Source organism: Janthinobacterium sp. GW456P (genome assembly GCF_002127655.1).
In the GTDB taxonomy this organism is placed as follows: Bacteria; Pseudomonadota; Gammaproteobacteria; order Burkholderiales; family Burkholderiaceae_D; genus Janthinobacterium.
In genome coordinates this window covers 56,475-112,271 of the sequence record NZ_NEHB01000012.1, presented here as the reverse complement: position 1 = coordinate 112,271, position 55,797 = coordinate 56,475, and the positions used below count along the sequence as shown (strand labels likewise).

The following is a 55,797-nucleotide window of genomic DNA, read 5'->3' as shown; positions in this document are numbered from 1 at the left end:
CTTTCAGGAGACGCGCCTGGCGCCGCTCGAGCCAGAAGGCGGCGCGCGACAGGCTGAAACACAAGACAAAATACGTCATGCCCAGCAGGAAATACACTTGCACGGGTTTGGTCAGCACGAGGCCGTTCACTTGCGAAGCGATGAACGACACTTCGGCCAGGCCGATGATGGTGCCGAGCGAGGTTTCCTTGATGGTCGAGACGAACTGGTTGACCAGCGAGGGCAGCATGTGGCGCAGCGCCTGCGGCAGCACCACCGAGCGCATGCTGTCCAGATAATTCAGGCCCAGCGAACGGGCCGCTTCCACCTGCCCGCGCGGCACGGCGTGCACGCCGGCGCGCACGATCTCGGCCAGGTAGATGCCGTCGAAGAGGACGAGGGCGGCCAGCATGGTGCCGAACTGCCCGCTTTCATGTCCCGTGATGCTGGGCAGGAAGAAATACGCCCAGAAGATGACTAGCAGCAAAGGGATGCCGCGCACCACGTGGATCAGTACGGCGACGGGCCAGCGCAACAGCGGCCAGGGACTCAGGCGCGCCAGGCCCAGCAGCAAGCCGAACGGCAGGCTCAGCACCAGCGCCAGGCTGGCCAGCACGACCGTCAGCGCCAGCCCGCCCAACGGCCCCTCGGGATAGCGTCCCACGAGAAAATACAGCCAATAATCGTGGATCAGTTCCAGCATCAGGCCACCTTCCTTTGCAGCCAGGCCGCCAGGCCGGCGATCAGCAGCGAGACGGCCAGGTAGGCCGCGCTGGCGAAGACAAACGCCTCGACGCTGCGAAACGACGCCGCTTCCACGCGCTGCGTCTGGTACATCAGCTCGGCCACGCCGATGACGGTGGCGATGCTGGTGTTTTGCCACAGGGTCAGGGTTTGCGACAGCAGCGGCGGGGCGGCCAGGCGCAGCGCCTGCGGCACGATGCACAGGCGCATGGTGGCAAGAAAACTCAAGCCCAGCGCCCTGCCCGCCTCGAATTGCTGGGCGGGGATGGCGCGGATGCCGCTGCGGATGTCTTCCGCCATGTAGGCGGCCGTGTACAGGGTCAGGGCCGTGACGGCGCTGACGGCTTCGATATTGCCGGCATACAAGCGCTCCTTCCACGCATCGGCCAGCAATTCGGGCGCGCCAAAATACCAGAACAGGAAGTGGGCCAGCAAGGGAATGTTGCGGATCAGCTCGACGTACAGGGCGCCCAGGGCATTGAGCAGGCGCGACGGCGCCAGCCGCAGCATGGCCACGCCGCAGGCCAGCGGCAGGCCCAGGAGCAAGGTGATGCCCATCAGTTGCAGGGACAGCAGCAAGCCGGACAGCAGCCAGCCGCGGTAGTCGCCGGCCAGCAACAAGGTCAGATCAAACATGCGGAAGCGTCAACCGAGGTTCAGGCGTCGATCTTGTCCGATTCAATTTTAAATGTGCGTTTTTGAAATTTCACATTGCTCGTGGGGCCATACCATTTGAAGAACAGTTTTTCCGCCTCGCCCGACTTTTCCAGCCCGCGCAGCACCTGGTCGACGGCTGTTTTCACGCCCGTCTCGCCCTTGCGGATGCCGAAGGCAAACACTTCCTGGCTGATGTTTTGCGGCAGTACAAGGTAATCGTTCTGCGCGGCGCCCAGCTTGGCGTAATTGTTCAGCAAGGACACTTCATCGTCGACATAGCCAACGCCTTTGCCTTGCTGCAAGCCCAGATAAGCCTGGCCCGCCGTCTCGAACGTCACCACCTCTACGCCGGGCACGGCCTTGCGGATATTCGGTTCCTGCGTGCCGCCCTTGACGGTCAGCACTTTCTTGCCGGCCAAGCCAGCGACCGACGTGATATGGCTGCTTTTTTTCACCAGCACGCGCTGGCCCGTGTAAAACGTGGACAGCGAGAAGTCGACGAGCGCCTCGCGCTCCTTGTTGTGCGTCAGGGACGCCGTCAGAATATCGATGCGGCCCTGCTGCAGTTCGGGAATGCGGGCGGCCACGGCCAGCTGCTTGATCACGGGCTTGACGCCCAGGCCCTGGGCGATGGCGCGGCACAGGTCCACTTCATAGCCGACCAGCTGGCGCGACTTGGCGTCGATGAAACTGTTCGGTTCGTCCGTGCCCAGGGTGCCGCAGACCAGTTCGCCCTTCGCCTTGATGGCGGCCAGCTGGTCCGCTTGCGCCACCTGCGTGAAGGAAATGCTGGTGAGTAACAGGGCGGCGAAATGAAGGCGGGTCTGCATGGGATTCCTCTGGTGGATAACGAATGCCGCCATTAGACCGCAGCGCCCTTATTTCCAAAAAGGAATCTTTTCACCCTTGCTTATGAGTAAATCATGTAAGGCGCCGCCGCCTACCAGTGGGGCGCGTAATTGGGAAACGGCGAGGCCATGTGTTCGGCTTCCACAGGCGGCGCCATCCAGTCGCGCGGATCGACCTTGTAATACTGCAAGAATTGCGCGTACAGCTCTTCGTGGTGCTCAGCCATCTGGTATGGCTTTTCAAAGAAGGTTTCCGTGGCCACGGCAAAGAATTCGGCGGGATTCGTGGCGCCGTAATGGTCCATCACGCTGTGCTGCTGATAGATGGCGTCGTGGCGCAGGTTGTCGAAGTCGCGCGACAGCACGGTGGCCCAGCTGCGGTAGCTCGACACGCTGGGCAGGTAGGGCGCGCCATTCGCGGCGCCCGATTCGCTGTCGAGCTGGTGGGCGAATTCATGCAGCACGACGTTGTGGCCATCGGTCCAGTCGGCCGCGCCGCGCTGCACATGGTCCCAGGCCAGCACCACGCGGCCATCGCCCCAGGATTCGCCCAGCAAGCCGTTGGACGAGGGAGTCACCACGCCGCCCGGCCCCACTTCATTGCGCGTGACGATAAATTCCGTGGGATACACGAGGATGGTGTCGAGCTCCGGATACACCTGGGTCTGGCGGTTGAGCAGCAACAAGCACGCCTGGCCGGCGATGGTATAGCGCATCTCTTCCGTGATTTCCAGGCCGCCGCAGCCGACGAATTTCTTCTGATACAGAAATTGCACGACAAGACGGCGCAATTGCTGCTGCAGCGGTGCCGGCATGCGCGGATACACGGGGATATTCTTTTCCAGCACTGCCAGGCCTTCCGGCGGCAAGGGCCTGGACAGGGCACGCTGCAAACGCCAGCGGGGAAACCACAGTGACAAGACGATGGCGGCCGTGACGAGGGCGATCCACAACAGCGGATTCATGCGGCAGCCCGCTTCAGGACAGCGAGGGCAATAAGGCCAAGGGAGACGGTGTAGGCAGACAAGGACAAGCTCCTTCGAATGAACCCGCAGCGGGACGGGCGGGCAGTCCAGCCCACATGGGGTTGATTAATATCTTTTCAATCCGCCAAGCTCAAAGGGCGTGCCCCAACGCCAAAAGCCGGGCTGTTACCCGGCTTTCATTGCAACATAACAACACCTGCCAAAACCGTAGCGAGCGGCGATGATTTGTGGCTAAGAAGCGCAACCGTACTTTAGTACGGGGACGCCGAGCCGGTGAGCATCGCAGGCCGCACGCCGCGCGAGGTTTGGTCAGGTGTTACTCAGCCGATTTTTGCTGCGGCGCGCCAAACAGGGCGGCGACCAGCGGGTCGCGCGTCACGGGACCGCGATTGACGCGGATGGCGTAATGCGTGTCATCGGCCAGGATGTGGAAGTGGCGGCCGCTGCCTGCCATGCTTTGCTCGCGCAGGCCGGGACGGTCCTTGCGCGGCGGCGCGCCTTCGCGTTTCGGCTGGACGATGGCGGCCAAAAAGGCGCGCACGCGCTCAGGATCCGGCGTCAACTGGTACACTGCCTTGCCCAGGTAGGTGGCGGTGCCTTCGATGTAGCGGGCCAGCTCGATCACGCCCGCTTCGCGCAAGTCGCGGATGTATTTGCGGGCGCCCGATGGCGAAAACTTGAGAAACCAGGCGATTTCATCGGCCAGCATCTCGTGCAGCGACAATTCGCCGATCAGCTTTTGCATATTTTCGATGCGGCGCAGGGTGGCCGAGGTCGAACGCACGCGCTCGATCGGTGCCATGGAAATGGGATTCATGCGTTCCGGGGGAATGGGTGCTGCACGTTCGACCATTTGCGAGCCTTTTTCGGGGCTACGAAGTTCCTGGTGCGCTGCCTTTAATTCGCTCTTCACGTGAGACTGAGTCATTGCATGCATTTGAATACTCCTTTTAAACGATTGCCGGTAGCCCGGATTGTTAAGTTCTTGGCAATTTTTATACCAGAACACCACGAATCCTGAGCGTCTGGGCACAGAATGCCATCCTGCTCCGCCCTGGTCTGTGCGTTAACGAACATTAGAAGCAAGAAAGTGAAAAATATTGCCTTGCTGAATTATTTCTCTCACGACATCCATAAAAGACATCTGGAAAACGCCGTATCCCATTCGCGCACAAAGTGAAATAGCGAACAGAAGCGTCGGCATTCTTGCAATAAATTCAAGCTTCGCGCGCGGCACCCGCCGCCCGCATCGCGCCAAAATCTTGATACTTTGCAAAGGAACCATCATGAACATGCCCAGTCTGCTGGCTGCCGCCGCCCTGATTACCTTGTCCGCCTGCAAAAAACCGGCCGAACCGCCGCTGCCCGAAACGGCGCCCAACCCCGCTTCCACGCCACAGGTCATGCCGGCTCCCGTCACGCCAGCCACGCCGGAAGCGGGTCCGGGCAACACGACGCCGCCCGCGCCGCTGACCGATCCGGCCACCGCCCCCGCCCTGCCCCCCGCCACGACGCCGAAATAACCCGCCAAAGCCAAGCAATCAGGCGCCCGCGCGGCGCCACCCCTACTCCACGGGGGAGTTACGCGTTGCCAGCCTGTTTGCAACGCGTTTTTTTACGATTGGAGTCGGCCACGCCATTTAGGTTCACCCGCATGCGCGGCGCCAGCCAGCATCGAATCGCGCTTCCCAAAATGCGGTAATCCGCACAGTCTTTCCCCTCGCCGTGCGGAAAGGCGGAATCTCGCCATTTCCTACTTTCAATAGATTCAAATTAGACCTTTATAAACAATCACTTGCAATAAGTGCCCAAATGCGCTCCACTGGCACGGAAGATGCTTTTATATTTTCATACCCGCCAGCAGAGCGGCGGCCTACCCAATATAAAAACCATCTACCTTTTTTGGAGACAACAGCATGGCAAGCACCTTCCGCATCTCATCCTTCCTGAACACCAAGGCACTGGCCGTGGCCGTCGCACTGGCCGCGCAATTCCCGCTAGCAGCCCATGCGGCCGACCTGGTCCGCCTGGGCAACCTGAAATTCGCCCATTACGGCGCCGTCGCCTACATGAAGGAAATCGCACCGAAATACGACTTGAAGATCGAGGAACGCATCTTCGCCAAGGGCCTCGACATCGTGCCGGCCATGATTGCCGGTGAAATCGACGTCTCCGCCAGCGCGCTGGAAGCGGCCATCACGGGCCGTGCCACGGGCTTGCCCGTGTATCTGGTGGGCGGCTTCGCCAAGGGCGGCGTGCAGATCGTCGGGCGTCCCGACCTGAACATCAAGGATATTGCTGGCCTGAAAGGCAAGAAAGTCGGCGTCACGCGCGGCGGCCCGCAGGAAATCCTGCTGTTTGCCGAATTGACCAAGGCCAAGCTGACCTGGTCCGACAAGCCGGGCAAGGACGTGCAGATCCTGTACATGGGCTACCCTGACCTGAACCAGGCGCTCTTGACCCGCGATATCGACGTCATGAGCCAGTCCGAGCCGTACTCGACCCAGGCCATCCACAAAAAATACGGCGCGGCCATCATCAAGCCCTACGACACGCCGCTGGGCGAGCCCGTGCGCGCCCTCGTGATGACGGAAAAGATGTACAAGGAAAAGCCCGCCGTGGCCCAGCGCTTCATGGATTGCTTCGTTGCCGCCACGCGGGCGTTTTTGGCCGACCCGAAACTGGCGGAAAAATACGTGCGCGAATCGATGTTCAAGAACCAGATCACGACCGAGGATTACCGCGACGCCATCGACAACGCCATCTTCACGGAAGACATTACGCAAAGCCACGTACAGCTGACCACCGACTACATGATGAAATTCGGCGTGGGCCGCATGGCCAAGGCGCCTGCGGCACAGGACTGGGTCAAGCTGGACCTGCTGGAAAAAGCCAAGAAGTCCTACGCACCTCGCTAATCTGAAAGTATCACGATGAATATGCAAATGATGAAACGCTTCGCGCACGGCGCCGCCGTGCCCGTCGCCGTGCTGCTGTTGTGGCAAGCCATGTCGACCTTCGGCTGGATCAACCCGCAAATCCTGCCCTCGCCCGTGGCCGTGCTGGTGAAGTGGTATGAATACCTGATGCCGATGCAAGCCTACACGCCCGAGACGGGCAACTACCTGGTGTGGATGTTCTCCGGCGAATTGCCGCATGACGCCTGGGCCAGCCTGTCGCGCGTGCTGGGCGGCTTCGCCATCGGCGCCGGCCTGGCCCTGCCTCTGGGTCTGCTGATGGGCACCAACAAGACCATCTATAAACTGTTCGACCCGCTGGTGCAGGTGCTGCGCCCGATTCCGCCGATCGCCTACATTCCGCTGGCGATCCTGTGGTTCGGCCTGGGCAACCCGCCCGCCTTCTTCCTGATCAGCATCGGTTCCTTCTTCCCCGTGCTGATGAATACCATCGCCGGCGTGCGCCAGGTCGACGGCATCTATATCCGCGCCGCGCGCAACCTGGGCGCCAGCCAGATGACCATGTTCCGCCGCGTCATCCTGCCGGCCGCCACGCCGTATATTCTGGCCGGCGCGCGCATCGGCATGGGCACGGCCTTTATCGTCGTGATCGTGGCGGAAATGATCGCCGTGAATAGCGGCCTCGGTTTCCGCATCCTGGAAGCGCGCGAGTACTTCTGGTCCGACAAGATTATCGCCGGCATGTTTACCATCGGCCTGTTCGGCCTGGCCATCGACATGGCCATGAATGCCCTGAATAATCACTTGCTGCAGTGGCACCGCGGCCTGGAACACTGAGAGGAACGGCCATGACCACGATCAATATCAATGCAGTCAATAAAATCTTCACCACGGGCGGCGCGGACGTCATCGCCCTGAAGGATATCAACCTGGAAATCGCCAGCGGCGAGTTCATCTGCCTGCTGGGGCCGTCCGGCTGCGGCAAGTCGACGCTGTTGAACGCCATCGCCGGCTTTTCGCAGCCGACGTCGGGCCAGATCCTGGCCGGCGGCAAGCTGATCACCGAGCCCGGTCCCGACCGCGGCATGGTGTTCCAGGAATATGCGCTGTTCCCCTGGATGACGATTGAAAGCAATATCGCCTTCGGCCTGGAAATCGCCGGCAAGACGCCAGCCGAGATCAAGGAACGGGTCGACATGCTGCTGAGCATGCTGGGCTTGACGGAATTCCGTGCCCGCTACCCGAAAGACTTGTCCGGCGGCATGCGCCAGCGCGTGGCGATTGCCCGCGTGCTGGCCCTCGATTCGCCGATCATGCTGATGGACGAGCCGTTCGGCGCGCTGGACGCCTTGACACGGCGCAACCTGCAGGATGAACTGCTGAAAATCTGGAAAGTCTTCGGCACCACCATCGTGTTTGTGACGCACTCGATCGAGGAATCGATCTACCTGGCCGACCGCACCATCGTCATGACCTACCGTCCCGGCACCATCAAGCGCGACGTGGCCATCGAGCTGCCCCGCCCGCGCGACCCGAGCGACCCCGAGTTCAACCGCCTGAAACGCATGCTGGGCGAGATGGTGATGGAGGAGCAGCAAAGGCATCATAATGCCGAGACCATGGCCAGCACCGCAGACTAGTAGTGTCTGACCAAACCTGCTGCGCGTCGGTTTAGGCGGCCTGCGATGCTCACCGTACTAGAAGTACGGTTGCGCTTCTCGGCCACCTCTCCCTTCCGCTCGCTACGGTTTTGTCAGGCACCGCAAGTTTGCATGTCAATGCAAACTCAGGATTCGCCCGTTCGGGTGAATCCCACCATACACTACAATTCCTTCTTTGCGGCACACGCAAGCTTAACCAAATAGACGGAGCACCATGGCATCCGGCAAATGGCCCCTGAGACAGCTGCTCGCCCCCCTGCTGGCCGCGGGTTCGCTGGCCGTGCTGACGTGGGCCTCGTATGCCTGGGTCAAGCAGCGCCAGCTCGACGAATTGCACCGTACCCTCGATTCGCGCGCGGAACTGTATGCGGCGTCCATCGGCGGCGCACTCAACAAATACGAATTCCTGCCCCTGGCCGTGGCCCAGAGCGATGCGGTGGCGCAATTACTGGAACAGCCCAGCGCCGACAAGGTCACGCAGATCAATGCCTACCTGGTCGACATGAACCGCCGCGCGGGGGCCTTTGCCGTCTACGTGCTCGACGACAAGGGCACGACCCTGGCATCGAGCAACTGGCAAGACCGCAGCTCGTATGTGGGCGTCAACTACGGCTTCCGTCCGTATTTCAAGAACGCCATCGCGGGCGGCATCGGCCGCTTCTACGGCATCGGTTTTTCCACCTTCGAGGCCGGCTATTTCATATCGCAGCCCGTGCAGCGCGACGGACGCATCCTCGGCATCGTCGCCGCCAAGGTCAACCTGGACTGGATCGAGCAATCGTGGCGCACGCCGGGCGCGGGCGAGCAGATCTGGGTCAAGGATGCGAATGGCGTGATCATCCTGGCCACCACGCCCGCCTTCAAGTTCAAGACCCTGGCCCCGCTGTCGGCGGACGCCAAGAAAGGCATCAGCGAACAGCGCCAGTTCCTGCAAGAAAATCTGCCCATCCTGCCGCACAAGGTGCGGCGCCAGTTCGCCGATGGCGCCAGCGTGATGACCCTGGAACGTCCGCAGACGGGCGACACCCCCGCCCTGTCCGGCAGCGCCGACAAGGTGGACTATCTGGCCGTGAACCGCGCGCTGGGCCCGCTGCAATGGCAGATCACGGTGCTGGCCGAGCTCGACCAGGTCGATGAGGCGGCGCGCAACGCGGCCATCGCCGCCGCGCTGGGATGGGCCCTGCTGCTGCTGGCCCTGATGTATGCGCGCCAGCGCCGGCGCCGCATCGCCGACAAGCTCAACGCCCAGAAAACGCTGGCGCGCGCCTATGAACAGCTGGAAATCAAGGTCGAGCAGCGCACGGCCGACCTCGTCCACGCCAATGGCCGCCTGCAGGCGGAAGTGGCCGAGCGCGAGCGGGCCGAGCAAACCTTGCGCTACGCCCAGGCGGAACTGGTGCAAAGCGGCAAGCTGGCGGCCATCGGCCAGATGGCGGCCGGCGTCACGCACGAGCTGAACCAGCCGCTAGCCGCCCTGCAAACCTTTTCCGACAATGCCAAGGTCTTTTTGGCGCGCGGCCGGATAGACGATGCGCTCGATAACCTGTCGACCATTTCCGACCTCGTCAAGCGTCTCGGCTATGTGACGTCGCAGCTGAAAGGCTTTGCGCGGCGCAGCGACGACGCGCGCAAGCCCGTCAGCGTGCGCCAGGCGTTTGCGCAAACCATGCTGCAAATCCGCACGCGCAAGAACTCGCAGCGTTTGACCCTGCATGAAAGCTGGCAGGAGGACGACCTCATCGTGCTGTGCAACGCCATCGGCCTGGAACAAGTGTTTACCAACCTGATCACCAACGCCATGGATGCCGTACCCGAAGGCGAGCCCGTGCAGATCTGGCTGCAAGTGCGTCGCGAAGGCACGCTGGCCGTCATCCATATCACCGATAATGGCCCCGGCATCCCGCTGGCCTCGCTCGACAAGATCTTCGACCCCTTCTATACCACCAAGGAACACGGGCTGGGCTTGGGATTGTCGATTAGCGCTGGCATACTGCGGGCGGCCGGCAGCGCATTGGCCGTGCGCAACCGCAGCGCGCAGGAAGGGGGCGGCGCGCAATTTACCATCACCCTGAGCTGCGACCCGGGGCTGAGAGACAAGGAAACATCTGATGCACGAGAATAATTTTGAAGGCATGCAAGTGCTGCTGGTGGAAGACGACGCCGTCGTGCGCAAGGGCGCGCGGCAATCGCTGGAACTGGCGGGCCTGCAAGTGACGGCCGTGGCCACGGCCGAGGAAGCGCTGCCCTACCTGGTACCCGAATTTGCCGGCATTTTATTAAGCGATATCAAGCTGCCCGGCATGGATGGCTTGAAACTGCTCGATATCGCCGTGGCGCAGGATGCCAGCCTGCCCGTCATCCTCGTCACGGGCCACGGCGACGTGTCGATGGCCGTGGGCGCCATGCGCCGCGGCGCCTACGATTTCATCGAAAAACCGTTTTCCGCCGATCTGCTGGTGGAAGTGTGCCGCCGCGCCCTGGATAAACGCCACCTGGTGCTGGAAAACATGAACTTGCGCCGCCAGCTCGAGCAGCGCGTCGGCATCGAGGCGCGCATCGTGGGCCGCAGCGCGGCCATGGCCAAGGTGCGCCAGCTGGTGCTGAACCTGGCGCCGAAATCGGCCGACATCATCATCCTCGGCGAAACGGGCACGGGCAAGGAACTGATCGCCCGCTGCCTGCACGACTTCAGCGAGCGGCGCGACCACCCGTTCGTGGCGATCAACTGCGGCGCCCTGCCCGAGTCGATTTTCGAGTCGGAACTGTTCGGCCACGAGGAAGGCGCGTTCACGGGCGCGCAGCGCCAGCGCATCGGCAAGATCGAGTACGCGAACGGCGGCACCCTGTTCCTAGACGAAATCGAAAGCATGCCGCTGGCCCTGCAGGTGAAACTGCTGCGCGTGCTGCAGGAGCGGCAGGTCGAGCGGCTCGGTTCAAACAAACTCATTTCCGTCAATTTCCGCGTGATCGCCGCCGCCAAGGAAGACCTGAACGTGCTGGCGGAACAGGGGAAATTCCGGCCCGACCTGTATTACCGCCTGAACGTGGCCAGTCTCACTCTCCCCGCCCTGCGCAACCGGCGCGAGGATATCCCGCTGCTGTTCGAATTCTTCGTGCTGCAGGCCGCGCTGCGCTACGGCCAGCCGGCCGCCCTCGTCAGCGGCGAACTGATCGCGTCCCTGATGGCGCAGCGCTGGGCCGGCAATGTGCGCGAACTGCACAATGTGGCCGACCGCTTCGTGCTGGGTCTGCTGGACGACAGTCTGAGCCCCGCCGGCTGCCGCGAAGCATCCTTGGCCGAACAAGTCGACACCTTCGAGATTTCCATCATCGAGGAAGCCTTGCGCCGCCACAATGGCAACGTCATCGATGCGGCCGCCAGCCTGAATATCCCGAAGAAAACCCTGTACGACAAGCTCAAGCGTTTCGATATCTCGACGGAGCAGTTCCGCTAACCGGCTCCGTTAAATATTGGCAAATAGCCGACACAAGCATGAGGCGGCGTCCTACCCGCGCGGTCAGGCGCCTGTGCAACAATGCAGACTCAACTCAACACCTGCACAGGACAACGCCATGAAAACCGCCGCTCTCTTGCTGGCCGCCACCTTGATGACCGTCGGCGGCGCCTGGGTACAAGCCCAGTCGACGACGAATGTGAACCAGACGGGCAACCACACCAACAATGCCAACGATCCGGGCCAACAATCGGACCAGTCCGACAAGCTCGACAACAAGGGCAAGCTGATCCACGACGGCAAGCCCGCCAAAACGCGCACGGACAAGCGCACGCGGCGAGGCAAGCCGACAGCGCCGCCAGCGTCCACGCCCGCTGAGCCCAGCATCCCCATCGCTCCCGTGAAATAAATCCCCCGCCAGCGCTGCGCCACATTACTCTGCGGCAAGCTATCATCACCTCCTTGAAAAATAGCGAGGACAGCAATGAAAGCAGCATGGCAAGCGATGGTGGCGGCAGGCGTACTGACCGCCGCCGGTGTACAGGCGGCGCCCACGGTGGGCGAGTGCATGGAACTGACGACGGGCGTCAAGTTCAGCAAGAACAATGGCGACGCGCAAGTCAATGTCGAGGAGGTCTTCGAAGGCAGGAAACTCAAGGGTATCCAGCTGATCCTCGACGGCGGCGTGCTGCTGGCCACGTCCTACCAGGACATCCGCGACGGCCAGGTCTTCCTGACGGGCACCGTCCATTACAACGAAGACGGCACGGTGCGCAGCAAGAACGTCTACACGCCGCAGTCGGCCATCCCCGCCAAGATGCGCCCCGGCCAGGAAGTGCGCGTGCAGTTCACGGATACGCGCACGGACACCCACTACCCAATGGCGGGCCTGTCCGACAAGATCACCACCTCCACGCGCACGGATCAGCGCGATTTCTCGATCACTTTCCTGGGCTGGGAACGCCTGGAACTGGGCGGGCGCCGCTTCCCCGACGCCTGCAAGTTCGAACTGCATGACGTGGGCGGCAAGAGCAAGGGAAAAAGCGGCGAATACGTGTGGTACGCGCAAGGTTTCGGCGTGATCATGACGGACAAGCTGGACAAGAATGGCGAGGTGCAGCCCGCGTACCGCATCGCGCTGACGAACATCCTCAGTGCACCGTAATTTTTGGCAATTTTGCGCTAGAATCGCTGACACACACTTTCTTAGGAAGCCATGTCGCCCATCGAACGAAAATGGTGGTTCATGCTGCCCGTCATGACGGTTGCCGCCGTCGCCACGATGTTCCTGCTCGATAGTGCCCACGTGCCACACACGAACCCGTTCGCGCGCGGCTTGATTTTCGGCCTATGCTTTGTGGCGCTGCACCGAGGCCTGTCGTTCTGTGTCTGGCTCGGTTTGCTGTGGGGCGCGCCGGGGTTGGCCGACAAGACGCTGGCCAAGCGGTAGCGCCATCGTTCCCGGCATCACTGCCATCTTTCCGCAAAGTTTGCGTCTGCGCAATTAATTAGCCGTTTCGCCCCTCTACACTGTCCTGTCTGGTCAGCATGGAGCGGCGATGGCGTATCCCAAACTTCCGTATGTCAGCGGCAAGAGCACCGCCCTGCTCCATTGCGGCCGCCTCAACGACGCCATCGTGCGCATCCGCCCCGAACTGCCGGGCAACCTCATCGTCATCCATGGCGTCAATGACGTGGGCACCAGTTTCAGTGCCGTGGAAAAGGGACTCTGCCAGGGACTCGATGCGCGCATGTATGGCGGCGGCCACGTGTTCACACCCGCCACCTACCGCTTGCCGCAAGCGTCCGACAAGGCTGAAACGCTCGATGACCCGGATGCCATCTACTTCAAGCGCCAGCCTGAAGACACGACGTACAGCCCCGTGATCCCGTTTTACTGGGGCTTTCGCGAACAAGGCAACGCCAGCAAAGTGGTGAACGGCCAGAACACGGACCGCTACGGCAACCGCCTCGACAAGGACATGTCGAAGAACGGCGGCCCGTTCGGCAACGCCACCAATACCCTGCCCGACATGTGGAACAAGGGGCTGTTTTCGCCGTGGGACGTGGGCGGCGATCCCGTGCGGCCCCTGATGACGGCGCCGGGCCGCATGTACATGGTGCTGGCCGCCAAGCGCCTGGCCACCCTCATCGCCATGATCCGCGATTACGATAGCGATGACGTGGTGTCCATCGTCGCGCACAGCCAGGGCTGTCTGATCTCGCTGCTGGCGCAAGCCTTTTTGCTCGACGAAGGCAAGCGCCCCGCCGACACCTTGATCCTCATGCATCCGCCCTACAGCCTGGTGGAGGAGACGACCATGTTTTTCGGCGCGGCGGAAGCGAGCCGCATCTTTGGCGGCGGCCGAGATGCCGCGATGGAAGACCAGTACGACGCCATCGACAACCGCCAGACCCTGCATGCACGCCTGCAAACCCTGGTGCAGATCGTGCAAGGCGTGGTGGCAAAAAAGCACGCCACGCCCGCCTTTGCGCAAATCAAGGACCACGCCATCTGCCATGGCATGGCGGGCGCGGCATGGCGCGCGGAAGCGGACCGCGACAACCGGGGCAAGGTCTACCTGTACTTTTGCCCCGAAGACATGACGGTAGCGCTGGACAATATGCAAGGCATCGGCTGGCAAGGCATACCCGACCACATCGACGGCCATGGCCTGTCCAGAACCAAGGGCAAGACGGACAAAAGCATCTGGGGTGACGGCCCCACCTGCTGGGAAAAAGAATTCCAGCGCCGCCAGCCGCTGGTGGAACTGGGCAAGGGATTTTATCAGCGCGTCTTTACCAGCAAACAGCGCCTTGACGCGGCTGACAAGAACAGCGGCCCGGTGCTGGTCGGCCAGCCGCCGCACGACTTCGCCCTGCGCCTGGAAGGCGAGGACGACCATGCCCACGTGGCCGGCGCCAACCGTGGCCATCGCGGCAATCATGACGAGGCACAATGGCCACCCGTCAAGGCGAGCAAATGGAATATCTTTTCCACGGAAGCGGGTCGGCGCGAAGGCTTGCGCACGATCAATGGCGAAGCGCTGCGTGCGCCCAGGGCGGCCGTGCTGAACGGCGGCGAAATCCGCCCTGGGCAATTCCCCAAGGATTCCGACCAGGCCAAACTGCCGCGCGACCAGCAAGGGCCGTGCGAAGAAGTCGATCCGATCGATGCAGCCATCGCAGTGACCAGTCCGCAGGGTTTGCGCATGCGCAAGCAGGAAATCATTGCCGATCCGCGGCCACTCAAGCATCGCATTCCCGAGTACGGCGTCGGCATGTTCGGCTCGGGCCAGCGCGATCAGGTGGAAAAAGCCCTGAACCTGGGCAAGGAAGCGGGCGACCAATGCAAGATCGACCGCGTCTCGCGCCATCCGGGCGGCGGCGACAATCTGCTTGTAAATCGCGAAGAAACCCCGAACGAGGCACGCAAGCGCTGGCAGCACGAGGTCAGCCCCAAATCCTTCCACGGCGCCATCATCGGCAACACGGACAACCACCGCAACGTGACGGCGTATGACGTGGCCATCGGCAGCGGCAAGGCGAGCAGCGATCCAAGGTTTTATGAATATTTGTGCGCCGTTGCCGACTGGCGATTACAAGGCGATATCCGTAATCCCGTGCGACCATCCATCCCTCGATGGAATGACTTTAAGAAAAAATTTGCAATCTACCTGGCGGCAGAACCGACGCAGCGCCAGCTCATTATCAAAGGCAATGCCGACTACTACAGCTCGGGAGTGTTGCCAGCCTTCGTGCCTGCCTTGCAGGCGGGTCTACCATCCACTGTTGTGTGTGAAACAATCAACGGCAGGCGTACCGAATCGGTCGTCACGCCAGCCGTCCACAAGCCAAGCGACGATATCCCAAAATGACAAGTGCATTTCCACGCTTACGATATCCACTCGGTGCCGCCCTCATTGTGTTGGCTTTATTTGGGTATTTGCTGATCGGTCCGTCACCTTTCTTATTGGAGTCCACGATGCGCAGTAAATTATGGCACCACCTGCAATGGCTGTTGCTGATTCCGCCCATCGTCGCGGCCACATTGCTCGGCTCTCGCTGGCTGCATGCGTCCAAGCCTGTGGCCGTCGCACAGCCGCAAGTGCAACAAGCGGCGCCCAGCGAACAGGACAAGCGGGAATATGTGCTGGAAGTCATCGGTCTCGGCGTCACCCTGGACAAATACCGGCAAGGCAAGCTGTGGGAAGCGCTGCAGCAGGGAAATGCCTATGCCAGCATCCGTGAACAGGACGAGGAAAAATACACTTGGGACGCCATGCAAAGAGCTGGGATAGCAGGTGGACGCGGCGGCGACACACTGGAGAATGGGGCGAGGGATACTCCCATGTATTTCGGCGTCCCCGTTTTCAATGCTGAGCCACCGATCTTCAATTCGCGCATGCTGGACAGCCCCGACTCACCAGCCATAGGCCTGGCCGCTGGCGCCGCCCCCTCCGGTCTGCACTGGCATCTGTTCGCCAGTGGTCCACGCCGCCTGAGCGAACATCCGGACCGTATTTTGGAAGATGTATTTGCCTTTTTCGATGCCCATCCCGACGTGCCTTACATCGTGCTCAATTCCGAAGACAGCATGCCCACGCGCGACCTGTACAGTCCTGACAACTCTCCGCCGCTCACAAGAGATGGCCGCTACATCCCCGAAATGCCCGACGCCTCCGCCCTGTTCGTGCTGGCACGGCGCGAGCGCATCGACGCCGTGCGGAAGTTTGCCTATGACGATGCGCCACCCGAGGACAGCGTCGACGATTTGAATACCTACGGCGTGGCGCGGCGCCTGTATCTGGTATATGACAAATTGATGCGGGCAGTGCCCCACCCAGACAAAAAAGAAGACCCGAGTGCATTCACCCAGCGCCAGCCCACCATCGCCGAATGGCTGCCCGTCGCCGCGCAATTCGCGCAGCGCTCCGACATCCGTGGCACGGGCAGCTTCAGCATGCTCGACAAGCTCCAGCACAAGACTTATCAGCCACCGAAAGACTGGCAACCCACGCCCTGGTTTCCCCTGCCCTTCAACAAGGAGCAGCTGGCGCAACTGGACCGCCTGCCCACCTTCGGCTTCATCCACCGGCCCACGTTCGTCAAAATGACGGATGAACACGGCAAGCCGCTCACGCGGCGCGACCAGCGCGAACAAGCCTTGCAGGCGGGCTGGCAGGAGGTCTTACGCAGCTTGCCGGAAGCCGAGCGGCCCGCCGCGCCGGCGCGCCTGGTCGCGGCGACGGGCGGCAAGCAGGCGCAGCTGGTGGCACTGCACAAGACTCTTTTGAAACATGCGGAAGATGGCGGCACGGAGCTCGACAGCGGCAACACGGCGCAATGGATCGATACGGACCGGCGCCTGGGCAACACGGGCGCGGCCACCCTGTTCGTGCAGATGGCCATCGGCGTGATGGGCAGCTACCGCGAAGGCGGCGTCAGCGCCGTGGTGAACTGGCGCAACCCGGACGAGGCGACCATCGTGCTACTCAGTCCGCCATCGGACGAAAAACGCCGCACGCAAAAACATCCGCACGGCGGCGACGTATTGCGGCATTACGTCACGCCAGCCATCGACCCGGCGAATTATCCATCGAACTGATTATTTTCCCTGTGTTGCAAGCTGCGCCAGCGCATTACCCCGCACCTGGAACGCCACCTTGGCCACCGCCTTGCCGGCGTCATCGGCCAGCGCCAGCACATGCTTGCCCGGCACGGGGCGCCAGCTGACACTCTCCACCGCGGCGCCCATGTCCTTGCCGTCGAGCACCCAGCGCAAGCCGTGGCTGCCTTGCGCCTGGAAGAAGACGCGCTGCAGGGCGGGCGGGATGTCGGGATCGATGGCGAGGATGCTGTCCTCGGCCGGATACACGATGGCCGGTGGCTTCACGGTGTCGCCCACGACGGCGATGACGGGGCTTTCCGTACCGGTAATAAACCATTCGCGGCGCGGCGCTTCCAGCGCGGGCTGGTACGTGACCATTTGCTGCAGCACGCCTGGCGGCGCTTTCGGGGCATGGCTGGGCACGTTCTTGTGCAGATAATCCATGACGTCGCGCCAGACGGGCGCGGCGCCCGTCACGCCCGACACATCCCACATGGGCTTGCCATCGAAATTGCCCACCCACACGCCCACCGTGTAGCGTGCCGAATAACCCATGCACCAGTTGTCGCGCATGTCCTTGCTGGTGCCCGTCTTGACGGCGCTCCAGAAATTCGTCCCCAGCTCGTTGCGCAAGCCAAAGGTCATGCTGCGCGCGGCGCGGTCGGCCAAAATATCGCCAGTGATGAAGGCGGCGCCCGCCTCCATCACGCGGCGCCGATCCTTGCCAGCCTGCCCCGGCTGCAGGCTGGCCGTGCTGTACAGACCGCCATTGGCCAGCGCGCGGTAGGCGTTGGCCAGTTCCAGCAGGGTCACTTCGGACGAACCGAGCGCCAGCGACGGGCCATAGTATTCGGCCGGTTCCGTCAGGCTAGCCAGGCCCACGTCCTTGAGGCGGTTATAAAAACCGTCCTGTCCCGTCAGCAGCACCGTGCGCACGGCGGGAATGTTGAGGGAACTGGCCAGGCTGGTGCGGGCGCTGACGTAGCCCTTGAAATTACGGTCGTAGTTTTGCGGCGCATACATGCCGGACGCCGTGGCCACGTCCAGCGGCGAGTCGTCCATGACGGAGGCGGCCGTCATCAGCCGGCGCTCGATGGCCAGTTCATACAGGAACGGTTTCAGGGTGGAACCGGCCTGGCGCAGGGCCGTCACGCCATCGACATGGCTGCCGCCCGCATTGCCCACATAGGCGAGAATCTCGCCGCTGCGGTTGTCGAGCACGACGATGGCGCCATCGTTGACATTGCGCTCTCGCAAGGACGCCAGTTGCTGGCGCAGGTTGTCCTGCGCGAAACGCTGCAAGGGACCATCGAGCGTGCTGGCGACCTGCGCGCCCGGCTGTTTCAGCAATTGCTGCGCCACCTGCGGCGCGGGCGCCAGGTCCGCGTACAGGGCCGTGCGCTGCAGGGCCGTCTGCACGCGCTGGCCGATCAGCTGGCAGCTGCTGTCCATGCGCCATTCTTTTGCCAGCGCGCAGGCGCGGCGCGCGACGGTGGCCACGGGCGCGTTCGGCGCGCGCACGAGACTGGCCAAAATGATGGCGTCCGTCTGGTTCAGGCCCGACGGCGCCTTGCCGAACAGGCTATACGAGGCGGACGCGATGCCTTGCAGTTCTCCCCGGAACGACACGAGGTTCAGATACGCCTCGAAAATCTGCGCCTTGCTCCAGCTATCCTCGATGGCTTGCGCGGCGCGCATCTGGTCCCATTTCTGGCGCAGGCTGCGCCCGCCCGAGGATGCCTGCAAATCCGCGTCCAGCTGGCCCGCCAACTGCATGGTGATGGTCGAGGCGCCCCGGGCTTTCTTGGAAAACAGATTGTCCCAGGCGGCCGTGGCCAGCGCGGACACATCCACGCCGCCATGGCGCATGAAGCGCTGGTCTTCCGCCAGCAGCACGGCCTGCTGCACGGCCGGTGAAATATCGGTCAATGGCACCCACGGCAGGCGCCGTACTTTCATGTCCACGCGTAGCGATTGCAGCGGTGCGCCGCCCCTGTCCAGCAATTGCGCTTCCGAACTGCGGTAGGTGGCCTGCACCTGGGCCGGCGTCAGCACCGCCTGGGCGAAAACCGGGCCAGCCAACAGGCAGCCCATGGCAAAGACGATACGCCTCACTGCCCCACCTTCACGTTGGCATTTGGCGACTCGCCAAACATCTCGGGTGAATACATGGCCTCGATGCGCGTGGCCGGCAGGCTGAAATCCCCGGCATTGTTCAGGCGCACCGTGTATTCCACGCTCCAGTTGCCCTTCGGCACGAAGGCGTAATAGGCGCGGAAAGCGTCGAAGGCCCGCTCCTCGAACGTGGGCCAGACCCAGCCCGTGGCTTTCTCGCCGGCCGTCAGCAGCTGCGAATCGCGCCCCAGGCCGTTGCCCAGCACCGTGGCGCTGGCGGGAATCGGATCATCAACCACCACCCAGCTCATGTCCGCCTGCGCCGACAAATCCAGGCGCACGCGGTAGACGTCGCCGCGCGACCAGGCGCCCGCCGTTTTTTGTTCCACCGGCGTGATGGTTTTCCTGATCGTGTAGCCGCTGGAAACGGGCGCCTTGAGCGGGATGGCCGCCAGGCTTTGCACGGTGGCCCACGGCTTGCCCGTGCCGCTGTGCGCCAGGCCCAGGGTATCGATGCCCTTCTGCCACGCCTGCAGCACGGGGCCGACTTTCGCAGCGCCATTCCACACGAGCGCTTGCGTATCGCCGCCCAACTTGACGGCGCTGGCGCCCGTCACCGGCGTCGACTCGAATTTGGCCGAGAATTTGGCGATGGCCAAAGTGCCCCAGGCGTTGGCCACCGTGGTATCCCAGCGGCCCTTCTTCTGGCGGCCCATGCTGCCGCGCACCAGGCGGCCGATGTCATCCTTCCACGCCGGGTCGTCCATCACGGCCAGTAATAAACGGTTGGCGTTGACGTCGCCGGACACCATCAGCCACCACCAGTTATCCTTGCGCTCGGTGGAAAAACCCATGGTCGTGCCCTGGAAGTTCAGGCGCGAACGCAATATCTGCTGCGCCTCGGCCAACAGCGCATCGCGGCGCGCCAGGCTGGGCGTGCGTTGCAGCAGCAGCGACCAGTCGATGACGGCCGAGGTCGGCCACAGGTTCGGGCTGATGCTGATGGACTCCAGCGCATCGGGCGGCACCTTGTTCGAACGCGACAGCGCTTCCAGCGCGGCCAGCTTGCGCACAGCCAGGTCGGTCGTGGCCAGTGCCGAACGGCGCACGATCTTGCCCTGCACGAAGGCCGTCAAGGCTGCTTCCATGCGGTTCTTCGTCTGTTCCGGAATCGCATAGCCGGCTTCTTTTGTTGCCGACAGCACGTAGGCCGTCAGGCTGTCGCTGCCCTGCTCCATGATGGGGAAGTATTTCAGCATGCCGTCGCCGTCCAGGTAGGCGGGCAAGCTGGCGGCCAGCTTGTTCCACGCGTCCTGGTCTTGCAGGGCGATGGCCTTCGATGTGTTTTGCTCGAAGCAGGTGTACGGATACGCCGCCATGTACTCGCGCACGCCGGGCAATTCGCCGCCCAGCCTGGCGACAAAGCTGGTCTGGATGCCGCCCCGGCCCGGCAAGGCGCCGGCCGGCATTTGCACGGACATATTGATGGGCTTGTCGACTTGCTGCAAGGTGGCCTGATACGTGCGCACGGGCGTGGCCTGGCCCACCTTCTGGGTGATTTTCAGTTTATCGCTGTGGCCGCCGGCTTTGGCGCTGATCTCCCACACGACCGTTTGCGCGCCCAGCGGCACCTGGTAATCCCAGCCCGTCTCGCGCGCTTCGCCGGCCGCCAGGGTCAGGTTCTGGCGCGGCAAGGCCTTGCTGGCCGCCGTGGCATTGAGGTCCACGCTCAAGGATGCGGCCGAGGTGTTGCGCACCGTAAATCCTGCGCGCAACTGGTCGCCTTCGCGCACGAGGGTCGGCAAGCCCGACATCAAAATCAGGTCTTGCGAACTGCGGATATCCGTGCTGCCCGTGCCAAACAATTCCTGGCCCGCGCTGGCGATGGCGACGATGCGAAATCCCGTCAGCGAATCGTTGAGCGGCACTTGCACCGTCGCTTCGCCCTTGGCGTCGAGCTTGACAGTGCCCTTCCAGAACAACAGGGTGTCGAACAGCTCGCGGCTGGCGCCCTTGCCGCCGCCCCCGCCGGCCGGGAAGGCCTTGCGGCCGAAATGGCGCTTGCCGATCACCTGCATCTGCGCCGTCGCCGTTTCCACCTGCAGGCTGCGCTGCGCCATCATGGTATCGAGCAACTTCCAGCTATCGTTGGGCATCAGTTCCAATAAACCCGTGTCGACGGCCGCCAGCGCCACTTCGGCACCGGCCGGCAACGGTTTACCGTCGGCGCGGCGCACGCGCACGGACACTTCCGCCTTGTCGCGCGTTTTATACACTTCTTTGTCGGACACGACCATGACGTTCAGTTCATGCGCCTGCCAACCCACGTTCAGCGGCGCGATGCCCATCTTGTAGGCCGGCTTGCCCAAGTCCACCAGCGCCGTCGGCTGCACGCCATCGACACGCCCGCGCACGACAAACACGGACACATACACATTCGGCGCGTAATTCGGTTTGACCGGGATATTGACCACCGGTTCCCGGCCATTGAGCTGGCGCACATAGGTGTCGAGGATGCCTTCGCGCTCGACCGTGATCAGGGCCGTGCCCGAACGGAAGGGCATGCGCACCTGCAAGCTCGCTTCCTGGCCCGGTTCATAGCGTTTCTTTTCCGGCAGCACGTCGATGCGGTCATTGTCGCTGGCATTGAACCACCAGTCGCCGCTACCGGCCACCCACGTTTCGCGGTTGGCGACGGCCGCGTTGCCGGCACCGTCCTGCGTGCGGGCGCGCAACACCAGATTGCCGCTGGCGGGCGCCTTCACGTCGCACACCAGCAAGCCCTTGTTGTCCGTCTTGCCCGAGCACGCTTGGCCCAGCTTGACGACTTCGCTGCTGTTTTCATACGCATAGAAGCCGCCGATCAGCCGCCGGCGGTGCGAATAGCTGTTGCGCTGGAAGAAGTCGACGGCGACGGGCGCATTTGCCACGGGCTTGCCATTGGTGCCGAGCACGGCTACCGTGAACTTGAAGGCATCCTTGCTCAAGGCCCAGGCATCGGGCTTGATGCCGATCACATAGTTTGACGGCCACAGCGGCACGCGCGTGGCGACGGATGCCGTCTCGCCATTCGCATCCTGGAACGCCATTTCCGCCACCAGGTCGCGCGGCGTGGACAGCTGCGGCAACTGGTCGATGACGATGCGCGCGCCGCCGGCCTTGTCCAGGCTCAAGCTTTGCGTGCGCGCAGCCGTGGCACCGGGGCCGGCACGCTCGCCATTGACTTCGTCCTGCCACTCGCCTTCATCGTCGTCATAGCCCGTGCCCTGTTTCACCAGACCTTCCTTCACGTCGCCGTTGCTGAAACTGAAATCGGGATAGTCGGCAAACGTCACGCTCTTGTCTTGCAGCACCGTGCGCAGCTTGACGGGCGCGTTGGTGGCTGCGCCGCCGGCCAGGTAGCTGATTTGCGCATCGAGGGCCAGCTGCTTCGCCTGCACGGCGGGCGCCTTCGGCCCCTGCAGCACGGCTTTCATGGTCGGCACGCGGAACGCTTCCACACGGAAACTGCCGGACGGGCGGCCCGCCATCGTCACGCTGTATTCGCCCTGCTTGGCGTCGGCGGGGATGAGCCAGTCGCTTTCCGCCGTGCCGCCGGCGGACCAGCGCAGCGGTAATTGATAGTTCTGGTCGCTGCCCTGGTGCGTGATGACGACGGAGGTGGCGCTGCCGGGACCGTTATTCTTGTCGACCAGGCGCATGCCTTCAGCCGTGTGCTTGCGAATAAAGTGCTTCATGTGCACGGTTTCGCCGGCGCGCAGCAAGGTGCGGTCGAATACCGTGGCCAGCAGGGTGTTGTCGGCGCGCGTGTCGTCGGTGGGCAAATTGAAACGCCAGGCTTCGATGCCGCCCACCCAGTCCGACAGGGTGAACGTCATGTCGCCGCCGCCGCGCGCACTGATAAAGTAGCGGCCATTGTTCTTGCAGCTGGAATTGGCCAGCTCGCCGGGAATGTGCGCCACGCCGTCCGTCCCTGTAGCGCCTTGCCACAGCAGCTTGCCGGCGCAGTCGCGCACGGCCACTTGGGCTTTCGCAACCGGCGCCCCCTTGTCCAGCGACGTCACCCACACGAGCGACGATTGCGCGCCGTGCTTGAAGTGGGCCGCCAGATTGGTCACCAGCGCGGCCGTGCGGATGTAGGCCGTGGCTGGCTTGGCCAGCAGCGCCTTGCCGAGGATGGGACTGGCCAGCTCGACTACGTAAAAGCCCGGTTTTTGTAGCGGAATGCCGATCACTTCAAAGGTTTTTTTGCCATCGGGGCGCGGCAGGCTGATGGGGCGCGTGCCAGTGGCGCCCGCCAGCACGGATTTGTTCATGTTGCCCGCATACTGGGCATACGGCTGCCAGTATTCGCCCCCGTCGCCATTGCCGGCCAGGCGCTGCATCCACTCGATGATGAACTTGTCGTCATTGTCGGGCACGCGCAAGGTGGCGCCCGTGGCGGCAGCGGATGATTGGGCGACTTCCTTGCCCGACAGCACGGGCTCGATATTGCGCACCGTCACGGGCAGCAAGCCGTCGCCCTTCGCTTCGATGATGCCGAACGGGGCCGGAAATTTCAGCAGCGGCGGCTGCTCGCCCGTGCGCACCGTCATGGGGAAGCGCGCGCGGTTGAGCAAGGCGCGGCCCGCGTCGTCCGTCAGTTTCGGCGGCAAGTTCAGCACGAAACTGCTTTGCACGGGAAAGGGGCCATTGAAGACGGCGCCATACAGGAATTCCGCCTTTTCCTCCTCTTTGGAAATCGTCGGCGCATACGTCTTGCCGCCGCCCTTCAGGGTCATGGCGCGCACCTGCGCCGCGCTCACGGGCGCGGAAAACTGCACGCGCATGGGCAGGAAGGGGATGCACTGCTCCTTCGGATTGCTGCGCTCGCAGCTGAACTTGGCCGTGAAATCGGGACGCGTCTTGAACTGCAGGGTTTGCGCCTTGTCCGTGGCGATACCGCTCGCACTGGCGATGCCCTCGCCCCACACCAGCGACACCTTGGCGTTGGCGGGGAAGCTGCGCTTGCATTGCAGCACGGTGACAGGCAAAGGCGGCGCGCCCTTGCTCGCGACGGGCATACCCACTTTCCACACGACGCCCCGCTTCTTGAAGTACACGGTCAGGTAGCGGTCGAGAAAGCTCTTGCGCAAAGTCAATACCTGCTCCAGCTCCTTGCCTTTGAGCAGGCGCACGGGAATCTTTTCATTGATGCCATCGGCGCGGCAATACGCGTTGGCGGCCACGCTGGCCTCGTTCGGCGCGGCGTCCAGGCCCAGCAGGAAGATCTGGTTTTCATCGATGTAGGGCTGGCCGTCGTACGGTACGGCCTCGACGATGGCTGGCCCGCCAGTAGAAAAGCGGTAGGACGTGCTTCCCTGCAGGGTCTGGCCCGCCAGGTCCTTGAGTCCCGGCTTCAAGGTAAAGCTGCAGGCCACGCCGGCCGGCAAATCGCGCTCGAAGTCGAAGTTCCAATTGCGTTCGTCCACCCAGCGACCCGCGCCCGCCACGACGGCTGGCTCGGCCTTGCCGCAATCGATGGCGAACGGCGCGGGCAAGCCGATGTCGCCGAACGGCACCATCGGCGTGGCAAACTGGGCCCGTACCTGACGCACCGCCTTGACCGTGCCGCTCGGTGAAAACAGGGACACGCCGCTATCGGCCCAGGCTGGCGCCGTCAGGCCCAGCGATAGCAGCAGGCATAGCGGGCCCAGCTTACCAAGCGGCGGGAAAGTAAGTACACGGGACAGGTCAGGCACGGATAACTCCTTGAGGAAAAGTGGCGGAGCTGGCTGCGGCGCGCAAAAGTTGCCTGGCGCAAGCCCAGAAAAACAACAGAACGCGGCAGGAATACAACATCAATGTATTATTAGTTATCAAGCTCATCATTGTTGCTAATATACAGTGGCATGCAGGTGACAAGTCGTACGATTGCCTGTCGCCGCGGCGCCAGACAATGGCCGCGCTTGTAAAAGTTTCACCAATAAAATTAGTTTTTTTCAACGCCAAAATCTTTGTCGTGAATCTGCAACACTATTGATATACCGCAATGCTTTGTGCGCCAGCGCACCGACCACCTGAACCTGCAACCGTATTCTTTAGTCCAACAGCAGTGCATTTATCACAAGAATGCGCACCTGGAAGTGTGGTCTATATCTAGCAATAGCACGTGTAGCAAGATGTGGCTTTGATGCCGTAGAGAAAATCTCTTATCAACGTTGGGAGTTACTTGTGAATAATCTAAAAAAAATCGCCGTTGCCGCCGCAGTCCTGTGCTCTGCCCTCGGCGCACAGGCCCAGGAAATCAATCCCTCCTGGTATATTCAACCTAGCATCAACGCACTCAAGCCAGATTCCGACTTCGCCACGGATAAAACCGGTTATGGCGCAGGCTTGCGTTTCGGTAAGCCTGTTTCCCAGGACTGGGATATCCAGCTGGGCACCACGTATGCCCGTTCCAAGGATGGCGGTCAGCGCTACCAGCAAAATACACTGGGCGTAGACGGCTTGTACATGTTCTCGCGCAAAGCCTTCCGTCCTTTCCTGCTGGTCGGTGCCGGCATGCAGCGCGACAAGGACACCAGCTTCGCCTTCGGTGAACGCACGAAGAGCTCGCCATACGCGAGCGTGGGCTTGGGCTTCCAGTCCAGCATCACGGAGCAGCTGTCCCTGCAGGCTGACGTACGCAATGTGCACGGCTTCCTGCGCGGCAATACGTTTGACCCGAGCAGCAAGTCCAACAACTACTACGTCACCGTGGGCTTGAACTACGCGTTCGACAAACCGCCTGCACCGCCGCCGCCACCGCCACCGCCGCCAGTACGTGAAGAAGTCGTCGTGGTCGTGCCGCCACCACCACCGCCACCACCGCCGCCACGCTTTGAAAAAGTGACGATGTCGGCAACGGAACTGTTCGCATTCGACAGCGCCAAGCTGGGTCCGACACAGACCAAGCTCGACGAAATCGCCCGCGTGCTGAACGCGTCGCCGGACGTCAACAACGTCGTCATCAGTGGTTATGCCGACCGTATCGGTTCGCCCAAGTACAACCTGAAACTGTCGCAGCAGCGCGCTGATGCAGTCAAGGAATACCTGGTCGCCCACGGTGTTGCCGCCAACCGCCTGACGGCCGAAGGCAAGGGTTCCACCAATCCTGTCGTCACCTGCGACAACAAGAAACGTGCCGACCTGATCAAGTGCCTGGAACCAAACCGCCGCGTTGAAGTGGAACAGATCACCATTGAACGCCGCGTACAGTAAGCTGGACAGTGGTACGCCACTTGTAAAATAAAAAAAGGGGCTTCGGCCCCTTTTTTGCATTGAAAGCCATCATGAATTTCTCTACCCGCTATCCCAAACTGGCCGGCCTGGCACCGTTCAGCAAGCAGATGCGCAGTGTCATCGTCTGTTCCGTCACCGAATGGCTGGAACACCGCGCCTCGAGCAAAGGCGCCGCCCTCGCCTATTACACCCTGTTTTCCATCGCCCCCATCCTCGTGCTGGTGATTGCCATCGCCGGCTTTTTCTATGGCCCGGCCGCCGCGCGCGGCGAGCTGATGGGGCAACTGCAGGGCTTGCTGGGCACGCAGGGCGCCGAAGCCATTCAACTGGTGCTGGCCGGCGCGAAAAACCATGAACAGGGCCGCATCGCCACCCTCATTGCCAGCGCCCTGCTACTGTTTGGCGCCACCAGCGTATTTGCCGAACTGAAAGCCAGTCTCGATGAAATCTGGCAAGTGCCGCCTTTGAAGGAAGCGGGCGCCTGGGACATGCTGCGCACGCGTCTGCTGTCGTTCGGCCTGGTGCTGGTGCTGGCCTTCCTGCTGATGGTGTCGCTGGTGGTCAACGCCGCCATGGCCATCCTCGCCAACTTTTGGGAAGGCGTGTGGAAAGACACTGCCGTGCTGTTTACCATCCTGTCGAACCTGATCGGCTTTGCCGTCATCGCCAGCCTGTTTGCCGTCATCTATAAAATGCTGCCGCGCGTGCGCCTGTCCTGGCGCGACGTGCTGATCGGCGCCATCGGTACGGCCTTCATGTTTTCACTGGGGAAATATGCAATCGGCGTGTATATCGGCAATAGCGGCGTGGCCAGCAGCTATGGCGCCGCCGGTTCGCTGGTCGCCCTGCTGCTGTGGGTGTATTACTCGGCGCAAATCTTCTTCCTGGGCGCCGAATTCACGCGCCAGTTCGCCCTGCAGCTGGGCAGCATGAAGGATATGCCGAAGACGGAAGACGGCGACGTGCAAGTGAAGATACTGAAACGCCACCAATCCTGATTCCCTCCCGCCGGATGCGAAAACGGCGCCCGCGGGCGCCGTTTTTCTGGTCCTGTGTCAACTTACTCGCCCAGCAGTTCCGCTACCACTTCCATGCCTTGCACGCGCTCGGCGACGACCTTCACCATGACGATGATGGGCACGCCCAGCAGCAAGCCCCAGACGCCCCACAGCCAGCCCCAGAACAGCAGGCTGACGAACACGGCCGTAGGATTCATGCGCGCGATGCGCCCCGTCATCCAGGTGGTGACAAAGGTGCCGACCAGGGTGGCGATGGCCATCGAGGTGCCCGTCACCAGCAAGACCATTTCCAGCGATTCGAACTGCAGGAAGGCGACCAGCCCCGTGGCGATGGTGATGAGCAAGGGGCCGAAATACGGCATGATGTGCAGCAAGCCGGCCACGATGGCCCAGGCGCCCGCGTTTTCCAGACCGATCACGCGCAGGGCGATCCACATCAGGACGGCCAGCAAGACATTCGTGACGAGCAGCATGAACATATAGTTCTGGATCGAGGTATTGATGTCTTCCAGGATGTGCACGGTGACCTTCTTGCGGCTGAGCGACGGCCCCGTCAGTTTGACGAGCTTGCGCTTGAAGGTGTCGCCCGACAGCAGCAGGAAGAATACGAGGAAGATGACCATGGTCGCCTGGCTGAGAAAGCCCACCAGGCCCAGCGAACCGGCCCAGACCCAGTCCATGATCTTGAAGTTGGGCGCCTCGGCGGCGGCGGCACGGCGGTTGTTGCGGCGCGCTTCGGCGCCGGCGGCCACTTGCTCGATTTCATTGGCCACGGCCTGCATTTTCTGGAAGGTGCTGTTCTTGCCGCCCGTATTGGCGGCGATGAGCCGCGACAATTTATGCGTGGCGGCCGGCAGCTCTTCCACGATGGATTCGAATTCGCCCTGCACGCGTTCGACCACGACGATGGAGCCGAACAGGATCAGGGCGGTGACGGCCGTGGCGCCGATGGCGCGCGGCAGGCGCAGCTTTTCCAGCCAGGCGACGACGGGATTGAGGGTATAGGCAATGAAAATGCCGAAGATGACGGGAATGAGGAATTTCTGTGCCCACTGCAGCGCATAAATGAAGCTGACGGTGGCGATGATGCCCAGGGCCATGCCACGCGCATTGACGTGCAGCGGCAAACGCAGGGAGGCGTCCGGGTGCTCCACTGGCGCGCCGGGAGGGGTCCCGGCAGGCTCGGTGGAGGCAGCCGCCACCGGCTCGGGCGGGATATCTGAAGGCTGGGTATGCATGCGAGTCCCGCGACGGTCGGTGGAGGGCCGCAGCGCCAGCCGTGGGGCTGGCCGCTGCGGCAGGTCAGGCCATTACTTGACGCGGATGTCGTTTTTCACCGACTTCACGCCCTTGACGCCACGGGCAACTTCGCCCGCTTTGGCGGCATCGGATGGCTGGGCCACGAAGCCGCTCAGCTGAACCACGCCCTTGAAGGTTTCAACGTTGATTTCCGTCGATTTCAGGGTAGGCTCGTTGAAGATGCTGGCTTTCACTTTGGTGGTGATGGCCGCGTCGTCGATGTACTCGCCCGTGCCTTCCTTGGTTGGGGTCGATGCGCAACCTGCAACGGCGAACAGGGAAGCGACGAAAAGGCCAGTAGCGATAGATTTAGTGAATTTCATGGTTTTTTCCTTAGGAGTGGTCAATCAATGTGCTCACAATGAGCTTCTTATACCAGTGTGGCAACTGCGCGCCCGAGGGAGCTCAGTAGTCAAACTGGGTTTTTGCAGCCTTGATACAGTCATCCTTGGCTGCGCCGGCCAATGCATCGCATTTTTCTGTCGCGACCTTGTACTCGGCTTTTCTTTTTGCTTCACGCGCATCGCTGCGCGCTTCGATGACTTTCTTGTCCGCCTTGGCGTCGGCCAGGGCCGCCACCTTGGTGGACTTGGCCAGCTTGACGCAGACATCCTTGTCGTTGCCCGTCAGCGCATTGCAGCGCGCCAGGTCGACGTCGTAATTGGCATCGGCAATCTTGATGCGCGCCTTGGTGTAGGCGCGCAGGGTATTCGTGTATTGCGCCTGGGCCACGGCTTCATCGTAGGCGCGCACGGCCTTGGCTTCGGCGATGCAGACATCCTTGGGGTTGCCCGTGATTTTTTCGCACTCGGCATGCGCCAGCTTGTAGTTCAGTGCCGCCTGTTCATTGGCCGCCTTGTAGGCCGCTTTCGCTTCCGGCGTGGCGGCCACTGCCTGGCCACCCCAGGCGGCGCATGCCAGGCTGACGACGATGGCGGTGAAGAGCTTGTTCTTGTTCATATTGCATTTCTCCCTGGTGGTGCCAAACATGTCTGCTTGGCATGACTACCGTTTTACGTGGATCGCGGCCACCCTTCTGTACGCTGCCGTACACAAGTAGTTTATTTTGAAAGCGGAAGGTCAATATGGAGAAATAACCACGTTTTTGCCGGATCGCTCCAGCTCGCAGTACCCTTTTCGACTGCAAATAAGTACGTGCGGCAGCGTACAGACCGGGGACAGGGGCATGACTAAGATGGCACTACACCCTCACCTCGTCAGGAGAATAAAATGAAAACCAACGCCACCTTGGCTGCACTGATGCTCGCCGCCACCGCCGTACTGAGCGGTTGCGCCACCGGTCCTACCCAATCACAACAGTATTACCCGGCCAACCAGCCTGAGTCCGCCATGTACGGCACCGTCGACTCCATCCAGATCGTGCAGGGTGGCGGTCAAACCAGCGGCGCGGGCGCCGTGGTCGGCGGCATCGCCGGCGCCCTGCTGGGCAATACCATCGGTTCGGGCAGCGGACGCACGGCCGCCACCGTGGCGGGCGCCGTCGCCGGCGGCGTCGTGGGCAACCAGGTCGAAGGCCGCAGGCAGCAGGCGCAGGCCTACCAGATCAGCGTGCGTCTCGACAATGGCGAATACCGTACCGTAGTGCAGGACAATGCGAATGATTTGCGCCCGGGCAACCGCGTGCGCGTCGTCGACGGCCGCGTCTACCGCTATTAATTCTCGGCGGAGCTTGTCAGCAGGCATCCGCCATACCGCATGAGTCGTACCATAACAAGGAGTTGCCATGGGCACCATCATTCTGATCATCTTGATCCTGGCCCTGGTCGGCGTCCTGCCTACCTGGCCGCATAGCCGCAACTGGGGTTACGGCCCCAGCGGCATCGCCGGCCTGGTCGTAGTGATACTGATCCTGCTATTACTGACGGGCAGGTTGTAAAAAAAGGCGCTACGGCGCCTTTTTTATTTCAAGGAGGAAATATCATGACTATCCACAATACACTCTTGGCCACCCTGTTCGCCTGCAGCCTGGCGCCGATGGCCCTGGCGCAGACGGCCACGCCGCAGCCGGGCGACCCGCAACGCTGGTACCAGGAAGACAGCACGGCGCAAGCCCAGCTGCGCACTTTGCGCAAGGAAATCGCCGCCGCCCTGGCCGAGGCCAAAAAAGCATGTCGTTCGGAACCGTCCGCCACGCGCGCCAGCTGCCTGAAGGAGGCGCAAGATACTTACCGGCAAGACATGGCGAACGCGGAAAAACTGCGTGTAGCGGCGCATCCGCAGTGATGTGCCGTTTCGGGCAACGCCGGATCAGGCGGCATCGCGCTCGTAGGGCGGCAGTTCGTGCACCACGAGCGGCGTGTCTTCGGTGACGAAGGCCAGCCAGCCGGCCGCCTTGATCGCGCGCAAGCCATCCTGGTAGCCCTGCTCCCAGCGCCACTCGATGGAGCCCTTGGAGAAATTGATGTCCTTGGCCGCCATGTGCCAGTCGCGCCCCGCATACGGCAGGCGCACGATGTGCATGGTGCTGTCGCAGCCCAGCGCTACCAGCTCTTCCGTCTGCTGACGGTTGTGCTTTGTGTCGGGCAGACCAGCGTACAACTCGCGCAATTTGCGCTGCAAGGTATGTGTATTGACATAATCGGCGATATGCCGCTTCGAGCGCGACGCGAAGGTGACGTCCTTTTGCCGCGTCTGCACCTCATCGAGGGTGGTCGGTTCCGGCCCTTCCGAGCTCCACAGGTCGACCATGAAGACCAGGGTATCGACGTGGGGCGTGTCGTCGAGCACGGTTTCCAGCGGCGTGTTCGAGTACAGGCCGCCATCCCAGTATAAATCGCCATCGACGCGCACGCCGGCAAAGCCGGGCGGCAAGGCGCCGCTGGCGCGGATATGGTCCGCCGTCAGGGGCTGCTGCTGGCTGTCGAAACTGGTGAGGCTGCCGCATTTGACGCGCAGGGCATTGACCGTCAGGCGCATGCCGCCGGGCTGGTTCAGATAATCGAAATCGACCAGTTCCTCAAGGGTATCGGCCAACTCGCTGGTGTCATAAAAGCTGGCCTCTTCCGGCTTGACGGCGATTCCGACGGGAAACAGACTGAAGGCGCGCGGCTTGAAGAAGCCGGGCACGCCGCGCAGCACGGTATCGAGCGTGGCCAGCCAGATGTTCGAGCGGCGCTGCTGGTCCGAAACGAGGTTCATGTCGACGCTGTCGCGGTGCGCCATGCGCTGCCAGAACTGCTTCAGACGCACGAGCCTGTCTTCGTGCTTGTTACCTGCCAGAATGGCGGCATTGATGGCGCCGATCGAGGTGCCCACCACCCAGTCGGGCGCCAGGCCATGTTCGTGCAGCGCGTGATAGACGCCGGCCTGGTAGGCGCCCAGTGCGCCGCCGCCCTGCAGCACCAGCACGATGCGCAGGCGCGAGGGATTTAACTGATTGATTGGTGTCTTCGAATTCGTCATCAAGATGGCCCCTCTGTCCGCCGCGCGAAATACGGTGTGAATCATTGTAAGGGATTGCGCCTGCCCGTGCCGGACGTTGGGTACGGGCAAAAAAAACGCCGTCAATGACGGCGTTCCTGTGCAACATGGCTGGCGTTCAACGCTTTCGGCGCAGCCAGCTGGCGGCCACGGCGGCTACGGCCACGAGGACCAGGGCCGGCTTGACCAGCTTCTTGCGCCCGATAAACGATAGCGCCGTCAGCACGTAGGGCATGGCGCCCTGCAAACGCATGCCGCCCGGCGCCAGCAGGGACTCGACGCGGTGGCCGGCAAAGCCGACCGCCGTTTCTACCACGCCCTGCAGCAGCGATTCGGGACGCAGGGCATAGCCCACGTTGGCACGCGCATGCACGATGCCCACGCGATACATTTCGCCCTGGGCAATCAGCAGGCGCTTGCGGGCGGCTTGCGCCGCCAGTTTGTCGGTTTCCGACATGAATTCTCCTCGTGAGCCCGCTTACATCAGCATGTCGCGGTCGGCCTTCAATTCCGCCATGGTGGCGGGCATGGACAGCTTTCCTTGACGCAGCATGGCGCGCGCATACATGACCAGCGCGATGGCCAGCAGTACGAACACGACCGTCATGATCGCCAGGATCTTCCAGCCCAGGCTATCCCAGGCCAGGAAAACGATCAGTACGCTGCCGTAAGCGATGGCAAACAAGCCCGCCACTGTCGCCAGGGCGAAAATGACCACGAGCTGCAGCATGTGATTGCGCACTTCCGACAGTTCGATGGTGGCCAGTTCCAGCCGCGACAACATCAGTCCGACGGCGTTTTTGGCCAGGCCGGCGACCGAGCCGATCAATCCCGGCCCTTGGTGAGACGAAGCAGACTTGTCCATATCGCTCCTGACAATGGATTACTTGCGGCCCAGGATGAAGCCGACCAGTACGCCGACGCCAGCGGCGACGGCTACCGTGCGCCATGGGTTTTCCTTGACGTAGCCATCCGCCTGAGCAGCCATCTGCTTGGTGGCGACGATGGCCGACGCTTGCGCTTCATGCGCCTTGGCCAGGGCCGCGTCCAGGGTTTTCATGCCCTTGATGCGCACTTCATCGGCTTTTTCGCCGGTCAGGGCGGCAGCGGCGCTGAACAGGGCTTGCGCATCCTTGACCAGGGTTTTGACATCGTTATTGACGGTGGTGATATTGTTTTCCAACATGGTTCAGCTCCTTAGCTTGTGGATGAATGTAGTTACTATACCTACTTTACTCAAAAACACTATTCCATTAGATCGCGCATATCATCGGCGTGCTCTTCCTCGACAGCCATGATCTTGATCAACAAATGACGCGTGGTCGGGTCTTTGTCGCCAATTTTCACGATCATCTGGCGATACGATTCGATGGCTACCCGTTCCGCGATCAGATTGGCACGCACCATGCTTTGCACGTCTTCGGAGTCATCATACTCGGCATGGCTGCGCGCAAGCAATGTTGCAGGATTAAAATCTGGCTTGCCATTGAGTTGCACGATGCGTTCGGCCAGCCAGTCGGCGTGTTCCTGCTCCTGCTGCGCATGCTCAAGGAACTCGGCCTTGATGCTGCCGTTGTCGCGTCCGCTCACCGTGTAGTAATGGCGTTTATACCGCGCAATACACACCAGTTCAGTGGCCAGCGCCCCATTCAACAGGGTGATCAACTCCTCGCGGTCGGCCTGGTAGCCGGCCGTCACGGCGCCGTCGTCCAGGTTTTTCGCGGCGGCGCGGATGGCGGCCGTATCGATGCCGGCTGGAGTCTCAACAGATGTTAGTGTCATGATGCTTCCTTTCAAGTATTACATGGGTATCCACCGGCCAGATTGCGGCCGGTGCTGCCTTTCTACTGCCGCACCAGGCGGTGCGGCTTAGCGGCGGGCGGGAATGGCCGTGTTGTCCTCGGACAGGACGATTTCCACCCGGCGATTCAGCTGGCGGTTCGCTGCCGTATCGTTGCCGGCGGCCGGATAGGCGGCGCCATAGCCTTTCGTGGCGATGCGGTCGCGGCTGATGCCTTGCTCCAGCAGCGCATTGCGCACGGATTCGGCGCGGCGTTGCGACAATTCCAGGTTATGCGCGGAACCGCCCGTGCTATCGGTAAAGCCTTCGATCAGCACGGTACGCTGCGGGTTGTTTTTCAGCACCTCGGCCAGCTTGCGCGCCGTATTCATGCCATCGGCCGTCAGGTTCGCCTTGTCCGTGCCAAACAGCACGTCGCCCAGGGTAATGACCATGCCGCGTTCGGTTTTCTTGGCGGCCAGATCGGCCAGCTGCGCTTCGAGCCCGGCGGCGCGCGCCTGCGCATCGCGGGCCGACGCTTCAGCCGCTTGCGCCTGGGCCTTGGCCGCTTCCGCATCGGCCTGCGCCGCCTGGGCACGGGCCGTGGCCTGGTCAGCCTGCTGCGTGCGCGCATCGAGGCGCAACTGGTCGCGCTGCTTGCCCGCGTTGGCGATATCGGCTTCGGCCGCTTTCTGCTTGGCGACTTCTTGCGCCGTGGCTATCTTTTGCTTGGCCAGGTAGGCCAGCTTGTCGACTTTTTCGCTATCTTCCTGGCGCGTGGCGGCGGCATTTGCCGCTTCCAGGGCAGCGCTCGCTTCGCGGAATTCGCGCGGCGCATAGGTCGATACCATCGGATTCGATTGCGCCGCCATGTAGTCGCCGCGCGTCTGGTCGAGCAGGCTGGTGGTGGTCGGTGCGGAGCTGCAGGCGGCAACAAAAGCGGCCATGGCCAGCAGGCCGGGGATGGTGGTGTAGGTAGCTTTTTTCATGATGGGGTCCTGTTATTAGTTATTGTTTTGGGGCTTGCTGGTTGGCACGGTCGAGCTCTTCGCGCATGACGCGGATGTTCTCGTTGATTTCATCGGCGGCGCTGGTGGCTTTGGCCGAGTTGGCCTTGCTTTGCGCCAGCTTGGCATCGGCTTGCGCCTGGTCGGCCAGGTCGCGCGCCGTCTTGTAGTCGCGGTCTTTCAGGGCCTGGTTAGCCATGCGCATTTTTTCCCGGGCCGAACGCATTTCATCGGGTGCCAGGTCGGCGGCGCCGGCGCTGGCGGCGTTATCGACGGCGGCGCGCGACACGGCGACATCGGCCGTGGCCGGCGTTTTCATGCTGGAGCAGCCCGTCATCAGGACAACGGCCGTGGCGCAGGCGGCCAGGGCGGCCAGTGGGGACATCTTGAAATCTCGGTTTGTCATTTTTTTTCTCCTGGAGAATTGTTAAGCGTAGGTATCAACGTCGGTACATCTGGAATCAGGAACTGCGTTTGATGTATGACGTTATAGGCTCCGGCTCTCCGCATATCCGTTCGGTGCCGCACATAGAGTAGGAAATCGACAATACTTGCATCGGCAACGTGCGCCAGCGCACGTGCCGGACCGCAAAAGCGAGAAACGGGCCCGGCTTTGGAGCGATTCCTGTAGCATCGTGAATACTTGTCCAGAAAGAATCGTTCACCATGCAACTGTCACGCCGCCAGAAAATCGCCCTCGCCAGCACTGCCGTGCTCATCGCCCTGCCCGTCACGGCCGCCATCGTCCTGATGAATATGGACTGGAATCGCGCCAAGCCCTGGCTCAACGCGCGCGCCAGCGAAGCGCTGGGGAGACCGTTCGCCATTGCCGGCGACCTGACGCTGACGTGGCAGCAGCCAACGGCGGCGGGGCAACCAAGCTGGCGCGCCTACCTGCCGTGGCCGCACTTGCAGGCAAAGGACGTTCGCCTGGGCAACCCGAGCGCCATGGCGGGGACGGGTGACCAGGCGCCGTTGGCCAGCGTCAGCCAGCTGGCGTTTTCGCTCAATCCCCTGGCCTTGCTGGACAAAAAGATCGTCATCCCCGAATTGCGTTTCGACACGCCGCAGGTGAATTTGTTGCGCAACAAGGACGGCAAGAACAACTGGACCTTCGACAAGCAGCAACAGCCATCGCCGTGGCAGCTGGAACTGCAAAGCGTGGTCTTCAGCAAGGGCACGGTCGTGCTCGACGATGACGTGACGGGCACGGCCATGCGCGCCGATGTCGACACCATCGCCGGCGATACGCGCTACGGCATCGCCTGGACGCTATCGGGCAAATACCATGGAGAAACCATCAAGGGCGGCGGCAAGGCGGGCGGCGTGCTGTCGCTGCAGCAGCAAGGCAGGCCCTTCCCCATCCAGGCCGACATGCGCGCGGGCGGCAGCAGCGTGGCCATCGAAGGCACCCTGACGCGTCCGGCGGACTTGGCCGCGCTCGACGTGCGCCTGAAGCTATCGGGACCCAGCATGGCCCGGCTGTATCCCTTGACGGGCGTATTGCTGCCGGAAACGCCGCACTTCAGCACGGAAGGCCATTTGACGGGCACCGTGGCGCCGCGCGGCGGCGAATGGGTGTATGACAAGTTCAGCGGCAAGGTGGGATCGAGCGACATCGGCGGCAAGCTGGCCTTTTCCGCCAGCAAGCCGCGCAAGCGTCTGACGGGCGAAGTCCACTCGCGCCTGCTGCAATTTTCCGACCTGGGCCCGCTGGTGGGTGCCGATTCCAGCGCCAGCAAAAAGGAACGGGGCGTGACATCGACACAGCCGGCCGGCCGCGTGCTGCCGGTGGAAACATTCAAGACGGAGCGATGGACCAGCCTGGACGCCGACGTGCGCTACACAGCCGATAAAATCACGCGCGATGCCGAGCTGCCGATCAGCAAGCTCGACACGCATGTGGTGCTGACGGATGGCGTGCTGTCATTGACGCCGCTCAACTTCAACGTGGCGGGCGGCACCCTGACGTCGCAAATCAAGCTTGACGGCAGCGGCAAGGTCATCGCCAACGGCATCGCGGCCGAACTCAAGGCCAGTGCCCGTCATCTGCACATCCAGCAACTGTTTCCCCGCCTGCCCGCCCTGCAGGCCAGCGTGGGCGAAATCAATGGCGACGCTTCGCTGTCGGCCACGGGCAATTCCGTCGCCACCTTGCTGGGCAGCTCGAACGGCGAAGTGCGCGCGCTGATCAACCGGGGCAGCATCAGCAAGCTGCTGCTGGAAGAAATGGGCTTGAATATCGGCAGCGTCGTGCTGGCCAAACTGGCTGGCGACAAGCAGGTCAAGCTGAACTGCATGGCCGCCGATTTCGCCGTCACCAAAGGATTGATGCGCACACGCCAGTTCATCGTCGACACGGATGATGCCGTCCTGTATATCGATGGCACGGTGAACCTGGCCGATGAACGGCTGGACCTGACCTTGCGGCCGGACAGCAAGGGCTTGCGCGTCTTTTCGCTGCGCTCGCCCCTGTATGTGCATGGCACTTTCAGCAAGCCCGACGTGAGCGTCGACAAGGGCGTGCTGGCCTTGCGTGCCGGCGGCGCACTGGCGCTGGCCGTGGTGGCGCCCGTGGCGGCGCTGCTGCCGCTGGTGAATACCGGCCCCGTCGAGGATAGCGAGTGCGCGGCACTGCTGGCCCAGGCGCGCGTGAAACCGGTGGCGCCCAAGCCGGGGAAAGGCGTACGCAAGGCGCGCTGAACGCGGCGTGGGCGCCTTTACAATTGTTACACCCCTATGTGCGTTGCCGAACAGACCCTGCCTTGCCGCAATCCTATGCTGTGATCGTGCCTGAAACACACGGCGTCACGAAGTCATCCGGCCCATACCATGCCGGCGCCACGAGGTCCGAATTCATAGGAGAACTATCATGCAAATCATTAAAAAAATCGCCGCTACCACTTCCGTTGCCGCCCTGCTGCTGAGCCTGACGGCTTGCGCCAACATGTCCGCCCAGGATAAAAACACGGCCATCGGCGCCGGCGTCGGCGCCGTTGCCGGTTCCGTGCTGACGGGCGGCAGCGCCGTCGGCGCAGTCGGCGGCGCCGCTGTCGGCGGCGTGATCGGCAACCAGGTCAAGCCGAAGTAATTGTTGCTCAAGAAAGCGGGGTGGGTGCGCAGGCGCCCGCCCCGCTTTTTTGCGTCCGCGGCACAAGGATAAAAGCCAGCGGGATGAAGGCAGGCCTGATGCAAGGCAAGCGAGGAAAGTCAGACGAAGACGTTGGCCATGCCGATGGTGCCGCTATCCTTGACCAGCTCGTAGCAGCGGCAGGATACGGATTCCAGGCCGGCGGAATCAAGGATTTCGATATTGCCGCGGCTGTAAGTGATGAGTTTTTGCTGTTGCAGCGCGCTCGCTGCCTTGGTCACGCCTACCCGCCGCACACCCAGGGTATGGGCGAGGAATTCATGCGTGAGGTGAAATTTTTCGGATTGCAGGCGGTCGCGCGTGATCAGCAGCGAACGGGCCAGGCGCGCCTCGAGCACGTGGAAGCGGCTGCACACGGCAATCTGGATGGCTTGCGCCAGCAGGGTGTCCGTGTAGCGGTACAGCAAGCGCTGCAGGGACTCGAGCTGGGCGAACTCGGCGCAGAAATCGGCCCGCGCGATACGGCTGGCCATGCCGGAACGTTGCACCACGGCACGCACTTGCGCCAGGTCGTGGCCGAGCGCGACGGACGCGCCCAGCACGCCTTCGCGGCCGACCGAGCCCACTTCCAGGGTCATGCGGCCTTCCGCCACGGCCAGCAGCGAGATCAGGCAGTCGCGGGGGAAATAAATGTGGCCGATAGGCTGGCCCGGTTCGTACAGCACCTCGCCTACCTCGACCGTGACGGTATCGAACAACGCCGTCAGGTGCCGCAAATCGTGCTCGGGCAGGCTGGCCAGCAAGCGGTTGCCGGCGTCAGGCGCGCCCACGGACGACCCCAGGCCGGATCGGCCTGTGTCGCGGGACAGGGTCATGCTGGCGTTCGTTGGTGGCATTGCTTTTCCTTGGTGTCGTTACAACTCGACATAATTTTTACTTAGCCTACGGTGCAGTACCGCCCATGTATGTACGGTGACGCACGGAAGCGCGGCAAGCAGTACAGCACACTGGCCGTATGCACGGATAACAGCACTACCCATTTCATTATTTTAAAAAAACAAGGAGCTTTCCATGACCACCACCACCAAATCCCTCCATCCGCTGGTACTTGCCGCCGCCGTCGCCGTCCTGCTGTTCTGCGGAGTGGGCACGGCGGCCCTGATGGGCTGGCTGCCTTCGTCCCAGAGCGACAGCCAGCCGCTGGCGGCCGGCACCTCGGCCGAGCAGATGGCCAACCTGCAGGCGAACCAGCCGCAAACGAACCTGCAGCCTGCCGGCGCGCAGCCGCTGGCCGCCCTGCCGCCTCAGCAGCAGCAACAGCAACAACAACCAGTGCGCCAGCCGCAGCAGCAACCGCAGTACGCGGCCGCCCCGGCGCCGGCACCGCAGGTATGCGGCAATTGCGGCGTGATCGAAGCCATCCATGAAGTCAATACGCGCGCCGAAGGCAGCGGCGTGGGCGCGGCCGGCGGCGCCGTCGTCGGCGGCTTGCTGGGCAACCAGGTAGGCGGCGGCCACGGCAGGCAGCTGGCCACCGTGCTGGGCGCCGTCGGCGGCGCCGTGGCCGGTAATCAGATCGAAGGCAGCGTGCGCGCCACGCGCAGCTACAACATCGTCGTGCGCCTCGATAACGGCAAGACGCGCACCGTACATCAGAGCGCCGCGCCGAACTGGCGCCAGGGCGATCGCGTGCGCGTCGTCAACGGCGGCTTGCGCGCCATGGGTTAAGCGAAGCGCGGCGGCGCCGCTGCCGCGATGAGTTGCAAATTCAACACACGCCCGGCCTGTCCGGGCGTTTTCTTTTTGACAATGTTCGTTGGCGTACAGATGAGTTTGCCGTCCCGCGAGATGATGCATTCAAGAAAGTTCAACGAATATCTTCAAGGAGGTGCGATGGAAAACGACAAGACAAACAGTCACCGGATCTGGCTCGGCTTTATCGGTGGCGGCATATTGGCCACGGCGCTGGGCTTTTGCGCGCTGGATCTGGCGCCCGTGCAAACAAGCGCGCCCGTGTTTGGCGTCATGCTGCTGTTGACCGGCGGCATGGTCAGCTGCCTAGCTGGCGCCGTCGGCATGGCCGGCATGCTGGCCTGGATACCTGGCATGGCCGATGAACGCGCCGACCGCTCCCGCTAGTTAAGCCTTGTGTACGACAGCGTACAGAACGCAATGAAAACAAAGTAGACACTTAGTCATGGCATAAGCGTTCAGCGACCCGGTCGCCGCGCAATGACAAAAACTGATGACAGCGCAAGGCCACGGCAGCCGCCGTCATCCACACATTACTCTCGGAGGACACATCATGCTGTATACAATCGCCGTCGTACTCATTATTCTTTGGCTGCTGGGCCTGGTAACTTCCTATACCATTGGCGGCTTCATTCACATCCTCCTGGTGGTGGCCGTCATCATGATCCTGTTGCGTTTGATCAGCGGGCGCGGTTTATAGAGGCCAATCCATTGGCCAGACAGGGGCGGCGCGCGTGCAAACGGGCGCCGCCCTTTTTCCGCCTTTTACGTACAGTGCGCGCGCACTGGCACACTGCGGCATTTTGCAGTAACGTGTGCAGGTAATTCCTGGGTATGTCCCAATAACAAAACAAGGAGAAAATCCATGAAAGAAGCATTCAAAAAAGGCCCTGGCGCCACATCCCTGATCGGCATGCTGGTGATCGCGCTGGCCGCCACCGGCTGCGCGGATATGTCCTCGACGCAACGTGGCACGGCCACGGGCGCTGGCATCGGCGCGGGCCTGGGCGCCTTGATCGGCGGCACCACCGGTGGCGGCAGCAGCGGCCGCACGGCCGGCGGCGCGCTGATCGGTGCCGCAGCTGGCGCCGTGGTCGGCAATATCTGGTCGAACCGCATGGAAAACCAGAAGCGCGCGATGGAGCAAGCGACACAGGGGACTGGTGTGCAAGTGTCGCAAACGGCCGATAACCGCCTGAAAATGGAAATCCCGAGCGACATTTCCTTCGACACCAACCGCGCCGACATCAAGGGCAACTTCCGCCCCATCCTCGACCGCTTTGCCGCCACCCTGAACGAAAACCCGAACACCACGGTCAGCATCATCGGCCATACGGACAGCACGGGCAGCGATTCCATCAACGAACCGCTGTCGGTGGAGCGCGCGGCCCACACGCGCGACTACCTGTCCATGCGCGGCGTCTCGCCGACGCGCATCGTCACGGAAGGCCGCGGCGCCCGCGAGCCGATCGCCTCGAATGCGGATGCCTCGGGACGCGCACGCAATCGCCGCGTGGAAATTTATGTCGCGGAGCTCGCTCCACGGGGGTAACACCGAAGCGCGCCTATTGCGCCTCTCCCTTCCGCCCGCGACGGTTTTGTTCGGTGTCGGGACGTTGACATCAAAATCAAGATCGTAAAAAAACCCGCCGGCAAGGTCTCCTGCCGGCGGGTTTTTTCTATTGAAGACAGCCTATTCTGAAACAGCTTATTTCGACGTCGTTGCCTTGGCGCCGCTGTCGCCCTCTTTCGCCACCTTGGCAAAATCGCCCGCCACCACCACCGACACGGCCGCCGGCTTCAGGTATTCGCGCAGGCCCTGGTTCACTTGCGCCAGCGTCAAGGCAGCCACTTTCGCTTCCAGCTCCTTGTCGTAAGCCATGGTACGGTCTTGCGCCAGGTAGCTGGCGAGGCCGCTGGCCAGAGCGCTGTCCTGCGTGCGGCTCACTTCTTCCGATTGCAGCCAGCCCTTTTTCGCCTCGGCCAGTTCCGCTTCCGTGAAGCCGTCGGCCAGCGCCTTGGCGATTTCCTCGCGCAGGGCCGCTTCCACCTTGAGCGTGTTTTGCGGCGCGCTGATGGCATACGCCATCCAGTAGCCGGCCGGCTCGCGCGACGGCACGCTCACTTGCGAACCGACGCCGTACGACAGGCCTTCCTTCTGGCGGATGCGGTCGGCCAGGCGGCTGCGCAAGGCGCCGCCGCCGAGCATGTGATTGGCGATCAACAAGGCCGGATAACTGGCGGCATCATCCTTGAGGGGAATCGGCTGGATGGCGAACAGCACGCTGTTGGCCTTGTCCGGCGTTTCCAGCGTGACTTTCTCGCCGCTCACAGGCTTGACGGCATCGGGAATGCGCACATACGGCTGCTGCGTCTTCCAGCTGCCGTACAGGCTGGCCACTTGCGCCTTCAGCGCGGCCGGGTCGAAGTCGCCCACGGCGGCAAACGTGGCGTTCGACGCGCCATAGTAGGCGCCATGGAACGCTTTCACATCGGCAACCTTGATGGCCTTCCATTGCGCCAGTTCGGCTGGCAAGGTGGCCACGTGGCGCACATGGCCTTCCGGCGTGGCGTCGAGCAGGCGGCGGAAGGCGTTCACGGCCAGCGGCTGCGGTTCAGGCAATTCCTGCTCCGCGCGGCCGACGCGCTCGCGCTGCAATTCCAGGAATTCCGTTTCGCTCAGGGCCGGCTTTTGCAGCACTTGCGCCAGCAGGTCCATGGCGGCCGGCAAGTTCTCGCGCTTGCCCATCAGCATGGCGGTCACGCCCTCGGCGCCGCCCGTGATCGCCACTTGCGTGCCCAGCTGGTCGAACTTGTCCTTCACTTCCTGGCGCGACAGTTTATCCGTGCCGCGCGACAACAGATTGGCCGTGTAGCTGCCTACTTGCCCCTTGCCGCGCAAGCTCTCTTCGCTGCCGATCTGCAATTTCAACACGACGCTGACGGTATTGCCCTTGGTTTTCTTCGGCAGCAAGGCGCCCTTCAAGCCGTTCGGCAAGGTGAAGCGCGTGGTGCGCGCTTCGATATTGTCGGGGCTGGGGTCGAACGCTTCGCCCTGCGCCACAACGGCGCGGCCCGTGTAGCCGGCCAGTTGCGGCGCCACGTCGGCATAGGCCGGCACCACGGTGCGGTCCGGCGCATCGGTGGGGATGAAGCGGCCCAGGGTGCGGTTCGAGCTCTTCAGGTATTTCTCGGCCGCCGCCTGCACCTGCGCCGTCGTCAGCTTGTCGAGCTGGTCGCGCTGCAGGAAGAACAAGCGCCAGTCGCCGGCCGCCAGCGACTCCGTCAGGGCGATCGTCATGCGCGCCGTATTCGACGTGATCAGCTCGACCTGCTTGTTCAGCTGCTGTTTCACGCGCGCCACTTCCGCATCCGTGATCGGCTGCGATTTCAGTTCTTCCAGCACTTTCAGCATGGCCGCTTGCGCCGCGTCGAGGTTGCCGTCGACGGGCACCAGGGCGCCGAACAGGTTGTAGCCCGGCTCCAGGTTGCTCACCGAGTTGTATTCGATCTTGCTGGCCAGCTTGGTTTCCACCAACGCCTTGTGCAGGCGGCCGGCGGGCGCGTCCGTCAGCACGTGACCGAGCACCTCGATGGCGACAGCGTCCGGGTTGCCGGACGGCGCCACGTGGTAGCCGGCGCCGACGAACTGCGTGCCGCCGCTGCGGCGCACCGTCACGGCGCGCTCGCCATCTTGCACGGGTTCGGCCGTGTAAGTCGGTTCGATGACGCGCGTCGGTTTCGGGATCTTGCCGAACAGTTCATTGATCTGCTTCAACACCTTCGCTTCATCGAAGCGGCCCGCCACCATCAGCACGGCATTATCCGGCTGATAATATTTATGGTAAAACGCGCGCAGGCGCGGAATGTTGACTTGTTCGATGTCGGAACGGGCGCCGATGGTCGACTTGCCGTAGTTGTGCCAGTCATAGGCGACGGCCTGGATGCGTTCGCTGGTCACGCCGATCGGGTCGCTCTCGCCCATTTCGAACTCGTTGCGCACGACGGTCATTTCGCCCTTCTGCGTTTTCGGATTCCACAGATCGTTCTGGTCGATGGCCGCGTTGACCATGCGGTCCGCTTCCATGGCCAGCATCTGGCGCAGGTTGTCGTCGTTGGCGGGGAACGTGGCGTAGTAATTGGTGCGGTCATACCAGGTGGTGCCGTTGAAATCGGCCCCCGTCGAGTTCAGGATCTCGACCGGGGTTTTCGTGCCCTTCTTGACGCCGAAGTTGGCGCTGGGCTTGAACAGCAAGTGCTCGAGCAAGTGGGCCATGCCCGTTTCGCCGTAGTTTTCATGGCGCGAACCGACCAGGTAGACGATGTTGGTGGTCAGGGTCGGCTTGCTGGCGTCCGGGAACAGCAGCACGCGCAAGCCATTGGCCAGGCGGTATTCGGTGATGCCTTCGACGGACGTGACTTTGACGGCGGCGGCACGGTTCGATGCGGCCTTGCCGGTTTTCTGAATCGGCGCGGCTTCGACCGGGGTGGCGGCCAGGATGAGCGACGGCGAGAGGATGCCGGCGGCAAGCAGGAGGGCGGTAATAGGTTTCAAGTCAGAATCCTGGTAACACTACGTTATTAGACGAGCGCAAAAGCGGGCGCAATGGAATACGAACGCAAGAATTGCCATGGACCCGCGCTGCGTCTTCGCTGCCCAGGGAAATCATTGCTCTCGCAATTTACGGCATACTTGTCAGTTACGCAAGTCCCTGTCATCGGGCTGTTATGCGCGCGTGTTATACTCCACGGTTCCAGAACTATCTGCCTGTATATGAGACGAGCTCTCGTCCTGCTCTGCCTTTTTGTCTTCATTGCCTTACCCCAGGCGTTCGCCAGCATGGCTGACGCCAGCCCTTCCTCATTCCAGCATGCAATCGCGGCCGGCGCCACTGCCACGCCTGGCACCATCGCCGATTGCCTTGATCCCGGCACCCATGCGGGCCAGCCCGGCGACAGCTGCGACACCGACGAATGCGACAACGACCCTATCACGCTATACCCGAGCTCGCGCCAGGGAGCGCCGTTTTGCGCCATCATTTGGCAAGCGGGACCGGGGGCACTTGCCGAAGCGGACGCGCGGCAGGCCACCCGGCCGCCGCGCGTCCGCCGCCACTTCACGCAATCGCAACACGGTTCCCTGGGGCACTGGCCGCCAGGCAAGCTTGATACTTACTGACTTTACAAGGTTACACACATGGAATGGTTATTTGACCCGACAATCTGGGTCGGCCTGCTGACGCTGGTCGTACTGGAAATCGTACTGGGCATCGACAACCTGATCTTCATCGCTATCCTGGCCGAAAAGCTGCCGCCGCACCAGCGCGACAAGGCCAGGGTGCTGGGCCTGACCCTGGCTCTCGTCATGCGCCTGGGCCTGCTCTCGCTGATTTCCTGGCTGGTCACCCTGACGACGCCCTTGTTTTCCATATGGGCCTTCTCATTTTCGGGGCGCGACCTGATCCTGCTCATCGGCGGCCTGTTCCTGCTGTTCAAGGCCACCAGCGAGCTGCACGAGCGCCTCGAAGGCGTCACGCATGCGCAGACGGGACCGAAAGTCTACGCCGGCTTCGGCCTCGTGGTGGCGCAGATCGTCGTGCTCGATGCCGTCTTTTCGCTCGACGCCGTCATCACGGCCGTCGGCATGGTGGAAAACCTGTACGTGATGATGGCGGCCGTCGTCATTTCCATCGTCGTCATGATGCTGGCCTCGAAGGTGCTGACGCGCTTCGTCAACGCCCACCCCACCGTCGTCGTGCTGTGCCTGAGCTTTTTGCTGATGATCGGCCTCTCCTTGGTGGCCGAAGGCCTGGGCTTCCACATTCCGAAAGGCTACCTGTACGCCGCCATCGGTTTCTCGATCGTCATCGAGTTCTTCAACCAGTTGGCGCGCCGCAACTTCCTCAAGCTGCAGTCGAACGCCCCGCTGCGCGACCGCACGGCGCAAGCCGTGCTGAGCCTGCTGGGCGGACGCAAGGGCCGCGAAGCCGTGGAAGAGCACGAAGTCAAGGAATTGCCCGACGTCTCCGCCTTCGGCGTGGAAGAGCGCAACATGGTCAGCGGTGTGCTGACCCTGGCCGAACGCTCGATCCGCTCCGTGATGACGCCGCGCGGCGACGTCTCCTGGGTCAACCTGAACGACAGCGGCGAGAAGATGCTGCAATTGCTGCGCGACACGCCGCACAGCATGATTCCAGTCTGCAATGATGACCTCGACAATGTGGTCGGCATCGCGCGCAGCAAGGACCTGATCGAAGACCTCGTCTCGCGCGGCAAGATCGACCCGGCCAGCATGCGCGAAGCCGTCGTCGTCCCGGAAGCGGCCGGCGTGCTGAAAGCCATGGAGACCTTAAAGCGCTCACGCGGCCAGCTGGTGCTGGTGGTCGACGAGTTCGGCACGGTGCAAGGCGTGCTCACGCCGATCGATATCCTGGAAGCCATCGCCGGCGAATTCCCCGACGAGGATGAGCAGCCGGACGTGGAAGTGCTCGGTCCAGGCCACTGGCGCATCGACGGCGCGACGGACCTGCATTACCTGGAGCAAGTATTCGAGACGGAAACCCTGGTCAGCGAAGACGGCGAGTACAACTCGCTGGCCGGCTTCCTGCTGGCGCATTTCGAAAACATGCCGGCTGTGGGCGAAGTGCTGGAACTCGACGATCTGCGCTATGAAATCCTCGAGGCCGATGAGCGCCGCATCGCCAGCGTGGACGTGCGCCGCATCGAGCCCGATCACAGTTTGTAACACAATGGCAAGCGTGCCCCGCTTGCCATGCCGTATGCTGGGGTCTGCCTTTTCCGGAGACGCCCACATGAAACATTCTTTGCTACGCCTGACCCTGCTCACTTGCGCCGCCTTAGGCAGCCAAGCCCAGGCCGCCTCGCCATCCGCCACCATCAAGCCTGGCCTGTGGCAAGTCGACAGCAAGATGGCGTCGCCCGACGCCGCCACCGACAACGCCATGTCCATGGTGTTGCAGCAGCTGGGCAACCTTCCTCCCGATCAACGCAAGCAGCTGGAAAGCATGGCCGCCAGCCGCGGCATGGCCATGCCCACCGTGGGCACCGACGGCGCCGTGCGCGTGACGGCCTGCGTGACGCCGGACATGGCCGCGCGCAAGCAGATTCCAACGGGCCAGCCCGGTGATTGCACCTCGAAGAACAAGGACATCGCGGGCGGCATGCAGGTGTCGTTCACCTGCGCCAACCCGAAATCGAGCGGCGAAGGCAAGGTGATGTTCAGCGGCGACCAGGCGTTCAGCATGCAGCTGGCGGTGACGACCAGCGCGCGCGGCACGCCGGAGCAGGTGAATGTGACGAGCAACGGCAAATGGCTGGGAGCAACGTGCCCTGCCCCGTCCGCCGCCTCTGCTCAGAAACCGTGACGGAAACCCATATTAAAAGCGGCATCGCCGCGCCCCGCGTCGCTGGCATTGCCCACCGTGTAGCGGGCGCCGTTCTTGTTGTGGATCTTCGCGTAGGACGCGTAGAAATCGCTGCGTTTTGACAGCGAATACGTGAGGCCGACGGCCACCTGCTTGGCGTCGCGGTTGGCCAGGTCGCGGTCATCCTTGCGCACGTACGAGGCCAGCAGCTTGAAGCCGCCCACGGGCACGGACACGCCCAGCAGGGTATCGCGGCTGTCCGAGGACGACATCGACAGGGCCAGCGAGCTGTAGGCATTGTTCGGGTCCCACGGCGAGCTGCCATAGCCCTTGTTCACGCCTACGGCGGCAAAGGCGGTGGCCACTTTCAGGTCGATGTTCGCCGCGATCAGGGTGTTGCGCGACGACATGTCGATGGCGGGCAAGGTGCCGGAGGCGAGGATGAAGTTGTTCTTGCGCTGGTGCGACACGCTGACATTCACGGCGCCGGCCGAATAGCCGAGGGTGGCGCCATAGGCGCGGTTGTTGGCGCTGCTGTATGGCGACTCGCCGAAGCTGTAGATGGCGCTGGCCGTCACGCCGCGCAAGGCGGGCGTCACGTATTTGACGGTATTGTCGTAGCGTTTCACGCTGTAGCCTGCCAGGTTGCTGGCGCTGCCGGCCATGCCGCCCTTGAATGGGTCGGCCACGTCGGTCAGGGCCAGGTATTGCAGGTTGTACTGGCGCCCCAGGGTCAGCGCGCCCAGGCGGCTGTCGAGGCCCACGTAGGCTTGCCGGCCGAACAAGCGGCCTTCTTCCGATTGGCCCGTGTCGTTGTGGACGCCCGCTTCCAGGGTAAAGACCGCGGAGACGTCGTTGCCCAGCGCTTCGCGCCCCTGCACGCCCAGGCGCGAGCCGGAGGCGACGCCGCCCGATACCTTGGTGCCTGCGCAATTGCCGGCGCAGCCCCGCTCGGCCACGATGCCCGCGTCGAGCACGCCGTACACGGCAACGTTACTGGATGCGGCACTGCCCGCGCCATCGGCAGCCTGGGCCGTCGCGCCCAGCGCGAAAGGCCCCATCCCTATCACAGCAAGCGCAAAATACGAGGTCTTCATGATAAATATCTCGGTAACGTGGAAAAGTAAACTACCCGGTATTGATCAGGACATGCGCTGTGTGTCTGATCCAAGTGTTACCTTATCCTCGCTTTTTGTCCAGCCATCCGTGCGTTGTACAACAGAAACTTCAGCTTAGTCTCAAGAAACACGTCGCACACTGACAACACGCAAGATTGGCCATGATTGTGGCAATATGCGGCAAAATGGCGTGAATTGCAGGCCCTGCAGTAAAGCAATGTTCGGTGGCGAACGTTGCGCGATCTGACGCAGGCGGTACACTACTGGTTTTACCGACAGCGGCTCGCCCGTTTTTTCTGCATGCTTGCTATCCTCGAACGCATTGACCCCAACTCCAGCAATATCGACTTGCTGGTGGAATTATTCAACTCATTGCGTCCCAAGCGCCCCCACGACAGCGCTACCGCGATCGCCAACGTGCGCACCCTGCGCCAGCTTCTCAAAGGTAACCCCGCCCAGGCGCGCGCCCTGCACGAATACGTGCTGCGCGTGCTGGCCGCGCGCCGCCACGCCAGCCTGTACACCGACATCGGCGTGCTGTCGAACAGCGGCTTCTTTACGGAATTGAAACGCCGCATCGCCTACCGCATGCTGCCACCCGCCCTTGGCGATGAATACCTGAACGACGCGCTCGATCAGGTGCTGTACCTGAAAACCGATTATTTGTGGATCAGCAACGTGCCCGCCACGGACTGGCTGGAACTGTTCGACGTATTGACCAGCGACGAGGTCGAACTGGCCATCGGCGACGGCAATATCATGTTGCCAGGCATGCTAGACGCCATCCGCACCCTGTCCTACCGCGTCTGCGCCATGGGCCTGGAACCGGAACTGACGCGTTTCCACAATGAAATCGAAGTGTTCCAGTCGCCATTCATGGTGCAGAACACGGAAGTGAACGCCTACCTGGATGCCTACTCGAGCCTGCTGCAAGGCGACATCGAGCACATCGAGGACGCGCGCCATTTGCTGGTGATGCTGGACCAGTGCGACGCCGTCATTGCCAAGATCCGCAAGAAAGCGCTGTACCAGGGTACCAGCATTCCCCTCACGTATTTATTGGTGGCGCTGGCGCAAAGCATCGACCGCCTGCGCAAGCTGCTGTTCCTCGTCGACACGAGCGGCGAACTGCCCGCATCGGGCAACGTGGATATCGACGCCATCACGGTCGATGCCACGCAGGACTTGCTGCACCCGCAGCCCGTCAGCCGCCGCCGCGCGGGCGCCGTGGGGCTGGCGCTGGAACTCATACGCGCGCATAACCACAAATACAAGGTCAGCGACCTGTTTTCCGACAATATCAACTTGCTGGCGCGCAATGTGACGGAAAACGCCAGCCGCACGGGCGAGCACTATATCGCGGAAAACCGCCGCGAAATGGGCGCCATGTTCCTCTCGTCCGCAGGTGCGGGCGTGATCATCGGTTTCATGGCCCTGTTCAAGATATTGATGTCGTATCTGCGCTCGGCGCCGCTGGTCGAAGCGTTCATGTTCAGCATGAACTACTCGATCGGCTTCATGTTCATCCACTTGCTGCACTTCACGGTGGCCACCAAGCAGCCGGCCATGACGGCCTCGCGCATCGCCGCCGGCCTGCACAGCAAGGATGGCCGGAATATCGACCTCGACAGTATGGCGGAACTGATCAACAAGGTCTTCCGCACGCAAAACATGGCCGTGCTGGGCAACCTGGCGACGGCCATCCCCACGGCCTGGCTGATCGCGCTCGGCTACAAGGCGATCACGGGGCACAACCTGGTGACGCCGGAAAAAGCCATGCATCTGCTGCACGATATCGACCCCATCGGCAGCCCCGCCATCTTCTACGCCATGATCGCCGGCGTGTGCCTGTTCGTGGCGGGCCTGATTTCCGGCTACTACGACAACCAGGCGCTGTACACGCGCTGGGCGCAGCGCATCGCGCAATTGCGCGGCCTGGGCCGTGTCATCGGCCAGGAGCGCTTGCAACGGCTGGGCCTGTACCTGGAAAACAACCTGGGCGGGCTGATGGGTAACTTCTATTTCGGCATCCTGCTCGGTTCCATCGGCACCCTCGGTTTCCTGATCGGCTTGCCCATCGATATCCGTCACATCACCTTTTCGGCCGCCAACTTTGCGACAGCCCTGGTGGGACTCGACCACAATATGAGCTGGCAACTGGCCGTCAAGTCGCTGTCGGGCATCTTCGCCATCGGCACGGCCAACCTGCTGGTCAGCTTCGGCCTGGCCCTGTGGGTGGCGCTGCGTTCGCGCCAGGTGCGTTTCAAGCACGGCATGCAATTGTTGAAAATCCTGGGCAAGCGTTTCCTGCGTTCGCCCATCGTCTTCTTCTTTGGTTCGAAAAACCCGCCACCGCTGGCACTGGCCGACGACTCGGCAAACCTGTCACTGACAAACAAGGCTCAAAAATGACCACCAGGCGCATGCAATCCTGCCTCACCGCCCTCCTGCTGTGCTGGACCCTGGCTGCATGCGCCTCGCTGCCCGATGTCAAGAATCTCAACACCACGCTGGAACCGGTGGCCAAGCCCAAGGTGATCACGGGCAAGGGCGCCGTGCTGAACGTCAACAGCCGCGCCGCCCTGCTCAACAAGCGCTGGGCCAGGTCCGGCATGGACTTGAAGACCCAGGCCGCGCTGGAAGAAGCGGCCACGGGCGTGCCTTTGATCAAGGGCAACAAGGTCACCCTGCTGTTCGACGGCCCGCAAACCATGGCCGCCATGTTCCAGGCCATCAGCGACGCCAAGACCAGCATCAACCTGGAAACGTATATCTTCGACCAAGACCCGCTGGGCCTGAAGTTTGCCGACATGCTCATCGAAAAGCAGCAATCGGGCGTGACGGTCAACGTCATCTACGACAGCGTGGGCACCATCGGCGTGCCGCAGGCGTTTTTTGACCGCATGCGCGCGGCCGGCGTGCACCTGGTGGCGTTCAATCCCGTCAATCCCGCCAAGCTCAAGGGCGACGACTGGAAGATCAACAACCGCGATCACCGCAAGGTGCTGATCGTCGACGGCAAGACGGCGTTTACGGGCGGCATCAATATCAGCGACACCTATGCGAAAAGCTCGCTGTTCCGCTCAAAATCGAAGCCCACCGACAAGAAGGACGTGGGCTGGCGCGACACGCACGTGAAAGTGGAAGGCCCGGCCGTGGCCGCCTTCCAGTGGCTGTTCATCCGCACCTGGGCTCAGCAGGACCAGGCTGACTTACCGGACGCCAATTATTTCCCCGTACTTCACGAAGTGGGCGACAAGCTGGTGCGCGTCGTGGCCAGCGAGCCGGACGGCGGCTTTGAAATCTACAAGGCTTACATCCTGGCCATCCAGGAAGCCAAAAAATCGATCCACATCACGTCCGCCTATTTCGTGCCCGACCAGCAGACGGTGGACGCGCTGGTCGCCGCCGCCAAACGGGGCGTGGACGTCACCGTGGTGCTGCCCGGCGTGTCCGACAGCGGCCTCGTGTTCCATGCGGGACACGCGCTGTACGATCAGCTGCTGGCCGGCGGCATCCGCATCTTCCATTTGAAACTGGCCGTGCTGCACGCCAAGACGGCCGTCATCGACGGCGCCTGGTCAACGGTCGGCTCGACCAACATCGACATGCGCAGCTTCCTGCACAACAGCGAGCTGAACGTGATCGTGCTGGGCGACAGCTTCGGCCGGGAAATGGAAAACGCTTTCCAGGAAGACTTGCGCGACTCGGAAGAAATCACGAAGGCCAAGTGGGAATCGCGGCCCTGGGCCGACCGCATGAAGGAATGGGCGGCGCGATTCATGAATTACTGGTTATAAGCACCGATCAGGTGACTGGATATTTGCACAAATATGCACTATATTGCACCAATAGTATGACGATCGTCGTGCTGCTCATATCTGGAGTGGACCATGGGAACCGTGCGCAAGACCATTACTTTGACGGACCAGCAGGACGACTGGATCAAGGCGCAAATTGACGCCGGGCGCTATACGAATGACAGCGAATACATCCGCGACCTGATCCGGCGTGAACAAGAACGCAGCGCCGAACTCGATGCGATCCGCGCGGCGCTGGTGGAAGGCGAGGCAAGCGGTGAACCCCAGCCTTTCGATGCCAGGGCTTTCAAGCAAAGAATGCTGGCAGCGCATGGCTGAATACCGGCTGACGCCCGCCGCCGAGCATGATCTTGAGGCGATCTGGGCTTATACGTCGCAGCGGTGGGACGTGCAGCAGGCCAGTCTTTATCTTGACAACATGACGGCGGCCTTCGATGACCAGGCACGCGCGCCCGAGACAGCACCGGCATGCGAGCAGATTCGGCCCGGCTACCGCCGCCGCAAAGTCGGACGGCACATGATTTATTTCCGCATCACTCACTATGGCATTGCCATCGTGCGCATTTTGCATGACCGCATGGATGCGGCACGCCATCTGTAATTAAAACATCATCGAGCAAGACGCGGCGTTTCAGAGCGGCCGCAAGCTGGCCCACACGCCGCCCTGGCGTTCGAACGCTTCCGTGCTGACCTTTTCAAACTCGGCGCTGTCTTCATTCCAGCTGTAGCGCTCGACCCGGATGCAGCTGTTTTCCACGCGCAGCACGTTGAACGAGTTCGACTCGCCCCGGCCCCGCGTGGACGTGGCCGTGCCCGCCTGCACCATCAGGGCCGCGTAGCCGGCGATCTTGTAGCGCTCGGCCGTGTTGCCCGCCACGCTGGCATGCAGATGGCCCGCCAGCAACAGATCCACGCCGCATTCGGAAAACATTTGCAGCGCCTGCGGTGCGCGGTCCACCAGATCGTCTTCATCGAAGTGCTCGGGCAAGTCGAATGGATGGTGCGTGACGATGATGCGCGTCAAGCCGGGCGGCAAGCGGCCCAGGCGTTCACGCAGGAAATCGATCTGCTCGTGGCTGATGCGCCCATCCTTGAACGTCAATGAGCGGGCCGTGTTGATGCCCAGCACGGCGATTTCCTCATCCACGTATTCGGGCGACAAATCGTCCGTCACGTGGCGCCGGTACTTCACCAGCGGCGTCAGGAAGCGGGAAAAGACGTTGTACAGGGGCACGTCATGGTTGCCCGGCACCACGATCTGCGGCCCCGGCAAGCTGTCGAGAAAGGCCCGCGCTTCCTGGAACTGGGCGCTGCGGGCCCGCTGGGTGAGGTCGCCGGAGACCACCACCACGTCCGGTTCCAGGCGCTCGACCAGCGCGCGCAGGGGCGCCAGCAAGTCCCCGTCGACCCGGCCGAAATGCAGATCCGATAAATGCACGATGGTACGCATGGCGTTCTCCTAACTGACGGCGGGCACGGACGCCGGCACGATCACTTCGAGCGCGGCCGTGCGGATGCGGTAGCGCAGCGGCGTATTCATGACGGTCACTTCGCCATCGGTGGCCACGCGCAGGCGGCGGTGTCGCGTGGCGATCTCCAGGTCGGTCGCCGTCAGCACATCGAAATCCTTGGCCTGCGACAGCTTGCCGAACAGCGCGTGCAGGGCCAGGCGCACGAGGCCCAGGCGGCCCGGACGCTGCGCCACGTACAGGCTCAGCTGGCCGCCATCAAGCCGCTCGCGCTCGCCGATATTCAAGCCTTCCATCAGATACTCATTATTGCCGATGAAGACGAAAGGCGTGCGCCGCGCATGCACGACGTCGTTGAGTTTCAGCTGCACGCTGAGAAACGGATAGCGGCGCAAGGCGGCCAGCAGCGCCCAGCTGAAGGCCAGCCACTTGCCCCGTCCCAGGCGACGCTGCTGCTTTTCGCGGTCGCGCACGATATCGGGATACAGACCCAGGCTGGAATTGTTCAGGAAGATGCGGCCATTGACTTCGCCCACATCGACCTGGTGCGGCACGCCCCGCGCCACGTTGGCAATCGCCGCATCGAGGTCAAGCGGGATATTCAAATCCTTGGCGAAATGGTTCAAGGTGCCCAGCGGCAAGACGCCAAACGGCGTGCCGCTGCCGACCACGACGGAGGCGACGGCATTGATGGTGCCGTCCCCTCCGCCGGCCACGACGATGGGCGCGCCATCGCGCAAAGCTTGCTCGGCCGTGGCGATCATCTCGGCCCCGCTTTGCGCCAGGGTGATGGCGGCGTCGAGGCCCACGGCCAGGAATTGTGCTTCAAGCTGCTGCGCCCAGTCGGGCGCATAGCCGCAGCCGGCGCCCGCGTTGATGATGACGGCGATTTTGCTCAGGATCGTTCCCCTTAAGTGGTTTGCCGGATATGCCGGCGGCGGCGCAGGGTCGACACGCCGGCGATACAGATGGCCAGCCAGCCATAGCTTTCCGCCATGGCCGCCAGCACATCGCTCAGGTAATGCGCGCCCAAATAAATGCGGCTGAAGCCGACGAGCGACGCCATCAGGAATGCACCCAGGGCGATGGCGATGCGCTTGCCCCAGGCGCCGGGCGCCGTCTGGCAAATCAGGTAGGCGGCCAGCAAGCCGTACAAAGCTGTCGAGGTGGCCGTATGGCCGCTGGGAAAGCTGTACGTGCTCAAGGCCGTCTGCAGGATGGGCTCGTCAAAGCTGGGCCGCGCGCGCACAAAAATGTACTTTAACAGCAGGTTCAAAAACATGACGCCCGGCATGGTAATGACCAGGGTAAACAGCCAGTAATCGGCGCCCTTGCGGTGCAGATACCAGCCCAGCAAGACGGCCAGGGTGATGGCGCCGATCACGCCATGCATATGCGTGACGACCAGCAGCACGCTGGTGATCCACGGCACGGCATGCTGGTTGAACCACTGCGCCACCTGCAGGTCGATCACGGTGATCTGGGCCATGCCCATCACGGCTTCGGCGATCTCGTGGAAGACCACGATGGCCACCAGCATCAGGGCCACGCCCACGGTCATATGCAGGCCCAGTTCGCCTTCGGGCGACAAGCGCGCCTCGACGAAGCGGCGCAGTTTCATGGTCCAGCCCGTGGTCACGCCCATGTCATTATTCTCTTGCAAACTGATCTCTCTTTCATGTTCCTGGCGATGATCAAAAAAACCACACCAGCAAAAAAATACTGTTTATTCATACAGTAGCTGTGTTTTCATACAGTAGTTATGCTATTCTGATGACTCGTTCAACACATCTCCCTCAAAGGAATTGTCATGGCAACATTGAATAGCGGTTTTGGCTCACGGTTCGGCCTGGAATACGCCCCAAGCTCTTTCCTCGTCCGCATGGGCAAGCGCGAAATCCTCGTTTGCCGCGACTTCCGCAAGCGCTACTACACCGTCAATCCCTTGATCGAGTGCGGTACGGGCATCGAGCCGGGCTATGTTGAAGTGCTGCTGATGCGCCGTTGGCTGTTGATCTTATCTAAAGCGCATTAAATACTCCTTAAAAATCTACTGCGCGGCGCGATTTGCGGCCTGCGATGCTCGCTGTACTAAAGTACAGCTGCGCTTCTTAGCCACAACTCGTTGCCGCTCGCTACGATTTTTCTCGGCGTATTCCGGGGCTTTCGACGACATTGCTTGAAAGCCTCGCCCGGCCACGCCGGGAGCGCGCCAGTACCGGCCAGCGGCAACGCTGGCCGACCCCTCATTACTGCGTGCGTTCCGGTGCGGCCGGGCTGGCAGGTGTATTCGCGCTTGTCTTGACAGGCGCCGCCTTGTCGAACACATTCGCCTCGTACCACAAGGTCACGAACAGCACCATCACGACGGGGCCGAT

56 protein-coding genes (2 of these 56 running past the window's edge) are annotated in these 55,797 nt (G+C 62.4%); 31 read left to right on the top strand and 25 right to left on the bottom strand.

What is annotated here, in order from left to right; translation table 11 throughout:
• The 6 genes from CBW66_RS13310 to CBW66_RS28460 form a co-directional block, all read right to left on the bottom strand.
• On the bottom strand, positions 1–682 hold the 5' portion of the coding sequence (locus tag CBW66_RS13310) for an amino acid ABC transporter permease (protein ID WP_086138608.1). The gene continues 11 nt to the left of window position 1, outside the view; 682 of the gene's 693 nt are visible here — the first part of the coding sequence; the start codon lies at positions 680–682; its stop codon lies off the left edge, out of view.
• Positions 682–1,359 (bottom strand): amino acid ABC transporter permease, encoded by a 678-nt coding sequence (locus tag CBW66_RS13305; protein WP_086138607.1) that lies wholly within the window; start codon positions 1,357–1,359, stop codon positions 682–684. Before CBW66_RS13305 ends, CBW66_RS13310 begins: the two co-directional genes overlap by 1 nt.
• A 20-nt stretch (positions 1,360–1,379) precedes the next feature.
• The gene (locus CBW66_RS13300; RefSeq protein ID WP_086138606.1) at positions 1,380–2,210 is read right to left on the bottom strand and encodes a transporter substrate-binding domain-containing protein; all 831 of its coding nucleotides are present in this window, start codon (positions 2,208–2,210) and stop codon (positions 1,380–1,382) included.
• Positions 2,211–2,320: 110 nt separating this feature from the next.
• Entirely contained in the window at positions 2,321–3,193 is an 873-nt protein-coding gene (locus CBW66_RS13295) for a zinc-dependent peptidase (RefSeq protein WP_086138605.1), read from the bottom strand.
• A gap of 337 nt (positions 3,194–3,530) precedes the next feature.
• A complete protein-coding gene (locus CBW66_RS13290; protein WP_223278908.1) occupies positions 3,531–4,031 on the bottom strand; it encodes a winged helix-turn-helix domain-containing protein in 501 nt (166 codons plus the stop codon).
• Between the two features lie 249 nt (positions 4,032–4,280).
• The gene (locus tag CBW66_RS28460; RefSeq protein WP_139841671.1) at positions 4,281–4,508 is read right to left on the bottom strand and encodes a hypothetical protein; all 228 of its coding nucleotides are present in this window, start codon (positions 4,506–4,508) and stop codon (positions 4,281–4,283) included.
• Between CBW66_RS28460 and CBW66_RS13285 the strand changes: the two genes are divergently transcribed.
• The 11 genes from CBW66_RS13285 (at position 4,501) to CBW66_RS13235 (ending at position 16,856) form a co-directional block, all read left to right on the top strand.
• Positions 4,501–4,737 (top strand): hypothetical protein, encoded by a 237-nt coding sequence (locus CBW66_RS13285; RefSeq protein WP_086138604.1) that lies wholly within the window; start codon positions 4,501–4,503, stop codon positions 4,735–4,737. The two genes, CBW66_RS28460 and CBW66_RS13285, sit on opposite strands and share 8 nt — an antisense overlap.
• A 393-nt stretch (positions 4,738–5,130) precedes the next feature.
• Positions 5,131–6,132 (top strand): ABC transporter substrate-binding protein, encoded by a 1,002-nt coding sequence (locus tag CBW66_RS13280; protein WP_086138603.1) that lies wholly within the window; start codon positions 5,131–5,133, stop codon positions 6,130–6,132.
• A gap of 15 nt (positions 6,133–6,147) precedes the next feature.
• Positions 6,148–6,969 carry an ABC transporter permease gene (locus tag CBW66_RS13275; RefSeq protein WP_086138602.1) on the top strand — a complete coding sequence of 274 codons (822 nt, stop codon included), beginning with the start codon at positions 6,148–6,150 and terminating at the stop codon, positions 6,967–6,969.
• Positions 6,970–6,980: 11 nt separating this feature from the next.
• Positions 6,981–7,772 (top strand): ABC transporter ATP-binding protein, encoded by a 792-nt coding sequence (locus tag CBW66_RS13270; protein ID WP_077401587.1) that lies wholly within the window; start codon positions 6,981–6,983, stop codon positions 7,770–7,772.
• A 235-nt stretch (positions 7,773–8,007) separates the two neighbouring features.
• Positions 8,008–9,915 (top strand): ATP-binding protein, encoded by a 1,908-nt coding sequence (locus CBW66_RS13265; protein WP_086138601.1) that lies wholly within the window; start codon positions 8,008–8,010, stop codon positions 9,913–9,915.
• Entirely contained in the window at positions 9,902–11,248 is a 1,347-nt protein-coding gene (locus CBW66_RS13260; RefSeq protein ID WP_086138600.1) for a sigma-54 dependent transcriptional regulator, read from the top strand. The genes CBW66_RS13265 and CBW66_RS13260 overlap by 14 nt, the downstream gene beginning before the upstream one ends.
• Positions 11,249–11,366: 118 nt before the next feature.
• Positions 11,367–11,657: a hypothetical protein gene (locus tag CBW66_RS13255; RefSeq protein WP_086138599.1), complete on the top strand. Its 291-nt coding sequence runs from the start codon at positions 11,367–11,369 to the stop codon at positions 11,655–11,657.
• A 75-nt stretch (positions 11,658–11,732) separates the two neighbouring features.
• A complete protein-coding gene (locus tag CBW66_RS13250; RefSeq protein WP_139841670.1) occupies positions 11,733–12,413 on the top strand; it encodes a hypothetical protein in 681 nt (226 codons plus the stop codon).
• A 51-nt stretch (positions 12,414–12,464) separates the two neighbouring features.
• The gene (locus tag CBW66_RS13245; RefSeq protein ID WP_086138597.1) at positions 12,465–12,698 is read left to right on the top strand and encodes a hypothetical protein; all 234 of its coding nucleotides are present in this window, start codon (positions 12,465–12,467) and stop codon (positions 12,696–12,698) included.
• Between the two features lie 109 nt (positions 12,699–12,807).
• Positions 12,808–15,126 (top strand): DUF3274 domain-containing protein, encoded by a 2,319-nt coding sequence (locus CBW66_RS13240; protein WP_086138596.1) that lies wholly within the window; start codon positions 12,808–12,810, stop codon positions 15,124–15,126.
• 107 nt (positions 15,127–15,233) lie between these two features.
• The gene (locus CBW66_RS13235) at positions 15,234–16,856 is read left to right on the top strand and encodes a DUF2875 family protein (RefSeq protein ID WP_170932881.1); all 1,623 of its coding nucleotides are present in this window, start codon (positions 15,234–15,236) and stop codon (positions 16,854–16,856) included.
• Here the strand turns inward: CBW66_RS13235 and pbpC are convergent, their stop codons facing one another.
• Together pbpC and CBW66_RS13225 are read right to left on the bottom strand one after the other, a co-directional pair.
• On the bottom strand, positions 16,857–18,953 hold the full coding sequence (pbpC, locus tag CBW66_RS13230; RefSeq protein ID WP_086138594.1) for a penicillin-binding protein 1C: 2,097 nt from the start codon (positions 18,951–18,953) through the stop codon (positions 16,857–16,859). It abuts the gene before it with no gap.
• Positions 18,954–18,970: 17 nt separating this feature from the next.
• The gene (locus CBW66_RS13225; protein ID WP_230492156.1) at positions 18,971–24,715 is read right to left on the bottom strand and encodes an alpha-2-macroglobulin; all 5,745 of its coding nucleotides are present in this window, start codon (positions 24,713–24,715) and stop codon (positions 18,971–18,973) included.
• A gap of 20 nt (positions 24,716–24,735) precedes the next feature.
• Here CBW66_RS13225 and CBW66_RS13220 point away from each other — a divergent pair, with 20 nt between their 5' ends.
• From CBW66_RS13220 to CBW66_RS13210, 3 genes are all read left to right on the top strand, one after another.
• Positions 24,736–24,996, top strand: a complete 261-nt coding sequence (locus CBW66_RS13220) for a hypothetical protein (protein ID WP_086138592.1) — start codon at positions 24,736–24,738, stop codon at positions 24,994–24,996.
• 191 nt (positions 24,997–25,187) lie between these two features.
• Positions 25,188–26,216: an OmpA family protein gene (locus CBW66_RS13215; protein WP_086138591.1), complete on the top strand. Its 1,029-nt coding sequence runs from the start codon at positions 25,188–25,190 to the stop codon at positions 26,214–26,216.
• 71 nt (positions 26,217–26,287) lie between these two features.
• The gene (locus CBW66_RS13210; protein ID WP_046682434.1) at positions 26,288–27,235 is read left to right on the top strand and encodes a YihY/virulence factor BrkB family protein; all 948 of its coding nucleotides are present in this window, start codon (positions 26,288–26,290) and stop codon (positions 27,233–27,235) included.
• A 62-nt stretch (positions 27,236–27,297) separates the two neighbouring features.
• Here the strand turns inward: CBW66_RS13210 and CBW66_RS13205 are convergent, their stop codons facing one another.
• The 3 genes from CBW66_RS13205 to CBW66_RS13195 form a co-directional block, all read right to left on the bottom strand.
• Positions 27,298–28,356 carry an AI-2E family transporter gene (locus CBW66_RS13205; protein ID WP_227742169.1) on the bottom strand — a complete coding sequence of 353 codons (1,059 nt, stop codon included), beginning with the start codon at positions 28,354–28,356 and terminating at the stop codon, positions 27,298–27,300.
• Between the two features lie 210 nt (positions 28,357–28,566).
• Complete coding sequence (locus CBW66_RS13200) at positions 28,567–28,878, bottom strand: BON domain-containing protein (protein WP_046682432.1); 312 nt, start codon at positions 28,876–28,878, stop codon at positions 28,567–28,569.
• Positions 28,879–28,960: 82 nt separating this feature from the next.
• Positions 28,961–29,515, bottom strand: a complete 555-nt coding sequence (locus CBW66_RS13195; RefSeq protein WP_086138590.1) for a hypothetical protein — start codon at positions 29,513–29,515, stop codon at positions 28,961–28,963.
• A gap of 270 nt (positions 29,516–29,785) precedes the next feature.
• On the opposite strand from CBW66_RS13195, the gene CBW66_RS13190 reads away from it, so the two are divergent.
• The 3 genes from CBW66_RS13190 to CBW66_RS13180 all read left to right on the top strand — a co-directional run bounded on the left by CBW66_RS13190 (position 29,786) and on the right by CBW66_RS13180 (position 30,799).
• Positions 29,786–30,232 carry a glycine zipper 2TM domain-containing protein gene (locus CBW66_RS13190; RefSeq protein ID WP_070224919.1) on the top strand — a complete coding sequence of 149 codons (447 nt, stop codon included), beginning with the start codon at positions 29,786–29,788 and terminating at the stop codon, positions 30,230–30,232.
• 67 nt (positions 30,233–30,299) lie between these two features.
• A complete protein-coding gene (locus CBW66_RS13185) occupies positions 30,300–30,452 on the top strand; it encodes a DUF3309 family protein (RefSeq protein ID WP_010396415.1) in 153 nt (50 codons plus the stop codon).
• Between the two features lie 44 nt (positions 30,453–30,496).
• Positions 30,497–30,799, top strand: a complete 303-nt coding sequence (locus CBW66_RS13180) for a hypothetical protein (RefSeq protein ID WP_086138589.1) — start codon at positions 30,497–30,499, stop codon at positions 30,797–30,799.
• A 24-nt stretch (positions 30,800–30,823) separates the two neighbouring features.
• Here the strand turns inward: CBW66_RS13180 and CBW66_RS13175 are convergent, their stop codons facing one another.
• The 7 genes from CBW66_RS13175 to CBW66_RS13145 all read right to left on the bottom strand — a co-directional run bounded on the left by CBW66_RS13175 (position 30,824) and on the right by CBW66_RS13145 (position 35,189).
• Positions 30,824–31,978 carry a patatin-like phospholipase family protein gene (locus CBW66_RS13175; RefSeq protein ID WP_086138588.1) on the bottom strand — a complete coding sequence of 385 codons (1,155 nt, stop codon included), beginning with the start codon at positions 31,976–31,978 and terminating at the stop codon, positions 30,824–30,826.
• A gap of 136 nt (positions 31,979–32,114) precedes the next feature.
• Complete coding sequence (locus CBW66_RS13170) at positions 32,115–32,453, bottom strand: hypothetical protein (protein ID WP_070224916.1); 339 nt, start codon at positions 32,451–32,453, stop codon at positions 32,115–32,117.
• A 21-nt stretch (positions 32,454–32,474) separates the two neighbouring features.
• Positions 32,475–32,861, bottom strand: coding sequence for a phage holin family protein (locus CBW66_RS13165; protein ID WP_070224915.1), 387 nt, complete (start codon positions 32,859–32,861; stop codon positions 32,475–32,477).
• A gap of 18 nt (positions 32,862–32,879) precedes the next feature.
• Positions 32,880–33,182 carry a YqjD family protein gene (locus CBW66_RS13160; RefSeq protein WP_034758939.1) on the bottom strand — a complete coding sequence of 101 codons (303 nt, stop codon included), beginning with the start codon at positions 33,180–33,182 and terminating at the stop codon, positions 32,880–32,882.
• A 59-nt stretch (positions 33,183–33,241) separates the two neighbouring features.
• Positions 33,242–33,778 carry a bacterioferritin gene (locus CBW66_RS13155; protein WP_086138587.1) on the bottom strand — a complete coding sequence of 179 codons (537 nt, stop codon included), beginning with the start codon at positions 33,776–33,778 and terminating at the stop codon, positions 33,242–33,244.
• 87 nt (positions 33,779–33,865) lie between these two features.
• Positions 33,866–34,765, bottom strand: a complete 900-nt coding sequence (locus CBW66_RS13150) for an OmpA family protein (RefSeq protein WP_086138586.1) — start codon at positions 34,763–34,765, stop codon at positions 33,866–33,868.
• Between the two features lie 19 nt (positions 34,766–34,784).
• The gene (locus CBW66_RS13145; protein WP_086138585.1) at positions 34,785–35,189 is read right to left on the bottom strand and encodes a DUF4398 domain-containing protein; all 405 of its coding nucleotides are present in this window, start codon (positions 35,187–35,189) and stop codon (positions 34,785–34,787) included.
• 260 nt (positions 35,190–35,449) lie between these two features.
• Here CBW66_RS13145 and CBW66_RS13140 point away from each other — a divergent pair, with 260 nt between their 5' ends.
• Together CBW66_RS13140 and CBW66_RS13135 are read left to right on the top strand one after the other, a co-directional pair.
• Positions 35,450–37,486 carry an AsmA family protein gene (locus CBW66_RS13140; RefSeq protein ID WP_086138584.1) on the top strand — a complete coding sequence of 679 codons (2,037 nt, stop codon included), beginning with the start codon at positions 35,450–35,452 and terminating at the stop codon, positions 37,484–37,486.
• Positions 37,487–37,655: 169 nt separating this feature from the next.
• On the top strand, positions 37,656–37,874 hold the full coding sequence (locus CBW66_RS13135) for a glycine zipper 2TM domain-containing protein (RefSeq protein WP_086138583.1): 219 nt from the start codon (positions 37,656–37,658) through the stop codon (positions 37,872–37,874).
• A 119-nt stretch (positions 37,875–37,993) separates the two neighbouring features.
• On the opposite strand, the gene CBW66_RS13130 is transcribed toward CBW66_RS13135, so the two are convergent.
• A complete protein-coding gene (locus tag CBW66_RS13130; protein WP_086138582.1) occupies positions 37,994–38,770 on the bottom strand; it encodes a Crp/Fnr family transcriptional regulator in 777 nt (258 codons plus the stop codon).
• Between the two features lie 175 nt (positions 38,771–38,945).
• Here CBW66_RS13130 and CBW66_RS13125 point away from each other — a divergent pair, with 175 nt between their 5' ends.
• The 4 genes from CBW66_RS13125 (at position 38,946) to CBW66_RS13115 (ending at position 41,178) form a co-directional block, all read left to right on the top strand.
• Positions 38,946–39,602: a glycine zipper 2TM domain-containing protein gene (locus tag CBW66_RS13125; protein WP_086138581.1), complete on the top strand. Its 657-nt coding sequence runs from the start codon at positions 38,946–38,948 to the stop codon at positions 39,600–39,602.
• Positions 39,603–39,767: 165 nt separating this feature from the next.
• A complete protein-coding gene (locus CBW66_RS13120; protein ID WP_086138580.1) occupies positions 39,768–40,013 on the top strand; it encodes a hypothetical protein in 246 nt (81 codons plus the stop codon).
• Between the two features lie 166 nt (positions 40,014–40,179).
• Positions 40,180–40,326, top strand: coding sequence for a lmo0937 family membrane protein (locus CBW66_RS28455; RefSeq protein ID WP_121670992.1), 147 nt, complete (start codon positions 40,180–40,182; stop codon positions 40,324–40,326).
• 165 nt (positions 40,327–40,491) lie between these two features.
• Positions 40,492–41,178: an OmpA family protein gene (locus CBW66_RS13115; RefSeq protein ID WP_086138579.1), complete on the top strand. Its 687-nt coding sequence runs from the start codon at positions 40,492–40,494 to the stop codon at positions 41,176–41,178.
• A gap of 156 nt (positions 41,179–41,334) precedes the next feature.
• On the opposite strand, the gene CBW66_RS13110 is transcribed toward CBW66_RS13115, so the two are convergent.
• A complete protein-coding gene (locus CBW66_RS13110) occupies positions 41,335–44,181 on the bottom strand; it encodes a pitrilysin family protein (protein WP_086138578.1) in 2,847 nt (948 codons plus the stop codon).
• 285 nt (positions 44,182–44,466) lie between these two features.
• On the opposite strand from CBW66_RS13110, the gene CBW66_RS13105 reads away from it, so the two are divergent.
• From CBW66_RS13105 to CBW66_RS13095, 3 genes are all read left to right on the top strand, one after another.
• Entirely contained in the window at positions 44,467–44,805 is a 339-nt protein-coding gene (locus tag CBW66_RS13105; protein ID WP_139841669.1) for a hypothetical protein, read from the top strand.
• 18 nt (positions 44,806–44,823) lie between these two features.
• Positions 44,824–46,371 carry a TerC family protein gene (locus CBW66_RS13100; protein ID WP_086138576.1) on the top strand — a complete coding sequence of 516 codons (1,548 nt, stop codon included), beginning with the start codon at positions 44,824–44,826 and terminating at the stop codon, positions 46,369–46,371.
• Positions 46,372–46,438: 67 nt separating this feature from the next.
• Positions 46,439–47,011 carry a DUF3617 domain-containing protein gene (locus CBW66_RS13095; RefSeq protein ID WP_086138575.1) on the top strand — a complete coding sequence of 191 codons (573 nt, stop codon included), beginning with the start codon at positions 46,439–46,441 and terminating at the stop codon, positions 47,009–47,011.
• Here the strand turns inward: CBW66_RS13095 and CBW66_RS13090 are convergent.
• Entirely contained in the window at positions 46,999–48,108 is a 1,110-nt protein-coding gene (locus CBW66_RS13090) for a porin (protein ID WP_086138574.1), read from the bottom strand. The genes CBW66_RS13095 and CBW66_RS13090 overlap by 13 nt on opposite strands.
• 321 nt (positions 48,109–48,429) lie before the next feature.
• Between CBW66_RS13090 and CBW66_RS13085 the strand changes: the two genes are divergently transcribed.
• The 4 genes from CBW66_RS13085 to CBW66_RS13070 all read left to right on the top strand — a co-directional run bounded on the left by CBW66_RS13085 (position 48,430) and on the right by CBW66_RS13070 (position 52,551).
• Positions 48,430–50,541 (top strand): site-specific recombinase, encoded by a 2,112-nt coding sequence (locus CBW66_RS13085; RefSeq protein ID WP_086138635.1) that lies wholly within the window; start codon positions 48,430–48,432, stop codon positions 50,539–50,541.
• Positions 50,538–51,929: a cardiolipin synthase gene (gene cls / locus CBW66_RS13080; protein ID WP_086138573.1), complete on the top strand. Its 1,392-nt coding sequence runs from the start codon at positions 50,538–50,540 to the stop codon at positions 51,927–51,929. The genes CBW66_RS13085 and cls overlap by 4 nt, the downstream gene beginning before the upstream one ends.
• Before the next feature lie 93 nt (positions 51,930–52,022).
• A complete protein-coding gene (locus CBW66_RS13075) occupies positions 52,023–52,268 on the top strand; it encodes a type II toxin-antitoxin system ParD family antitoxin (RefSeq protein ID WP_070224900.1) in 246 nt (81 codons plus the stop codon).
• Positions 52,261–52,551 (top strand): type II toxin-antitoxin system RelE/ParE family toxin, encoded by a 291-nt coding sequence (locus CBW66_RS13070; RefSeq protein WP_086138572.1) that lies wholly within the window; start codon positions 52,261–52,263, stop codon positions 52,549–52,551. The genes CBW66_RS13075 and CBW66_RS13070 overlap by 8 nt, the downstream gene beginning before the upstream one ends.
• Positions 52,552–52,581: 30 nt before the next feature.
• On the opposite strand, the gene CBW66_RS13065 is transcribed toward CBW66_RS13070, so the two are convergent.
• Genes CBW66_RS13065 through CBW66_RS13055 form a run of 3 tightly spaced genes read right to left on the bottom strand, consistent with a single transcriptional unit; the run spans position 52,582 to position 55,082 of the window.
• The gene (locus CBW66_RS13065; protein WP_086138571.1) at positions 52,582–53,400 is read right to left on the bottom strand and encodes a metallophosphoesterase; all 819 of its coding nucleotides are present in this window, start codon (positions 53,398–53,400) and stop codon (positions 52,582–52,584) included.
• Between the two features lie 9 nt (positions 53,401–53,409).
• On the bottom strand, positions 53,410–54,318 hold the full coding sequence (locus CBW66_RS13060; RefSeq protein ID WP_086138634.1) for a diacylglycerol kinase family protein: 909 nt from the start codon (positions 54,316–54,318) through the stop codon (positions 53,410–53,412).
• Between the two features lie 11 nt (positions 54,319–54,329).
• On the bottom strand, positions 54,330–55,082 hold the full coding sequence (locus tag CBW66_RS13055) for a phosphatase PAP2 family protein (protein ID WP_329957613.1): 753 nt from the start codon (positions 55,080–55,082) through the stop codon (positions 54,330–54,332).
• 147 nt (positions 55,083–55,229) lie between these two features.
• On the opposite strand from CBW66_RS13055, the gene CBW66_RS13050 reads away from it, so the two are divergent.
• On the top strand, positions 55,230–55,454 hold the full coding sequence (locus CBW66_RS13050; protein ID WP_010396348.1) for a hypothetical protein: 225 nt from the start codon (positions 55,230–55,232) through the stop codon (positions 55,452–55,454).
• A 214-nt stretch (positions 55,455–55,668) separates the two neighbouring features.
• Here CBW66_RS13050 and CBW66_RS13045 read toward each other — a convergent pair whose 3' ends face one another.
• On the bottom strand, positions 55,669–55,797 hold the final stretch of the coding sequence (locus CBW66_RS13045; protein WP_086138569.1) for an AI-2E family transporter. Its footprint extends 984 nt past the window's final position; only the last 129 of its 1,113 coding nucleotides appear in the window; its start codon lies beyond the right edge, outside the window — the gene reads right to left on this strand; the stop codon is at positions 55,669–55,671.

What these genes read in the sequence shown, in the direction of transcription:
- CBW66_RS13305 (WP_086138607.1), bottom strand. Translation starts at nt 1,359, where the DNA reads ATGTTTGATCTGACCTTGTTGCTGGCCGGCGACTACCGCGGCTGGCTG.
- CBW66_RS13300 (WP_086138606.1), bottom strand. Translation starts at nt 2,210, where the DNA reads ATGCAGACCCGCCTTCATTTCGCCGCCCTGTTACTCACCAGCATTTCC.
- CBW66_RS13295 (WP_086138605.1), bottom strand. Translation starts at nt 3,193, where the DNA reads ATGAATCCGCTGTTGTGGATCGCCCTCGTCACGGCCGCCATCGTCTTG.
- CBW66_RS13290 (WP_223278908.1), bottom strand. Translation starts at nt 4,031, where the DNA reads ATGAATCCCATTTCCATGGCACCGATCGAGCGCGTGCGTTCGACCTCG.
- CBW66_RS13285 (WP_086138604.1), top strand. Translation starts at nt 4,501, where the DNA reads ATGAACATGCCCAGTCTGCTGGCTGCCGCCGCCCTGATTACCTTGTCC.
- CBW66_RS28460 (WP_139841671.1), bottom strand. Translation starts at nt 4,508, where the DNA reads ATGTTCATGATGGTTCCTTTGCAAAGTATCAAGATTTTGGCGCGATGC.
- CBW66_RS13280 (WP_086138603.1), top strand. Translation starts at nt 5,131, where the DNA reads ATGGCAAGCACCTTCCGCATCTCATCCTTCCTGAACACCAAGGCACTG.
- CBW66_RS13275 (WP_086138602.1), top strand. Translation starts at nt 6,148, where the DNA reads ATGAATATGCAAATGATGAAACGCTTCGCGCACGGCGCCGCCGTGCCC.
- CBW66_RS13270 (WP_077401587.1), top strand. Translation starts at nt 6,981, where the DNA reads ATGACCACGATCAATATCAATGCAGTCAATAAAATCTTCACCACGGGC.
- CBW66_RS13265 (WP_086138601.1), top strand. Translation starts at nt 8,008, where the DNA reads ATGGCATCCGGCAAATGGCCCCTGAGACAGCTGCTCGCCCCCCTGCTG.
- CBW66_RS13260 (WP_086138600.1), top strand. Translation starts at nt 9,902, where the DNA reads ATGCACGAGAATAATTTTGAAGGCATGCAAGTGCTGCTGGTGGAAGAC.
- CBW66_RS13255 (WP_086138599.1), top strand. Translation starts at nt 11,367, where the DNA reads ATGAAAACCGCCGCTCTCTTGCTGGCCGCCACCTTGATGACCGTCGGC.
- CBW66_RS13250 (WP_139841670.1), top strand. Translation starts at nt 11,733, where the DNA reads ATGAAAGCAGCATGGCAAGCGATGGTGGCGGCAGGCGTACTGACCGCC.
- CBW66_RS13245 (WP_086138597.1), top strand. Translation starts at nt 12,465, where the DNA reads ATGTCGCCCATCGAACGAAAATGGTGGTTCATGCTGCCCGTCATGACG.
- CBW66_RS13240 (WP_086138596.1), top strand. Translation starts at nt 12,808, where the DNA reads ATGGCGTATCCCAAACTTCCGTATGTCAGCGGCAAGAGCACCGCCCTG.
- CBW66_RS13235 (WP_170932881.1), top strand. Translation starts at nt 15,234, where the DNA reads ATGCGCAGTAAATTATGGCACCACCTGCAATGGCTGTTGCTGATTCCG.
- pbpC (WP_086138594.1), bottom strand. Translation starts at nt 18,953, where the DNA reads ATGGGCTGCCTGTTGGCTGGCCCGGTTTTCGCCCAGGCGGTGCTGACG.
- CBW66_RS13210 (WP_046682434.1), top strand. Translation starts at nt 26,288, where the DNA reads ATGAATTTCTCTACCCGCTATCCCAAACTGGCCGGCCTGGCACCGTTC.
- CBW66_RS13205 (WP_227742169.1), bottom strand. Translation starts at nt 28,356, where the DNA reads ATGGCCCTGGGCATCATCGCCACCGTCAGCTTCATTTATGCGCTGCAG.
- CBW66_RS13200 (WP_046682432.1), bottom strand. Translation starts at nt 28,878, where the DNA reads ATGAAATTCACTAAATCTATCGCTACTGGCCTTTTCGTCGCTTCCCTG.
- CBW66_RS13195 (WP_086138590.1), bottom strand. Translation starts at nt 29,515, where the DNA reads ATGAACAAGAACAAGCTCTTCACCGCCATCGTCGTCAGCCTGGCATGC.
- CBW66_RS13190 (WP_070224919.1), top strand. Translation starts at nt 29,786, where the DNA reads ATGAAAACCAACGCCACCTTGGCTGCACTGATGCTCGCCGCCACCGCC.
- CBW66_RS13185 (WP_010396415.1), top strand. Translation starts at nt 30,300, where the DNA reads ATGGGCACCATCATTCTGATCATCTTGATCCTGGCCCTGGTCGGCGTC.
- CBW66_RS13180 (WP_086138589.1), top strand. Translation starts at nt 30,497, where the DNA reads ATGACTATCCACAATACACTCTTGGCCACCCTGTTCGCCTGCAGCCTG.
- CBW66_RS13175 (WP_086138588.1), bottom strand. Translation starts at nt 31,978, where the DNA reads ATGACGAATTCGAAGACACCAATCAATCAGTTAAATCCCTCGCGCCTG.
- CBW66_RS13170 (WP_070224916.1), bottom strand. Translation starts at nt 32,453, where the DNA reads ATGTCGGAAACCGACAAACTGGCGGCGCAAGCCGCCCGCAAGCGCCTG.
- CBW66_RS13165 (WP_070224915.1), bottom strand. Translation starts at nt 32,861, where the DNA reads ATGGACAAGTCTGCTTCGTCTCACCAAGGGCCGGGATTGATCGGCTCG.
- CBW66_RS13160 (WP_034758939.1), bottom strand. Translation starts at nt 33,182, where the DNA reads ATGTTGGAAAACAATATCACCACCGTCAATAACGATGTCAAAACCCTG.
- CBW66_RS13155 (WP_086138587.1), bottom strand. Translation starts at nt 33,778, where the DNA reads ATGACACTAACATCTGTTGAGACTCCAGCCGGCATCGATACGGCCGCC.
- CBW66_RS13150 (WP_086138586.1), bottom strand. Translation starts at nt 34,765, where the DNA reads ATGAAAAAAGCTACCTACACCACCATCCCCGGCCTGCTGGCCATGGCC.
- CBW66_RS13145 (WP_086138585.1), bottom strand. Translation starts at nt 35,189, where the DNA reads ATGACAAACCGAGATTTCAAGATGTCCCCACTGGCCGCCCTGGCCGCC.
- CBW66_RS13140 (WP_086138584.1), top strand. Translation starts at nt 35,450, where the DNA reads ATGCAACTGTCACGCCGCCAGAAAATCGCCCTCGCCAGCACTGCCGTG.
- CBW66_RS13135 (WP_086138583.1), top strand. Translation starts at nt 37,656, where the DNA reads ATGCAAATCATTAAAAAAATCGCCGCTACCACTTCCGTTGCCGCCCTG.
- CBW66_RS13130 (WP_086138582.1), bottom strand. Translation starts at nt 38,770, where the DNA reads ATGCCACCAACGAACGCCAGCATGACCCTGTCCCGCGACACAGGCCGA.
- CBW66_RS13125 (WP_086138581.1), top strand. Translation starts at nt 38,946, where the DNA reads ATGACCACCACCACCAAATCCCTCCATCCGCTGGTACTTGCCGCCGCC.
- CBW66_RS13120 (WP_086138580.1), top strand. Translation starts at nt 39,768, where the DNA reads ATGGAAAACGACAAGACAAACAGTCACCGGATCTGGCTCGGCTTTATC.
- CBW66_RS28455 (WP_121670992.1), top strand. Translation starts at nt 40,180, where the DNA reads ATGCTGTATACAATCGCCGTCGTACTCATTATTCTTTGGCTGCTGGGC.
- CBW66_RS13115 (WP_086138579.1), top strand. Translation starts at nt 40,492, where the DNA reads ATGAAAGAAGCATTCAAAAAAGGCCCTGGCGCCACATCCCTGATCGGC.
- CBW66_RS13105 (WP_139841669.1), top strand. Translation starts at nt 44,467, where the DNA reads ATGGCTGACGCCAGCCCTTCCTCATTCCAGCATGCAATCGCGGCCGGC.
- CBW66_RS13100 (WP_086138576.1), top strand. Translation starts at nt 44,824, where the DNA reads ATGGAATGGTTATTTGACCCGACAATCTGGGTCGGCCTGCTGACGCTG.
- CBW66_RS13095 (WP_086138575.1), top strand. Translation starts at nt 46,439, where the DNA reads ATGAAACATTCTTTGCTACGCCTGACCCTGCTCACTTGCGCCGCCTTA.
- CBW66_RS13090 (WP_086138574.1), bottom strand. Translation starts at nt 48,108, where the DNA reads ATGAAGACCTCGTATTTTGCGCTTGCTGTGATAGGGATGGGGCCTTTC.
- CBW66_RS13085 (WP_086138635.1), top strand. Translation starts at nt 48,430, where the DNA reads ATGCTTGCTATCCTCGAACGCATTGACCCCAACTCCAGCAATATCGAC.
- cls (WP_086138573.1), top strand. Translation starts at nt 50,538, where the DNA reads ATGACCACCAGGCGCATGCAATCCTGCCTCACCGCCCTCCTGCTGTGC.
- CBW66_RS13075 (WP_070224900.1), top strand. Translation starts at nt 52,023, where the DNA reads ATGGGAACCGTGCGCAAGACCATTACTTTGACGGACCAGCAGGACGAC.
- CBW66_RS13070 (WP_086138572.1), top strand. Translation starts at nt 52,261, where the DNA reads ATGGCTGAATACCGGCTGACGCCCGCCGCCGAGCATGATCTTGAGGCG.
- CBW66_RS13065 (WP_086138571.1), bottom strand. Translation starts at nt 53,400, where the DNA reads ATGCGTACCATCGTGCATTTATCGGATCTGCATTTCGGCCGGGTCGAC.
- CBW66_RS13050 (WP_010396348.1), top strand. Translation starts at nt 55,230, where the DNA reads ATGGCAACATTGAATAGCGGTTTTGGCTCACGGTTCGGCCTGGAATAC.